The sequence below is a fragment of the Pseudomonas ceruminis genome (assembly GCF_021602025.1).
GTDB classification, from domain to species: Bacteria; Pseudomonadota; Gammaproteobacteria; order Pseudomonadales; family Pseudomonadaceae; genus Aquipseudomonas; species Aquipseudomonas ceruminis.
The window spans coordinates 1-57482 of record NZ_BQHW01000025.1 but is presented as its reverse complement, the minus strand read 5'-3'; the positions used below and the strand labels follow the sequence as shown (position 1 = coordinate 57482).

Here is a 57482-nt window from a genome sequence, read left to right as displayed (position 1 = left end):
AAGAGGGTCGTGAATTGCCGCGCCTGACCCCATTGGGCCTGCCGGACAGCGACCATCCTCCGCTACGGATCGCGCTATGACTCGACGAACTACTGATAACCCCGACATCCTTGCCTTGCTGCCACGTCTGGAGGCCGCCGATGCCGGCGTGCGGCGCATCGCCCTGATCGAGCTGGCCGACCTGGAAGACCCGGATGCCTTGCCCTGGCTCACCGATGCGCTGCTGGTGGATGCCGCCGACGAGGTGCGCACCGAAGCCGCGCGGCTACTCGAAGCCTGGGAAGAGCCCGAAGTGGTGCAGGGCCTGTGCGCGGCGCTGGTCGATGCCGCCGAGTCGGTACGCCTGGCCGCTGCGCAGAGCCTGAGCGAGCTCAAGAGCCTGGACGCCGGCCTGTTGATCTTGCCATGGGCCAGCCATGCCGACGCCTTCGTGCGGGCCAGCGCCCTGCGCGCCTTGCGCGAGTTGCGCCTGGAGGAAGCCGCAGCGCCCGCGCTGCTGGCGCTGGAGGACCCGGACGCTGCGGTGCGGCGTGAGGCGGTGGGCATTCTGGGCTGGCTCAAGCACGAACCGGCCTTGCCGGCATTGGCACGGCTGGCGCAGGTCGAGCCCGACACTGAGGTGCGTCGTGCTGCCATTGGCGCATTGGGCCTGGCCCGCGACGCTGCCGTGCTGCCCGCGTTGGTGGCTGCGTTGAACGATGGCGCCTGGCAAGTGCGCGAGGAGGCTGCCACCACCCTTGGCAAAGTGGGGTTGGCACAGGCTGGCCCGGCACTGGTGGAGGCGCTTGCCGATGGCTTCTGGCAGGTACGCCTGCGTGCGGCACGTTCCCTGGGCCGCCTGCGTCACGCCGCGGCCCTGGACGCGCTTGGGCAATTGCTTGGGCATGGCATCGCCAACCTGCGCAAAGAGGCCGCCCTGGCGCTTGGCGAGTTGGGCCAGGCGCGGGCCTTGCCGGTGCTGCAGGCCGCCGAGGCCGACAGTGACCCCGAGGTACGCAAGGCGGTGCGCATTGCCCTGGCGCAACTGCGCGGGGCGGCGTGATGAGCGCGCCGGGAGAAATCCGCAACGTGCGCGGGGCTGGGCAACTGGTACTGCGGTGGGAGGATGGCGAGTACACGCTCAGCCATGCCCGCCTGCGCGGTGCCTGCCCTTGCTCGCAATGCCGTGCGGCGCGCTTGTCAGGCGCTATCAGCGTGGTGCCCGACGATGTGCGTGTGGAGCGGATCGAGCCGCAAGGCTATGGGGTACAGCTGGTGTTCAGCGATGGGCATGAGCGCGGGATCTATCCCTGGGGCTATTTGCGCGAGCTTGGATGAAGCGACGGGCCCTGGCCGCTTGCCAGCGACAGGGCCCGCGCTTTCACAAGGCGATCAGTTCTGGCCTTAACCCCTCGACCCGCCGCGCCGGCGGTGGCAGGTAACCGCCATCGCCGGTGATCTGGTGCAGCACCTTCTCGCGCAACCCATGCAGCGCCACCCCCGTGCGCAGGCGCGGGTGTGGCAGGTCTATTTCCACCACCGCCTTGATCCGCCCCGGTCGGGGTTCGAGCACCACTACCCGATCCGCCAGGTAGGTGGCTTCCTCGGCATCGTGTGTCACCAGCAGCGTGGTGATGCCCGCCCGTTCACGGATGGCCAGCAGCTCGTCCTGCAGTTGCTGGCGGGTCAAGGCATCCAGTGCGCCAAAGGGCTCGTCCAGCAACAGGATACGTGGGCTGGCGACCAGGCCGCGGGCAATCGCCACACGCTGGGCCATGCCGCCGGATAGCTGGTGTGGATAGGCCGACTCGAAGCCGACGAGGCCTACCAGCAGCACGAACTCATGCACGCGCCGGGCACGCTCGCCCTGGGTCAGGGGTTCATTGACCAACCCCAGCGCAATGTTCTGCTCCACCGTGAGCCACGGGAACAGGCGGTGCTCTTGAAAGACGATGCCACGTTCGCCACCAATGCCGCTGACAGCCTTGCCATCCACGCGGATGCTGCCGCTGAAGTCAGTATCCAGTCCCACCAGCAGGCGCAGCAGGGTGGACTTGCCACAACCGGAGGCACCGACGATAGCGATGAATTCCCCTTCGTTGATCGACAGGTTGAAGTTGCGAATGGCCTCCATCGGGTGGCCATCGACTGTGAACACTTTGCCGACGCCTTCAAAGCTGACCAGCGGTGGGGTGGTGTCGGGCTGGTTGGCCGCGAGCAGGTGTGAGGTGTTGAAGGCGTTCATGCGGTTCTCCAGCGCGTGGCGCGCGATTCGAGGCGTTGTCCGAGGGTGCCGAGCAGGGCGCCGACCAGGCCGATCAGGAGCATGGCGGCCATCACCTGGTCCATGCGGAAAAGCTGTTGTGCGCCGATCATCAGGCTGGCGATCCCGCCCCCCGAGGGCATGAAGTATTCCGCGCCGATGGTGCCCAGCCAGGCGTAGATCAGCGACAGGCGCAGGCCGGCGAAAATCGCCGGGGCAGCGCCGGGCAGCACCAGCAGGCGCAGGCGCTGCCACAGGTTCAGGCGCAGCGTGCGGGCAGCTTCGCCCAGTTGCGGCGAGAGGCTGGCAATGCCGCGCTGGGTGGCGATCAACAGCGGGAAGAACGCAGCCAGCGCGACAAACACTGTCTTGGCGCCTTCGCCCAGGCCGAACCAGGCTGTCAGCAGCGGTACCCAGGCGAACAACGCCACTTGGCGCAAGGCCGACAGGCTCGGCCCGAACACGCGCTCGGCGGGGTGCGACAGGCCAAGCAGCAGGCCCCCCAGCAAGCCTGCGCCACCACCCAGGACCAGGCCGGTCAGGGTACGTTGCAGGCTCAGCAGCATGGCTTCTGGCAGCGATCCATCGGCCAGGCCGCTGAACAGTGTGCGCAGCACCTCGAGCGGTGAGGTCAGGATGTTCTGGTCGACCCAGCCGAAGCTGCTGCTGGCCTGCCACAGCCCAAGCAGTGCCGTTGGCAGCAGCAGGCTTTGCCAGCCCCGAGGGATGGGCCCGCGCTGCTGCTCGCCGGTCGCCGGTTGTGGCCAGTACAGCAGGCGCTTTTCCACGGTCGAAAAACCTTTTTCCAGCAGTGCGCCAACCAGGCCGATCACCAGGATGCACAGCAACACCAGGTCGAGCATGAACAGCTGCCGGCCCCAGACCATCAGGTAGCCGATGCCTTCGCTGGAGGCCAGCAGCTCCACAGCCAGCAGCGATGTCCAGCCGGTGGCCAGGGCAAGGCGTACGCCGGTGAGAAAGGCGGGCAGGGCCGCCGGTAGCAGCAAGCGCAGGAACAGCAGATGGCGCGGCAGGCGCAGCGCGGCGGCGGCTTCGCGCAGTTTGGGCTGGGCATCGCGCACCCCCACCAAGGTGTGCAAGGTGACCGGTACCACCACGGCTTTCACCATCACCACCAGCTTGAGCAGTTCACCGATGCCGAAGAACAGCATGAAGAGCGGGATCCACGCCAGGGTCGGGATTTGCGCCAGCGCCACGAAGGTCGGCAGCACCAGGGTTTGCGCACGGCGCGAGGTGCCCAGCCAGGTGCCCAGCAACAGGCCGCTGGCAATCCCCATCAGCAGCCCCCAGAACAACCGTTGCACACTTATCCACAAGTGCCCCCAGAGCTCGCCGGAGCCAAACTCAACAGCGCTTTGCCACACCACCGACGGTGCCGGCAGGATCTGCTCGCTCATCCAGTGCTGATGGCTTGCCACCACCCACAGTAGCGCTATGAGGGTCGGCAGCACCCAAGGCAGTACGCGAGTGCCGATGCGGGCGCGGCCCTGTGTCGCGAAAAGGCCGCGCAACAGGCCCCCTGGGCCTATCCATCCCTTGCTCAGCGTTCCATTCATTGGCGGCATCTCTCGAAGCGTTTGTAGGTTATGCACTTCTGGAATTAAAAAATTGCCTATGTGCCTTTCAAGAGATAAGAGCATGCGTTCAAGGTATACGGAAGCCTGTTGCCGTTGCGTTTTCCTCATAACTTTTATGCGTTTTGCGCAAGCCGGCCCCAGGGCCGCGCAGTACCTGATTTATTCCTTCCAGTTACTAAAAAATGAAGTTTTGATCTTTGAAGGTTCTAACCAGACCTGCCTAGCTTCTGGCCACAGCGCCGGCCATCGCCGGTGGCAGCCTGCCAAGGAGCCTTGCCATGAAAACCCCGTTGCGCCACCTGATCACCGCCCTTGGGCTGGTCAGTTTTCTTGCCCTCAGCGCCCAGGCAGCCGAATCGGCCAAGCCCGAGAGCATCCGCATTGCCGTGCCCGATTTGAGCGCTGGCAGCAAGCACAGCGCCGGCGGTGTGGTTGACGTGCTGCGTGACCAGCAACTGCTGGAAAACGAGTTTGCCAAGGACGGTATCCGTATCGAATGGCACTTCTTCAAGGGGGCCGGGCCTGTGGTCAACGAAGCCTTGGCCAACGGGCAGGCGGATTTCGCCTACCTGGGCGACCTGGCGGCGATCGTCGGCAAGGCCAATGGCCTCGATACCCGCGTGCTGGCTGCCGGCGTGCGGGGGGTGAAGAGCTACCTGGGCGTAGTGCCGGGCTCCGGCATCAAGACCCTGCACGACCTCAAGGGCAAGCGCGTGGCGGTGTTCCGCGGCACTGCCAACCAGCTTTCCTTTGCCAGCGCCCTGGCCAGCCAAGGGCTGTCCGAGCGCGACCTGAAAGTGATCAACCTGGACTTCAACGCCTCCAACGCGGCACTGGCCGCCAAACAGATCGATGCCACCTGGGGCCTGTCGAGCCTGCTCTCGCTGCGTGAGCGCGGCCTGGTGGAACTGCCGGTCAACTCGCGCGACCTGCAGGGCGCCGGCAGCACCCAGGCGGTGCTGCTGGGGACCGGTGAGTTCATCCGGCAGCACCCGGACCTGGTGCAACGACTGGTCAATGCCCAGGAGCAGGCCAGCCGTTGGCTGCGCGACGAACACAACCGCAGTGCCTACGTCGACCTGGTGGCGAGCAATGCCAACTGGCCGCGCAACATCCTCAGCGACGATTTGGCCAAGGAAGACCTGGCCCATTACTTCGACCCGCGCCTTGACGCCGACTTCGTCGCCCAGTTGCAGCAGGGCGTCGACCTTGCCGCCAAGGAACGCCTGATCCGCCGTGGTTTCCAGGTCGCCGACTGGATAGAGCCGCGCTTCCTCGATACCGCCTTGCAACAGCAACACGCCACACAAGCTGCCCGCTAACCGACACCCCGACAAAAACCATGAGGACCCTGACCATGAGCAACGCTGCACTGGCCACCGCGCCGCACGCCCTCGAACTTGATGTCCACCCGGTCGCCGGCCGTATCGGCGCCGAAATACGCGGGGTCAAACTGTCCCCCGACCTCGATGCCGCCACAGTCGAGGCCATCCAGGCTGCGTTGGTGCGGCACAAGGTCATCTTCTTCCGTGGCCAGACCCACCTGGACGATCAAAGCCAGGAAGGTTTTGCCAAGCTGCTGGGCGAGCCGGTCGCTCACCCCACCGTGCCAGTGGTCGACGGTACCCGCTACCTGCTCCAGCTCGATGGCGCCCAAGGGCAGCGGGCCAACTCCTGGCACACCGATGTGACCTTCGTAGAGGCCTACCCCAAGGCCTCGATCCTGCGCAGTGTGGTGGCCCCTGCGTCGGGCGGCGATACTGTATGGGCCAATACCGCTGCGGCCTATCAGGAGTTGCCCGAGCCCCTGCGCGAGCTGGCCGACAAGCTGTGGGCGGTGCACAGCAACGAGTACGACTATGCCAGCCTCAAGCCCGATATCGACCCTGCCAAACTCGAGCGTCATCGCAAAGTGTTCACCTCGACGGTGTATGAGACCGAGCACCCGGTGGTGCGAGTGCACCCGATCAGCGGTGAGCGGGCGCTGCAGCTGGGGCATTTCGTCAAACGCATCAAGGGCTATTCGCTGGCCGATTCGCAGCACTTGTTCGCGGTGCTGCAAGGGCATGTCACGCGCCTTGAGAACACCGTGCGCTGGCGCTGGGAGGCGGGCGATGTGGCTATCTGGGATAACCGTGCGACACAGCACTACGCGGTGGATGATTATGGGACCCAGCCACGTATCGTGCGCCGGGTAACGCTGGCCGGTGAAGTGCCGGTGGGCGTGGATGGCCAACTGAGCCGTACTACGCGTAAAGGCTGAAACCCGCTTGCCGGCTCCACCAGGTGCAGCGCTCAGCCCGGAGGCAGCGCGATACCTGGGGAGCCAGCTTGCCAATTCGGGGGGCAGAACCCCAGCCGACTAGCCGTCGGTATCACAGGCAATCAACTGCCTCACCATCCCTTGCGCCAACGGCGACAACCCATACCCCACGCGGCTTACCACCCCATAGCGGGTATAAAACGATTCTTCCTGTTCCGGCGCCAGGTCTGCCAGTTGCAGCCCCACCAGCCCATGCCCCGCCTGATAGGGGCGCAGGTTGGCACTGCAGGCTATGCCGATGGTGTCCGAATGCATCACCACGTTAAGCAGTGCATAGCCATGCTCGCACTCGACCGTGGGCAGAAAGTCCTGCCTGCCGCTGAGGTCGCTGAGGATCTTGCGGATGTTCGGCGGGCGGAAGGTGGTTGCCAGTGGGTAATCGAACACATCCCGCGCATTCACCTGGCTGCGCGCTGTGAGCGGGTGCCCCGCGCGGCAGCAGAAATGCCAGCGCTGGGGGGCCAGCTTGTGTACGCGGTAGTCCGGGTCGGACTCGAACTGACGGGTATCGGCCACGAAGAACTCGATCTCTTCGGCCACCAGCTTGCGGTTCAACGCTTGCCAGTTATCCACCTGAAAGCAGGTGCGCGCCGCCGGGTATTCGGCGACGAAGCGCGCCACTGCACGTGGCACCAGGCCGCCAGCCGGCGCAGGGCCTGAGCCGAAACGCACGACCCCGGTGGTGGCACCGTTGAACTGATGGATCTCGTTGACCAGGTTGTGCGCGCCATGGACCAGGCGCCGCGAATGTTCCAGCACCAGCAAGCCCTGACGGGTGGGTGCAAGCTCCTTGCTGGCGCGGTCGACCAGTCGGCAGCCGACATTATGCTCCAGGGTCTGGATGCTGCGGCTGAAGGCCGATTGCGACAAGTTCACCGCCGCTGCCGCAGCAACGAAACTGCGGTGTTCGACAAGGGCGATGAAGTGGCGAAGCTGGCGGAGGTCGATATGCATTTTCTACATGAAAACTTTCGGTCGAATGCAATTGATGAACAGGGTGTGCCCCCTTATAAAGGGAACTACTTATTCCACAAAATATGAATTACAAATATTTATATATCTTAAAAGAATATAAGCCCATCTGACCGCGATTCGGTTCCGCCAACGGAAATGCTCGCCAGGGCCCATGCCTAAAGGAGCATTTGCATGTCCCGACTTTCCCGTTGGCCGGCGCGCGCGTCGCGGTTCACCCTGCAACCCCTGGCAGCTGGCGTGCTGCTGGCGGCTGCCAATGGCAGCTTCGCCGACGAGCCCGTTGCCGCCACCCCTGCGCTGGAGCAGGACGCCAAGCTTGGCACTGTCACGGTCAATGCACGCCGCCGCGAGGAAACGGCGCAGAGCGTGCCTACGCCAATCAGTGTGCTCAACAGCGAAACCCTGGAAACCCAGCGCATCTACCGTGTGCAGGACCTGCAACAGTTGGTACCGAGCACCAACGTCGCCTATGTGCATGCACGCCAGTCGAGCATTTCGATCCGTGGCCTGGGCAACAACCCGGCCAGCGATGGCCTGGAGGGCAGCGTTGGCATCTACCTGGACAACGTCTACCTGGGGCGCCCCGGCATGGCGGTGTTCGACCTGCTCGATGTGGAACAACTGGAAGTGCTGCGCGGCCCGCAGGGCACGCTGTTTGGCAAGAACACCACGGCGGGGGTGCTGAACATCACAACGCGCAAGCCCACCTTCCACCGCGAGGGCAGCGTTCAGCAGTCCATCGGCGAGGATGGTTACCTGCAGACCCAAGGCAGTTTCTCCGGGCCGATCAGTGACACCCTGGCCGGCCGCATCAGCGCGTACCACACGCAAGACGACGGCTACGTCAAGAACATCCACAACGGCGACGACCTCAATGGCGGCAAACGCCAGGGTTTTCGTACTCAGTTGCTGTTCAAACCGAGCGAAACCTTCAACCTACGCTGGATCGGTGAGTACAACGAGGAGGACTCCAACAACGGCATCCTCAGCCTCTACAGCACCGGGCCGACCCTCAATGGTGTCAATCGTTACGAAAGCCTGGCCGCCCAGGCCGGCGCCACACTGGTGTCGGGCAAGGACCGCAAAGTCAACTTCGATGCCGACCAGCAGGTTACCGTGTTCCAGGGCGGTACCTCGGTAGAAGCCAACTGGACCCTGCCCAACGACTTCACCCTGACCTCGATCACCGCCTACCGCTGGTGGGACTTCACCCCACGCAACGACGATGGCCTCAACGTACCGGTGTTCTACAGCGCCGGTGTGTCGGTGCGCGACAAGCAGTACTCGCAGGAAATCCGCCTGGCCTCGCCGACCGGAGGCGCGTTCGACTACGTGCTCGGGGCCTACTACTTCAAGCAGGACCTGGACAACAAGTCGTTCACTTATTACGGCCCGCAGGCAGACATCTGGAACCTCACCCCGGCCGGCGCGCTGAACAACGTCAACACCGTCGGTAACGGGCACATCGATACCGATAGCTATGCCCTGTTTGCCCAAGGCACCTGGCACGTCACCGACCGCCTGGACTTTACCGCTGGCGTGCGTGGCACCTATGAGCAGAAGAGCGCCTGGGTGACCCGTGATGCCCCAGCGGGCGGGGCGCCTGTGACGGGAGCTGCCGCTGCGGCGCGCCAGGGCAGGGTGGGGGCATACGACTCGGGCGACCTCAACCAGTACAGCTTCAGCCCCTCAGGCCTGCTGGGGCTGAGCTACCGCTTCAATGAGCAGTTGCTGGGCTATGCGACCCTGACCCATGGCGAGAAGTCCGGCGGCATCAACCTCACGGTCGGCGCAGCGCCAAGGCTGGGCACCGATTCGCTGCTGGTGGGCACCGAGCGGGTCAACAATGCCGAAGTGGGCCTCAAGAGCACCCTGTTCGACGACCGCTTGCAGCTCAATACCAACCTGTTCTGGGCCGAGGTGCATGGTTACCAGGCCAACGTGTACGACCAGATCAACCGCGTGCAGTACCTGGCCAACGCCGGCCGCGTGCGCTCCCGAGGGCTGGAGTTCGAGGCCACGGCGCTGCCGATCCGCGGCCTGACCCTCAACTTCAATGGCTCGTGGAACGACGTGCGTTACACCGAGTACGACGATGCACCGTGCCCGCCAGAGGTGAGCCTGGCCAATGCCAGCGCCACGTGCGACCTGTCCGGCCACCAAGTGGTCGGCGCTTCCAAGTACATCGCCAACCTCAACGGCCAATACAAATGGCAGCTGGCCGAGCACGTCGAGCCCTACGTCACCGCCAGCTATGCCTTCCGTTCCAAGGCGGTTGGCACCATCGACGATTCCGATTTCGGCCAGATCCCCAGCTACGCGCTGGTCAACCTGTCCACCGGCGTGCGCCTGGACCAGGGCGACGGTGTGCTCGACCTGTCGCTGTGGGTGAAGAACGCCGGCGACAAGACCTACTTCACCAGCCTGTGGAACTCCGCCAACGGCGGTTATGCCGGCGTGCTCGGTACCCCACGCACCTTCGGCGCCACCGCCCGATACGACTTCTGAGTACAAGGAGCTTTGCCATGAATGCCAAGACCGAAACCCCTGCACTGCCCGAGGGCGCCTGCCTGACCGCCAGCGTGCCCGCACGTGACGAAGCGCTGCTCGGCGATGTGCTGGTCAACCCGTACCGCCTGGCGCCGCTGACGGCGATCATCCGCGACGGCGGGCGTACCTTGAGCGCTGCCCATGTGCGGGTGCTGGGGCGTGGCGAGCGGGGGGTGGATATCGCTTACGACGTGGCCGACCGTTCGTTGTGGACCTACGGCGGCATCCCGGTGTTCGGGCTGTACCCGGACCACGTCAACCAGGTGGAAGTGACCTACAAGCTCGATGGCGAACGCGTTCGCGAGCGCTACCAGATCTACGCCCCGGCCGTGCGTCTGCCGGTGGTGGCGAAACAGACCGCCGCTTTGCCGCAGGTCGAGCCAATCAAGGTCGCACCGGGCTTCGAGCACCGCCTTTACCTGTTCAACCACCTGCTCGGTGACATCCCCGGTGGCCGAGCCTTCAAGTGGAATGGCCTGGGCGGTGCTGCCGAATGGGACCAGGTGGGCAACAACTGGATTGCCGACAGCAACGGCGATGTGCGCTGGTACCTGGATATCGAGCAGATCCACGATTCCAACCGCCGCGACGGCCTGGGCGGCACCATGGGCTTCCAGCAGACCCGCGATGGCAAGCTGATCTGGGGGCAAGGCCAGACCTACTCCAAGTACGACCTGCTGGGGCGGCGCATCTGGCAGCGCAGCCTGCCGGACAAGTTTGCCGACTTCTCCCACGAGATCCGCGAGACGGCCCAGGGTACCTACCTGCTGCGGGTGGGCACCAGCGATTACCGCCGCCCGGACGGCAAGCGCGTGCGTTCGATTCGCGACCATATCATCGAGGTCAACGAGGCAGGGGACGTGCTGGACTTCTGGGACCTGAACCAGATCCTCGACCCCTATCGCGGCGATTTGCTGGAAACCCTGGGCAAGGCCGCCATTCAACTGCCCGATGGGGTAGAGAAACAAGATGACCGCCTGGCCAATGAGCTGGCTGAAGGCGACCTGCCGTTCGGCGACACCCCGGGCGTGGGCACCGGTCGCAACTGGGCGCACGTCAATGCCATCGACTACGATGCCGATGACGACAGCATTATCGTTTCAGCTCGCCACCAAGGTGTGGTGAAGATCGGTCGCGACAAGGCGGTGAAGTGGATTCTCGCCTCGCCGCAGGGCTGGCCACAACGGCTGCAGGACAAGGTGCTCAAACCGGTTGTGGGCGAAGGCTTCGACTGGTCCTGGACCCAACACACCGCGTGGCTTACCGGCAAAGGCACGCTGACGGTATTCGACAACGGCTGGGGGCGGGACTTTGCGCCGACCAAGCTCACCGGCAATTACAGCCGTGCCGTGGAATACAGGATCGACGAGGCCAAGGGTACGGTCGAGCAGGTCTGGGAATACGGCAAGGAACGTGGCGATGAGTGGTACAGCCCGATCACGTCGGTGGTGGCCTACCGACCCGAGACCGACACCCAGTTCATCTATTCGGCATCGGTGAATTACCTCACGCCGGAAAAACTTACCACCACCGTCCTCAATGAGGTACGCCGGGGGACCCAGGAGGTGTTGGTGGAGCTGAAGGTGCATAGCCGACAGCCGGGCAGTGTCGGGTACCGGGCGCTGGTGATTGACCTGGCCAAGGCCTTCTGAATGTCCCCTTCGGGAGGGCCGTCGGTCCTCCCTTCACATTTCTTTCAGCTCAATCGTCTACCCTGTACTGGCCCTCAAGCGTGGGGGCCTATGGGCGCCGGCTTGCCGGCAATAGGGCCGATTGCAGCTCCGCTCATCACGATATTTCGCCAGGCTGTTCAACCATTCGTTCTTTTTTTCGAACAGCCTATTGTCCTATACCCCAGCAGCCGCTTAGCATTCGTTTGAGATTTCAAACGCTCGATGCCCTGCCTTGGGCGCTTTTCAACAATCAACAATTCGGGAAGCCGACATGCAGCTCAAAGACGCTCAGTTGTTCCGCCAGCAAGCCTTCATCAACGGTGAGTGGCTGGATGCGGACAGCGGCCAGACCATCAAGGTGACCAACCCGGCCACCGGTGAAGTCATCGGTACCGTGCCGAAGATGGGCACCGCGGAAACCCGCCGCGCCATCGAAGCCGCCGACAAGGCCCTGCCGGCCTGGCGTGCACTGACCGCCAAAGAGCGTTCGGCCAAGCTGCGTCGCTGGTTCGAACTGATGATCGAGAACCAGGACGACCTGGCTCGCCTGATGACCACCGAGCAAGGCAAGCCGCTGGCCGAAGCCAAGGGCGAAATCGCCTACGCCGCGTCGTTCATCGAGTGGTTCGCCGAAGAAGCCAAGCGCGTCTACGGTGACACCATCCCAGGCCACCAGCCAGACAAGCGCCTGATCGTCATCAAGCAGCCGATCGGTGTGACCGCGGCCATCACCCCGTGGAACTTCCCGGCGGCGATGATCACCCGTAAAGCCGGCCCGGCCCTGGCCGCTGGCTGCACCATGGTGCTCAAGCCTGCTTCGCAAACCCCGTATTCCGCCCTGGCCCTGGTCGAGCTGGCTAACCGTGCTGGTATCCCCGCCGGCGTGCTGAGCGTGGTGACCGGCAGCGCTGGCGAAGTGGGTGGCGAGCTGACCGGCAACGCCCTGGTTCGCAAGCTGTCCTTCACCGGCTCGACCGAAATCGGTCGCCAGCTGATGCAGGAATGCGCCAAGGACATCAAGAAGGTTTCCCTGGAGCTGGGTGGCAACGCCCCGTTCATCGTGTTCGACGACGCCGACCTGGACAAGGCGGTCGAGGGCGCGATCATCTCCAAGTACCGCAACAACGGCCAGACCTGCGTCTGCGCCAACCGCATCTACGTGCAGGACGGTGTCTACGATGCCTTCGCCGAGAAGCTCAAGGCCGCTGTAGCCAAGCTCAAGATCGGCAACGGTCTGGAAGATGGCACCACCACTGGCCCGCTGATCGACGGCAAGGCTGTCGCCAAGGTCCAGGAACACATCGAGGACGCCGTATCCAAGGGCGCCAAGGTACTGTCCGGCGGCAAGCTGATCGAAGGCAACTTCTTCGAGCCGACCATCCTGGTCGACGTGCCGAAGACTGCCGCGGTCGCCAAGGAAGAGACCTTCGGCCCACTGGCGCCGCTGTTCCGCTTCAAAGACGAAGCTGAAGTCATCGCCATGTCCAACGACACCGAATTCGGCCTGGCCTCGTACTTCTACGCCCGTGACATGAGCCGTGTGTTCCGTGTTGCCGAGGCCCTGGAATACGGCATGGTCGGCATCAACACCGGCCTGATTTCCAACGAAGTCGCGCCGTTCGGCGGCATCAAGGCCTCGGGCCTGGGCCGTGAAGGTTCCAAGTACGGTATCGAGGACTACCTCGAGATCAAGTACCTGTGCATCAGCGTGTGATGCGCTAACGCTTTTACCTCTGCCAGCGGGGCGCGAGAGCGACGTCTCGCTGGCCTTTTTGACATAGCGGTACCTGGTGGCCAGGGCGTCTTTGACAGTCGATCAACGAATACTGATCAAAGGCTTACCCAGCCACCCCCGAATAAAAGCGCCGCCGATCGGCGCAAATGAGGGCATTATGAGCAAGACCAACGAATCCTTGATGCAACGTCGTGTCGCCGCCGTCCCACGTGGCGTTGGCCAGATCCACCCGATCTTCGTAGAAAGCGCGAAGAACTCGACCGTGATCGACGTTGAAGGCCGCGAACTGATCGACTTCGCGGGCGGCATCGCCGTACTGAACACCGGCCACCTGCACCCGAAAGTGGTTGCCGCTGTTCAAGAGCAGCTGACCAAAGTCAGCCACACCTGCTTCCAGGTGCTGGCCTACGAGCCTTACGTAGAGCTGTGCGAGAAGATCAACAAGCTGGTCCCAGGCGACTTCGACAAGAAGACCCTGCTGGTCACCTCCGGCTCCGAAGCCGTTGAAAACGCCATCAAGATCGCCCGTGCTGCCACTGGCCGCGCTGGCGTCATCGCCTTCACCGGCGGCTACCACGGCCGTACCATGATGACCCTGGGCCTGACCGGCAAGGTCGTACCGTACTCCGCTGGCATGGGCCTGATGCCAGGCGGCATCTTCCGCGCCCTGTTCCCGAGCGAACTGCACGGTGTGAGCGTTGACGACGCCATCGCTTCGATCGAGCGCATCTTCAAGAACGACGCCGAGCCGCGTGACATTGCCGCGATCATCCTCGAGCCGGTACAAGGCGAAGGCGGTTTCCTGCCAGCGCCAAAAGAGCTGATGAAGCGCCTGCGCGAGCTGTGCGACAAGCACGGTATCCTGCTGATCGCCGACGAAGTACAGACTGGCGCTGGCCGTACCGGCACCTTCTTCGCCATGGAACAGATGGGCGTCACGCCTGACCTGACCACCTTCGCCAAGTCCATCGCTGGCGGCTTCCCGCTGGCCGGTGTATGCGGCAAGGCCGAGTACATGGACGCCATCGCGCCAGGTGGCCTGGGCGGTACCTACGCCGGTTCGCCGATCGCTTGCGCCGCGGCCCTGGCCGTTATCCAAGTGTTCGAGGAAGAGAAGCTGCTGGACCGCAGCAAGGCTGTGGGTGAGCGCCTGACCACCGGCCTGCGCCAGATCCAGCAGAAGCACCCGATCATCGGTGACGTGCGTGGTCTGGGCTCGATGATCGCTGTGGAAGTCTTCGAAAAAGGCACCCACACCCCGAACGCTGCTGCCGTTGCCCAAGTGGTTGCCAAGGCGCGTGACAAGGGTCTGATCCTGCTGTCCTGCGGCACCTACGGCAACGTCCTGCGTATCCTGGTACCGCTGACCGCCGAAGACGCGCTGCTGGACAAAGGCCTGGCAATCATCGAAGAGTGCTTCGCTGAACTGGCCTGATGTGACGCGTTTCATAAAAAAACCCGCCTAGGCGGGTTTTTTTTATGCCCAATGAAGGTCCATGACGCTATGGTTGTGGGAGGACTTGCCTTGGAAGCAGCAACGGATTGCGTGTCAGGATATTCAGGAGTTGGCCATGAGCGCTGCAGACCCCACCCCACCTTGCGTATTGATTGTCGAGGGCGACCCCTGGGTGCGCGACATGTTGCGCGAGATGCTGCTCAGCGTTCGCTGTGATGCACGGCTGCAGGTTTGTGCCGATGGCACCCAGGCACTCACCGCATTGGCCAGCAAGCCCGACCTTATCATCGCCGCCCGCGAATTGGCGGGCGTCGATGGCCTGGACCTGTTGCGCAAAGTGCGCGCCAAGGGGCCGGGTCTGCCGTTCATTCTCATGAGTAACCGCAGCGACAGCGCCAGCGTGCGTGAGGCATTGCCGTTGCACCCTACGGCTTATCTGAGCAAGCCGTTGAACATGGATAACCTGCGCAAGCGCCTGGAGGAGTTGCTGCTGGCCGTAGGCGAGCAGATCGCCTGCCCGGTGCCGCCGCTGCAGCCTGGGGCCAGCCTGCCAGCGTTCCTGGAGCAACGCCGCGCCACTGCCGACGGGGGGCCGTTGTTCACTGACGTGCAGGTGGCGATCAAGCGTGCGCTCAACCCTCAGGGGTTGAACCTCAAGGTACTGGAAGAGGAAGTGCGCAACGACCCCCAGATCACCGCCGTGCTGATCGCCGCCGCCAACAGCGCTGCGCTGCACCGCGATGCGCCAGTGCAAACGTTGTTGCAGGCGCTGAACAAGCTTGGCAGCACCCAGAGCATGAACCTGATCCTGGGCCTCACGCTCAAGCGCAGTGCGCGCCTGAGCGACCCTTTGCTGGCCAGGCACGCGGCGCATTTCTGGGACCTGTCGCTGCACACCGCCGAATATGCCCGTTCGCTGGCGCGCATGCTTGAGCTGGACGAAGAGCGTTGCTATTGCGCAGGGCTGTTGCACTGCCTGGGTGACCTGGCCGTGCTGCGCTGCCTGCAGGAGTGGCGCCTGGCTGGTGGTGAGCTGGACGAGGACCAGGTGCAGTTGTCACTCAATGAATTCGGCGCGGCGTTCGGCTCGGCATTGCGCACCCGCTGGCGCTTGCCGCTGAGCCTGCGTGAGCTGATCGCGGCAATCTATCAGTTGGGCGGCGGTGTGTATTCGCGGGAGATCCTGGCCATGAACCTGGCTGGGCAACTGGCGCAGTTGCCGGCGGAGCAAGGGTTGGAGAAGGTGGCTAACAACAAGACTGCGCGGTTGCTCAAGGTCGGGCTGGCGCAGTTGAGCCGGCTGCGCAAGGTAGATGGCCCTGTGGGTAAGCCGCAGAATGACGCGAACGCTCCGGTCGTTGAAGTCAGCGATGAGCAGCCACCTGGGCCTGAAACGCAGATTCCGACCTGAGGCTGTGGGGCCCTGCTCACCCACGTACTATCTGATTTTTCCCCTGCCGCTTGGCCCGGTACATCGCTTCATCCGCGCGGGCAAACAGGCTGTCCAGCGAGCCGTCCTCGTCCGTCAAGCCGGTCAGTCCCTGGCTCACCGTGACCCCATACGCCTGCCCGCCATGGCGGAAGCTCAGGCGCTCGATCTCTCGCTGCAGGCGCTCGGCGATCTGTTCCGCAGCCTGTGCGCTACAGCCAGGAAACACCGCCGCGAACTCTTCACCACCAATGCGCCCGAACAGGTCGCCGCGCCGTAGCACGGCCTTGCTGATGTCGGCGATGCGTTGCAGCACCTGGTCACCTTCCTGGTGGCCGAAGCTGTCGTTGACCTGCTTGAAGTCATCGATGTCCAGCAGCAGGAAGGCCAGTGGGCAGCCGTCCTCGCGGGCGCTGTCGAAAGCCTGACGGGCGCATTCGAAGAAGTGCCGGCGGTTGCTGCTCTGGGTGAGCACGTCGGTGGTCGCCAGGTGATGGAGTTCACCTTCGAGCTGCTTTTTTTCGGTGATGTCCTCGGCGATGCCGACGATGATGACCCGCTCGCCATCGAGCTGCTGGTTGATGTAGCACTTGTCACTGAGCCAGCGCACCTGCCCGCTGGCGGTAAGGATGCGGTACTCACGGTCTTCCACCGCTCCTTTGAGCAGCACCTCGGCCAGGCTGCGCTCGGCGTACTCCCGGTCGTCTGGGTAGATGCTGTCCCGCCATTCGTTGAAATCGGCCATGACCAGGCTGGTGGGGCGGCCGAAGATGCGCTCGTAGGCGGGGCTGACATAAAGCACCTTGCGGGTTTCCCAGTCGAATGCCCAAAGCACGGCATTGACGCTGTCCAGCAGTGAGCTGTACAGCTGTTCACGCTCGCTCAGGCGCGCGACTTCACCCTGGGCATGCAGCAAGGCCAGCAAGGTCTGTGCGGATTCAGGAGGAAGTTTGCCGGGCAAGGATGAATTGATGTTCTTGGCCATGTGCACGGAACGGTTCTCGACGGGTGAGCGTGCGGCCAGGGACCGGCCCGCCACGCGGGCGATGTGCCGGGTTTGAGTGAGGGGGACGGTGCGAAGTTCCAGCGGGCACGCCCCGTTGCAGGGCGTGCCGATCAACGGCGATCAGGCGTTGGTGGGACGCAGGGAGTAGGTTTTCAGCTGCGCGGCAAAGTCGTGCAGGGCATGAATACCGCTGGCCTCGGCCTCATGTACCCACTCTTTCATGGCAGCCAGCATGTCGTGACCGTTGGCGCTGGTACGGGCCCAGATCTGCTGCAAGGCCAAGCGCTTTTCGTAGATGGTCTTCAGCGCCTGGCTGTGGGCGAGCATGGTCTCGATGCGCACATGATGGCGGTCTTCCAGCAAGCTGGTTTCGCGCGACAACAGGCGCTTGGCGCGGCGGAAGCGATGGCGCACCGAGGCGTCGACCTTGGTCAGCTCCTGGGTGACCAGCGGAGCGATCACCTGCTTGCGGTACTGGGCCATGATCTGGAAGCGGTTGTTGAGGATGGCCATGGCGGTGTCCATGTCCAGGCTGGCCTTGCCCTCCACACGATGGGCGATGGGCGCGACACGCTGCACCTTGGCCAGGCGCAACAGGCAGAACAGGCGGATCCAGGCCCAGCCCATGTCGAATTCCCAGCGCTTGACCGACAGCTTGGCCGAGTTGGGGTAGGTGTGGTGATTGTTGTGCAACTCTTCGCCACCGATGACGATGCCCCACGGCACCAGGTTGGTGGCGGCGTCACGGCATTCGAAGTTCCGGTAGCCGACCGCATGGCCCAGGCCATTGACCACGCCGGCAGCCCAGAATGGAATCCACATCATCTGCACCGCCCAGATGGTGATGCCGAGGGTGCCGAACAGCAGCAGGTCGAGCACCGCCATCAGCGCGATACCACCAAACTTGTAACGCGAATAGACGTTGCGCTCGATCCAGTCATCGGGGCAGTTCTTGCCGTAGATGCGCAGCGTTTCTGGGTTGCGCGCCTCTTCGCGGTACAGTTCGGCGCCTTTGCGCAGGACCGTGCCCAGGCCTTTGTACACCGGGCTGTGCGGGTCATCGGGGGTTTCGCACTTGGCGTGGTGCTTGCGGTGGACAGCGGTCCACTCGCGGGTGTTCTGCGCCGTGGTCAGCCACAGCCAGAAGCGGAAGAAATGCTTGAGCGCGCCATTGAGCTCCAGGGCACGGTGGGCGGAATAGCGGTGCAGGTAAAGGGTGACGCTGACGATGGTCACGTGCGTCATGAGCAGGGTAACGCCAACCAGTTGCCAGGCCGACAAGTCGAGCAGACCGTTGTACCACATAGGTGTAAAAACCCTCGGAGACACAGGAGGAGGTTGTGATTATCCCTTGGTGGGGAAATAAAACCAGTCACCCGTTCAGATAGGGCGTCACGGCATGTTTCTGCCTTTATAATGCCCCATTCTTTTTCATGGGCTTTTTCCCCCGACATGTCTGTTTCTGTTCGCGACGCCTTGCGCATGGCCGCGCTGTATGTGGTGCTCTCGATCCTCTGGTTGGTGCTGTCGGAGGTGGTACTGCGCAGTATGTCTGAAGACCCGCTGGCATTGACCGTGGGGCGGCAGATCAATGTAGTGGTGTGGGTACTGGTCAGTGCGCTGCTGATCTTCGTTTCCCGCGCCCGCCTGCTCAACTTCATCGGCGTCGGTGCGCGCCTGCGCAGTGAGGATCGCGAGCGCCTGCGCATGGCCGCGGCAGTATTTGACAGCACGCTTGAAGGCGTACTGGTGACCGACCGTCAGGGCCTGATCGTGCACGTCAACCGCGCGTTCATGCGTATCACCGGCTATCAACAGGACGAAGTGCTCGGCCAGCGCCCGAGCAAGTTCAAGTCCGGCCGCCACGGCGCACCGTTCTATCAGCAGATCTTCGCCACGCTGGCCGAGAAGGGCGAATGGAGCGGCGAGATCTGGAACCGGCGCAAGAGCGGCGAAATCTATCCACAGTGGCAGACGATCTGCGCCATCCGTGACGACAGCGGTGAACTGACCCATTACGTGGCCGTGTTCAGCGATATCAGTGCCATCCGCCATACCGAGCAGGAACTGGCCTACCTGGCCCACCACGACCCGCTCACCGGCCTGCCCAACCGCTTGCTGTTCAACGACCGCCTCGAGCAGGCCCTGGCCTCGGCGCAGGCCAACAAGCGGGGCTGCGCCTTGTTGCTGCTCGACCTGGATCATTTCCAGAGCATCAACGATGGGCTGGGCCATACCATTGGCGACCAACTGCTCAAGCTGGTAGGCGAGCGGCTGAACGAGGAGCTGGGCAGCGGCGTGACCCTGGCACGCCTGGGCGGCGATGAGTTCGGCGTGCTGGCAGAGAACTGCCAACAGGTCGGCCAGGCCGGCAAGCTGGCCCAGACCCTCATCGAACGCATGCGCGAACCCTTCGAATTCGAAGGGCATCGGCTGTTCATCAGCGTCAGCGTGGGCATCAGCCTGTTCCCAAGCGATGCCTTGAGCGCCGAGCAGTTGCTGCGCAACGCTGACTCCGCGTTGTTCAAGGCCAAGACCAATGGCCGGGCCTGTTACGCGTTGTACACCGAAGAGCTGACAGCCCACGCCCAGCACCGTGTGGAAACGGCAGGCGAGTTGCGTCGGGCGCTGGCGCAGCACGAGCTGCGGGTGTTCTTCCAGCCGGTACACGACTTGTTCACGTCGAGGATGGTCGGGGTGGAAGCGCTGGTCCGCTGGCAGCACCCGTTGCGTGGCCTGGTGCCGCCCGGGGCGTTTATCCCCATCGCCGAGCGGTCCGGGTTGATTGCCGAAATCGATGCCTGGGTGCTGCGCCAGGCGTGCCAGCAGATGGTTCAGTGGCAAGCTGACGGGCGCGAGCTGACGTTCGTCGCGGTGAACATCTCCAGCCGGCTGTTTGGCCAGCGGGACTTGTACCAGCAGGTGGCCGACGTGCTGCATGACACTGGGCTGGATCCGGCCTTGCTGGAGTTGGAAGTGACCGAAAGCGCGGTGATGGAAGACCCGGAAGTCGCGCTGGAGCAGTTGCACCGGTTGCGCGAGCTGGGCCTGAGCCTGGCCATCGATGACTTCGGCACCGGTTATTCGTCACTGCTGCGGCTCAAGCGCCTGCCGGTACAGAAGCTGAAGATCGACCAGGGTTTCGTCGCCGGGCTGCCACTGGATGATGATGACATCGCCATTGTGCGGGTGATTATCGCCCTGGCCCGAAGCATGGGCATGCAGGTGCATGCCGAGGGCATCGAGCAAGCCGAGCAGGCCAGGTTCCTGCTCGAGCAGCAGTGCCAGCTGGGGCAGGGGTACTGGTTTGGGCGGCCGGTGCCGGCGGCGGAACTGCACTGGGATTGAGCAGGCGGCTTCGCGCCCCTTCACCGACTTGCCGGGATGGGGCGCGAAGCCGCCCTTGGCCTAGCGCTTGTTCAAGCCCTTCGCCAACCGATCACCCCCCACCTGAATCACCGCCACCAACGCCACCAGCATGGCGATCACGGTCAGCATGATCTGGCTGTCGAAGCGCTGATACCCATACCGATAGGCAATATCCCCCAAGCCCCCGGCACCGATCGCCCCGGCCATGGCCGACGAGTTGATCAGGGTCACCAAGGTGATGGTGAAGCCACCCACGATCCCCGGCAGCGCCTCGGGCAGCAGCACATGCCAAACGATGTGCCAGCGCCGGCAGCCCATGGCCTGGGCGGCTTCCACCAGGCCATGGTCAACCTCACGCAGGCTCACCTCGGCAATGCGTGCGAAGAACGGCGTGGCGGCGATGGTCAGTGGCACGACCGCGGCCCATACGCCATAGGTGGTGCCGACTACCAGGCGGGTGAACGGGATCAGCGCGACCATCAGGATCAGGAACGGGATGGAGCGGAACAGGTTGACGAAAGCACCCAGCACCCGGTTCAACAGCGGTGCCTCGAAGATGCCGCCCTTGTCGCTGGTCACCAGCAGTACTGCCATGGGCACGCCCACCAGCAGGGCAATCAGCGAAGAGACGCCGACCATCAACAGGGTGTCGAGCAAGCCCTCGAGCAAACGATCAAACCACATGGCCCAGTACCTCTACGTCTTCAGCCCAACGGCGGGCACGTTCGAGCAATTGATGGGTGTCGTGGGGTGAACCCTGGACCGATACGATCAGTTGCCCAAGGGCATGCTCACCGATGGTTTCCACGCCACCCTGGAGCAGGCGCACGCGGCCGCCCAGGTCATTGAACAGGTCCGACAGCGCGGGCTCACCGAGCACCGAAAGTTTGAGCACCACCGCGCTGTCACGGCCCGCCGGGCTTGCGCGCAGGCTTGCCTGCAACGCCGCAGGCAGCTTGGCCTGCAACGGTGCCAGCAGGGTACGGGTGACCTCATGACGCGGCGTGCCGAACACTCGCCAGACCTCGCCCTGCTCGACGACTTCACCGCGTTCGAGCACCACGACACGGTGGCAGATGTCGCGAATCACGGCCATTTCGTGGGTAATCAGCACCACCGTGAGGCCCAGGCGCCGGTTGATGTCGCGCAGCAGCTCGAGGATCGAGGCCGTGGTTTCTGGGTCCAGTGCCGAGGTGGCCTCGTCGCACAGGAGAATGTCGGGGTCATGCACCAACGCCCGGGCGATACCGACCCGCTGCTTCTGGCCGCCAGACAACTGCGCGGGATAGACGTGATGCTTTTCCTGCAGGCCGACCAGTTCGAGCAGCTCGCGCACCTTGCGCTGGCGTTCGGCCTTGGCCACGCCGGCCACTTTCAGCGGCAGTTCGACGTTCTGCCACACGGTCTTGGCCGACATCAGGTTGAAGTGCTGGAAGATCATGCCGATGCGGCGGCGCAGCGCCACCAGGCGGTCTTCATCGTACGACCCGATGTCGACCTGGTCGATCAGTACCCGGCCCTCGCTGGGTTGTTCCAGGCGATTGATGGTGCGCAGCAGCGACGATTTTCCTGCGCCGCTGCGGCCGATGATGCCGAAGATTTCCCCTTTGCGGATGTTCAGGTCGATGCCTTGCAACGCTGGCTGCGCCTGGCCCGGGTAGGTCTTGCCGAGGCCAACGAAGCGGACATGGGCTTCGTTGACCTCTGGACGCAAGGCCTGCTCCCGAGCCGGTGGCGGCGCGGTTTGAGCGGTGGGCGCCCTGAGGGCGCTGGCCGGGCTCATGTCAGCCTTCCCAGCCGGCTTGGTAGAGGCTGCCATGGGCCTTGTTCAGCGCTGCGCGCACGGCTGGCGAATGCTGGTAGATGTCAACGAACTTGGCCAGGCGCGGGTCGTCCTTGCTTTGCGGGCGAATGACGAACTGGATCACGTACTCCTTGTTTTCCAGGCCGTCGAACAGCAGTGCCGAGGTGGCGTCGAAGGTGTTGGCCAGGCGGATATAGGCCGGGTAGCCCTGCACCAGGTCGGCATCGTCATAGGCGCGCACCAGTTGCACGGCTTCCACCTGGAGGATTTTCAGCTTCTTGGGGTTGGCGACGATATCGTCCTCGGTGGCCTTGTAGCCCACCCCGGGCTTGAGCGTGATCAACCCAGCCTTGGCCAGCAGCTGCAAGCCGCGGCCACTGTTGATCGGGTCGTTGGCAATGGCCACGCTGGCGCCTTCGGGCAGTTCGGCGAAGCTTTTGTACTTCTTCGAGTAGAGCCCGACGTTGTTGATGATGCCGGGGGCGAACGGCACCAGGTTGAAGCCAGCTGCGGCCTTGGCGTTTTCCAGGAAGGGGATGTGCTGGAAGTAGTTCACGTCGATGTCGCCGCTGTTGAGGCTGACATTGGGTGCGATCCAGTCACTGAACTCGATCAGCTTCACCTCAAGGCCCTGCTTGTGGGCTTCTTCCACTGCGGCTTCCAGCGGAATGGCGAAGGCAGCGGTGGTGCCCACCTTCAGCGGCTCGGCAGCCAGGGCCACGCCGGCCAGGCCAAGGGTGAGGGCGAGGGCCGCGACGGGCCGGAACAGGTTCTCAAGCATGATGCGGGACTCCAGTCTTGGCAGGGGTGGCGGCGTGGCGGTAGCGCGAGCCGGGGTGGTCGACAGGCAGGTGCGGGTGGTCACTCTGGAACAGCTTTTCGCGCAGGGTGCCTTCGGCGTAGGCGGTTTTGTAGCGGCCGCGCTGTTGCAGTTGCGGGACCACCAGGTCGATGAAGTCCTCGTAGCTTTCGGGGGTGACGGTGCGGGTCAGGTTGAAACCGTCCAGGCCGGTTTCATCGATCCAGGCGATCAGGTGTTCGGCGACCTGTTCGGGTGAGCCGACCAAGGTCACGTAGCGCCCGCCCAGGGCGTGCTGCTCCAGCAGGCGGCGGCGGGTCCAGGCATTTTCCTGTAACTGGCGGGTCGCCGACTGGATGGCGTTGCCCTTGCTGGCGCCGATCGGCTCATCCAGTTCATAGGCGGCAAAGTCGATGCCGGTGGAGGCAGCGAAATGAGCCACGCCGGCTTCGGGGCTGGCATGGCGCAGGTACTCTGCGTACTTGGCCTGTGCCAGCTGCTCGGTGGGGGCAACGATCACCGTGATCCCCATGAAAACCTTGACCGCCTGTGGGTCGCGCCCCGCCGCCTGGGCAGCGGCGCGTACCTTGTCGACCTGGGCGCGGGTGGCGGCTTTGTCCTGGCCGCTGATGAAGACGCATTCGGCATGGTTGCCGGCGAACGCCAGGCCACGCGGCGAGCTGCCCGCCTGGAACAGCACCGGGGTGCGCTGGGGGGAGGGTTCGCACAGGTGGTAGCCCTCGACCTTGTAGAACTCGCCAAGATGGCTGACCTTGCGCACCTTTTCGGGTTCGGCATACACCCGCCGCTGCCGGTCTTCGACCACTGCATCGTCAGCCCAGCTGCCTTCGAGCAGCTTGTACAGCACTTGCAGGTATTCATCGGCCTGGTCGTAGCGGCGGTCGTGCTCGGGTTGGTGCTCCAGGCCCATGGCGCGGGCGGCGCTGTCGAGGTAACCGGTGACGATGTTCCAGCCGACCCGGCCATTGCTCAGGTGGTCAAGGGTGGAAAGCCGCCGGGCGAACAGGTACGGCGCCTCGTAGGTGAGGTTGGCGGTCAGGCCAAAGCCCAGGTGGCGCGTGGCGGCGGCCATGGCCGAGACCAGGAGCAGAGGGTCGTTGACCGGCAGCTGGATGGACTCTTTGAGTGTCACGTCCAGCGACTTGCCGTAGACATCGTAGGTGCCGACGATATCGGCAATGAACAGCCCGTCGAACAGCCCACGTTCCAGCAGGCGCGCCAGGTCGGTCCAGTAGCTGAGGGACTTGTATTGGGTGGAGTTGTCCCGTGGATGGGTCCACAGACCGTGGTTGATATGCCCGATACAGTTCATGTTGAAGGCATTGAGCAAAATCTGCTTGGCCATCAGATGGTCCCCCGGCGCGGTGGGTTTTCGTCGTTGAGGTAGTAGTTGCCGATGGCGTGGTACTTCCAGCGCACCGGGTCGTGCAGGGTGTGTACCCGGGCGTTGCGCCAGTGGCGGTCGAGGTTGTGTTCAGCCAGGGTGGCCTGGCTGCCGGCCAGCTCGAACAGCGTGGTGCTGGCAGCGAGGGAGATCTCGGTACTGATCGCCCGTGCTTCGGCCACTGCAATGGACGCCGCTGCAAGGGTGTCGGCAGTACTGTCGGCCTGAGCACGGTCGAGGTATTCGCCCGCCCGCTCGAGCAACGCCTCGGCGGCGTGCAGGCGGATCGTCAGGTGGCCGAAGCTCTTCAGGGTCAGCGGGTCTTCGCTGGCCTTGTCCAGGCCTGAGTCGACCCACGGCCGGCTACGGGAGCGGACGAAGTGCAGGGCATCTTCATAGGCTGCGCGAGCAATGCCGGTGTCGATGGCCGCGTGAAGAATCTGCGCCAGCGGGCCGACCGGGGTAGGGCGTTCGAAAGCCGATTGAAATGGCACCACGTCCTCGGCGCGGACAAACACGTTGTCGAACACCACCGAGCCACTGCCGGTGGTGCGCTGGCCAAAGCCGCTCCAGTCGTCGATCACCTGCAGGCCGTGGCTGTCTGCGGGTACGAAGGCCAGCAGCTGCACACCGTGTTCATCCACTACCGAGGTCGGGATGCGCTGGGCGTAGAGGGCGCCGGTGGCGTAGAACTTGCGGCCGTTGATGCGGTAGCCGTCGCCGTCGCGGGTCAGGCGGGTAGTGCGGTCATGGGCGGTCTTGGTACCCAGCTCAGCCAGGGCGTTGCCAAAGCGTCGGCCGGCCAGCACTTCGGCGTAAAGGCGTTGCTGTTGTTCGGGGCTGCCGTTTACGCGCAGCACTTCCAGGGCATAGAAGTGGTTTTGCGGTATCTGCCCCAAGGAGGCGTCTGCCTGGGCAATGCGGGCAATGACCTTGGCCAGGGTGACATTGGACACGCCGGCACCGCCAAAGGCCTTGGGCACGCTGATCGCCCACAGGCCGGAGCGGGTGAACAGGTCCAGCTCGGCGTGGGGCAGGCGGCGCTCCCGGTCGCGCAAGATGCTGTCGCGGCGCAGTTGCTCGGCGACCTGCTCGGCGATGGCCAGGGCCTGGGTGTCTGTGGTGATAACGGTTGTTGTCATGGTGTTCTCCGGGGCCTCTGGGGGCCGCTGTGCGGCCCATTCGCGGGGCAAGCCCGCTGCCACAGGTACAGCGTTGACCTCAGGTTTCTTGAGATCTCTGTGGACGCGGGCCTGAGCTGCGAATGGGCTGCACAGCAACCCCAAGGGCCAAATTCAGATCCAGGAATGCCGCGCAGGCAGGGTGCCGTTCAGGTGGTAAGCGCCCACCGCGTGGTACTTCCAGCGCACGGGGTCGTGCAGCGTGTGCACCCGGGCGTTGCGCCAATGGCGGTCGAGGTTGAACTCGGCAAGGGTGGCGCGACTGCCGGCCAGCTCGAACAGCTTCTCGCTGGCTTGCAGCGAGATCTCAGTGGTGAGCACCTTGGCCTCTGCCACGGCAATCGAGGCGCGCGCCGCGGCGGCCGCATCGATGGGGGCGGCATTGACTTCGTCGAGGACCCGCGCAGCCCGGCGCAGCAGCGCCTGGGCAGCGTGCAGCTCGAGTTTCAGGCGGCCGATGTCGGCAATGACGTAAGGGTCATCGCTGGCGCGTTCGACCTTGGCCTCGATCCAGGGTCGCGACTTCTCACGCACGAAGCGGATGGTGTCTTCGATCGCGGCCTCGGCGATGCCGGCATCGATGGCGGCCTGGATCAGTTGCGACCCTGCGCCTTGAATATTGGGCGTGTCGCGCTGGCGCCAGTTGTCGATCACCAGGTCGGCATCGACCGGCACTCGGTCGAGCAACACGGTGCCGCTGGCCGTGGTGCGCTGGCCGAAGCCCGACCAGTCATCGACGATGCGCAGCCCCGGGGAGCCCCGGCGCACGAACGCCAAGCGCTGCCGGCCTTCGTCGTCCAGCGCCTTGACAGCCACCCAGTGGGCGAACAGGGCGCCGGTGGAGTAGAACTTCTCGCCGCTGATGCAATAGCTGTCGCCGTCGCGGGTGATCCGTGCCTTGAGGGTCAGGGTGTCCTTGGTGCCGCGCTCGGGCCCGGCATTGCCGATGCGCCAGCCGTCCAGCACGCTGCGGAAGATCAGCGCCTGCTGCGCCTCGGTGGCAGTCAGGCGCAGCAGCTGCAGCATGCCGAACTGGTTCTGCGGGATCTGCCCCAATGCCGGGTCGGCAGCGCTGATGATGCGGAACACCTCGGCGATGGTCTCGAACGAAACATCGGGGCCGCCATGGGCTTTGGGGACGCTGATACTGCCCAGGCCGCTGCGGGTGAACTGTTCGATCTCGGCCCAGGGTAACTTGCGTTGCTGGTCGCGACGCGCGGCCTGTTCGCGGGCGGCGTCTGCGAGTTCGCGGGCCGCTTGCAGGGCTTCGGCATCGTTGCGCAGTACCTTGGCCGGCAGCAGCAGGGGCGAGCTGTCGAGGTCGCTATGGAAGCGGGTATTTGGCTGGCTGGACATCAGTACCGCTCCTTGGCTGCACTCAATGCCCTGGCGATACGCACTGGGGTGATTGTGATCCTGACCATTCCTAACCTCACAAAGTGGATGCGTCGCTGCAGCTGATGGCGACTGACGTTTGCTGGTCCGGTGGTCCGGTTGATATACCCTAATGGCTTATCAAAAGTTTATGAACTAACTCTTTGGAATATATATAGAAGCGGGATTGGCTTCGCAGAGGTTGGCCCTGTCGCCGGCAAGTTTGCCCCTACCGGCTGCGCAGTGCTTGAAAACCGTGGTGTGCGTGGGGTTGGGCTATTCGGAAGCCGCTGTCCCGAGAAACTTACGCAAGAACTGCCGAGTTCGTTCTTCCCTTGGGCTGGCGAACAACGCTTTGGCTTCGCCCTGTTCCACGATTACGCCCTTGTCGAAGAAGATCACCCGGTTCGCCACATCGCGAGCGAAGCTCATTTCGTGGGTAACGATGATCATGGTGCGTTTTTCCTCGGCCAGGCCGCGGATGGTCGCCAGCACTTCACCGACCAGTTCTGGGTCGAGCGCCGAGGTGGGTTCATCGAACAGGATCACCTCCGGCTCCATGGCCAGTGCCCGGGCGATGGCCACGCGCTGCTGCTGCCCGCCGGACAGGCGCCGGGGGTAGGCGTCTTCCTTGCCTGCCAGGCCGACCTTGGCCAGCAGCGTGCGACCCAGTTCGATGGCCTGGACGCGCGGGGTTTTCTTGACGATCACCGGCCCTTCGATGACGTTTTCCAGCGCGGTACGGTGGGGGAACAGGTTGAAGCTCTGGAACACGAACCCGGCCTGCTGGCGCAAACGGCGAATAGCGCTCTGCTGGCCACCGAGCGGGCGGTTCGCATCGATGCTGATGTCGCCGATCTGGATACGCCCGGCATCGGGTGTTTCCAGCAGGTTGAGGCAGCGCAGGAAGGTGGTCTTGCCCGAGCCACTGGGGCCGATAATGGCCACCACTTCGCCGGGCTGCACGGTCAGGTCGATGCCGTTGAGCACGGTCTGGCCCTTGAACTGCTTGGTCAGGCCTTCTACTACGATCATCTCACTGCTCCTGGTCGTGCTGGTTGACCCGCGCTTCCATGCGGTTCTGGAAGTGCGCGAGGATGCTGCAGAGGATCCAGTAGATCACTGCCACCGCCAGGTACATGGTGAATACCTCGAACGTGCGGGCGGTAATCAGCTGTGCCTGGCGGAACAGCTCCGGCACCTGGATGGTCGCCGCCAGCGCGGTGTCCTTGACCAGCGAGATGAAACTGTTACCCAAGGGCGGCAGTGCGGTACGCAACGCCTGCGGCAGGATCGCCCGGCGCATCGCCTGGGTGCGGGTCATGCCGATGCTGGCGGCAGCTTCCCACTGGCCCCGGTCTATCGAGGAAATGGCCGAACGCAGGATCTCGCAGATGTACGCGGCCATGTTCAACGACAGGCCGATCAGCGATGCCGGGATCGGGTCGAGCTCGATGCCGATCTGCGGCATGCCGAAGTAGATCACGAACAGCTGCACCAGCAGCGGCGTGCCACGGAAGAACGAGACGTAGATGCGTGCCAGCCAGTTCAGCGGCAAGATCTTCGACAGGCGCATCAGTGCCAGGGCAAAGCCCAGCACCAGGCCGAAGAACATGCCGCCGACACTCAGCAGCACGGTGTAACCCGCACCCTTGAGCAGGAAGGGTGCGGAGTCGACAACCAGTTGCAGGCTTTCAGCGATCATTTAGTGACATCGGCACCGAAGTATTTCTCGGACAGCTTGGCCAGCGTGCCGTCGGCTTTGAGCTTGTCCAGCGCCTTGTTGATCGCAGCCAGCAGCTCAGGCTCGCCTTTGCGCAGGGCTACGCCGCTTTCCAGACGCGAGAAGGCATCGCCCGCCAGCTCGGTGTCCTTGGCTTTCTGCGCGTATTCCAGCGCAGCCAGACGGTCGATCAGGATGGCGTCGATGCGGCCGTTGCGCAGGTCGGCGAACTTGCTCGGGTCATCCTCGTAGGTGCGCACGTCCGCTTGCGGCACGTCCTTCTTGACCCACTGTTCGTAGTTGGTGCCCAGGCCCACACCGACCTTCTTGCCTGCCAGGTCTTCGGCCTTGTGGATGTTCAGGTCCGCGGCTTTCTTCTTCAGGATCAGCGCCTGGATGCCGGAGATGGTGTAGGGCTCGGAGAAGTCGTACTTCTTCTTGCGCTCTTCAGAGATGGTCACCTGGTTGATCACCACATCCAGGCGCTTGGACTCCAGAGCGGCGAGGATGCCGTCCCACTTGGTCGGTTGGACCTTGGCCTTGACCCCCAGCTCCTTGGCCAGCAGCTCAGACAGTTCGACCTCGAAGCCTGTCAGCTTGCCATTTTCGTCCTGGAAGCTGAACGGCGGGTAGGTGCCTTCGAGGCCGACGTTGATCACGCCCTTTTCCTGGATGGTCTTGAGTTGTTCGCCTGCGAATGCGTGGCTGAACAGACCCGCGCCCAGCAGAATGGCCAGGCTGGCATTGAGAAGCGGTTTGGCGAATTTCGACATGTCAGGCCCCGCGCTTGTTGTGGTAGTGGTGGGTGGCGACTATAGGGTTGGCCTGTTAGGCCAGGAAATAATAAAAAATTATTTTGTTATTACTTTTTATGTTTTCCCCAGGCGCTTGCTGCTTTGAAGGGTAGGCCAGGATGCCGGGTCCGTCATCGCTGCTTATGCCTGACTTAGCGCAGGATGGAATAAAGCGTTGTTTTTTCCAAGGGGCTGATTTGCCGTAAAGTGGTTTGCAAAATGACTGAATGGCCCTGGCAGGAGATCACCGTGAGCGAACAACCATCATCCGCGCATTGGCAGTTGCAGAGCATCGTCAGCGGCTTGCGCGGCGCCCGTGAGCAGTGGCGCAGCCGCAATGGCCGAAGCATTGGCGAGCAGGGCGGGCGCGAGTTGCCCTCGCGAGAGGCCATGCGGCAGATTCTCGAACAGCTCTGCGGAGCGCTGTTCCCGATGCGCCTGGGGCCGGTCGATCTGCGCGAAGAGAGCGAAGACTTCTACGTTGGCCACACCCTCGATGCCGCGTTGACGGCCTTGCTTGCCCAGGCCCGCCTGGAATTGCGTTACGCGGCACGTCAGAGCAAGGCCGACCTGGCCGCCGTGGATGCCCACGCGCTGCGCCTGATCCAGGATTTTGCCGCCGCCTTGCCGGGCCTGCGGGTGCTACTCGACACCGATGTGCTGGCGGCCTATCACGGCGACCCGGCGGCGCGTAGCGTCGATGAAGTACTGCTGTGCTACCCGGGCATCCTGGCGATCATCCACCACCGCCTGGCTCACCACTTGTACCAGGCGGGCCTGCCGCTGCTGGCGCGGATCAGCTCGGAGCTGGCGCACTCGGCGACTGGCATCGACATCCACCCCGGTGCGCAAATTGGCCCGAGCTTCTTCATAGACCATGGTACGGGTGTGGTCATCGGCGAAACGGCGATCATCGGCGAGGGCGTGCGGATCTATCAGGCCGTGACCCTGGGCGCCAAGCGCTTCCCCAGTGATGAGTCGGGGACGCTGCACAAGGGCCTGGCCCGCCACCCGATCGTCGAGGACGATGTGGTGATCTACGCCGGCGCTACCATCCTGGGGCGGATCACCATTGGCAAGGGTTCGACCATTGGCGGCAATGTGTGGCTAACCCGGAGTGTGCCGGCGCAGAGCAACATCACCCAGGCCAATCTACAGTTGGATTGCCAGGACAAGCATTGACCCGAGGTTTTTTGCCCATACCGACCCTGTCGCCGGCAAGCCGCTTCCCGCAGCGATTGCAACGTGCGTGTGAGCGCTGGCTTGCCGGTGATAGGGCGAACATGGCGCACCGGCCAGCACCCCGGGTCGCATCAAATGCCGATCCATGTTTAACTTGAACGCTTGTTCAACGAAAAAACGCTGGTCCGCTGCCGGTGTTCAACAGGAGGATTCCTTTGCTGAACCCGTTCAATCCGAACCTCACGTCATTCGACGAGGTGCATGAAGCATGACTGCACCGACCCCTTCCCTTGCCAATGGCAAGATCCGCATGAACCCCCCGGTGTTCTATTTTGCGGCGAGTTTCATCCTCATCTTCGGCCTGGTGGTCATCTCGCAACCGCAAGCAGCGGGTGAATGGCTCCTGGCAGCGCAGAACTGGGCGGCCAACACGGTCGGCTGGTACTACATGCTGGCCATGACCCTGTACCTGGTCTTCGTGGTGGTCACCGCCTTGTCCGGCTACGGCAAGATCAAGCTTGGCGCCGACCACGACGAACCAGAGTTCAGCTACCTGTCTTGGGCCGGCATGCTGTTTGCCGCCGGCATCAGTATCACGCTGTTCTTCTTCTGTGTTTCCGAGCCGCTGACGCACATGCTACAGCCCCCGCAGGGTGAGGGGGGCACGGCTGAGGCTGGGCGCCAGGCGATGCAGATACTGTTCCTGCACTGGGGCCTGCATGGATGGGGCGTGTTCGCCTTCGTCGGCATGGCGCTGGCCTATTTCGCCTATCGCCACAACCTGCCGCTGGCCCTGCGTTCGGCGTTATACCCCCTGATCGGCAAGCGCATCAATGGGCCGATCGGTTATGCGGTGGACGGCTTCGGTATCATCGCCACAGTGTTCGGCCTGGGGGCCGACATGGGCTTTGGGGTACTGCACCTGAACGCAGGCCTGGACTACCTGTTCGGCATCAGCCATAGCCAGTGGGTGCAGGTCACCCTCATCGCCCTGATGATGGGCGCGGCGGTGGCCGTGGCGGTGGCGGGGGTCGAGAAGGGCGTGCGGGTGATGAGCGACATCAACCTGTTCCTGGCCTGCGCCCTGCTGTTGTTCGTGCTGTTCGCAGGCCCGACCCAGCATTTGTTCAACACCCTGATCCAGAACCTTGGCGATTACCTCGGCGCCTTGCCGCGCAAGAGCTTCGACGTTTACGCCTACGGTGAGAACCGCGACTGGCTGGGTGGGTGGACAGTGTTCTACTGGGCCTGGTGGATTGCCTGGGCGCCCTTCGTGGGGCTGTTCATCGCCCGTATTTCACGCGGTCGGACCATTCGTGAGTTCGTCTTCGGCGTGCTGCTGATCCCGCTGGGTTTCACCCTGGCGTGGATGTCGATCTTCGGCAACAGCGCACTGGACCAGGTCATCAACCACGGCATGACCGCACTGGGTCAGTCGGCGCTGGACGATCCGTCCAGGAGCCTGTACTTGCTGCTGGAAACCTACCCGTGGAGCAAGACGGTGATCGCCGTCACGGTGTTCATCAGCTTTGTGTTCTTCGTCACCTCGGCCGACTCGGGCACGGTGGTGTTGTCGACCCTGTCTGCCAAGGGCGGTGACGCTGACGAAGACGGGCCGAACTGGTTGCGTATCTTCTGGGGGGCGATGACCGCGCTGATTACCAGCAGCTTGCTGTTCGCGGGCAGCATCGACTCATTGAAGTCGGCGGTGGTGCTGACCTCGCTGCCGTTCTCGCTGATCCTGCTGTGCATGATGTGGGGGCTGCACAAGGCGTTCTACCTTGAAGGCCAGCGGCAGATCGCGCAGATGCATTCGCTGGCGCCGTTCGCGCAATCCAGGCGCGGGCGCGGAGGCTGGCGCCAACGGTTGAGCCAGGCCGTGCACTTCCCTTCACGCGATGAGGTATACCGCTTCATGGACGACGTGGTGCGCCCGGCGATTGCCGACGTCCGCGAAGTGTTCGAGCAGAAGGGCCTGGTGCTGGTGACCCAGGACGACCCAAGCCATGACAACGTCAGCCTGAAAGTTGGCCATGGCGAAGAGCAGCCGTTCATCTACCAGGTGCAGATGCGTGGCTACTTCACCCCATCGTTCGCATTGGGTGGGCTGGGCACGCAGGAGTTGAAGAATCGCCGCTACTATCGGGCGGAAGTGCACTTGAGCGAAGGCAGCCAGAACTACGACCTGGTGGGCTACAGCAAGGAGCAGATCATCAACGACATCCTGGACCAGTACGAGCGGCACATGCAGTTCCTGCATCTGGTCAGGTAGAGGGCCAGGGGCCGCTTTGCGGCCCTTTCGCCGGCTAGGCCGCCGTTGTCAGAACGGCGCATCCCCAAGGATGGTCGCCCGGTGCATCACCCGCCGGTTCGGCCGGTAATCATCCACCGCAAAATGCTGGGTCACACGGTTGTCCCAGAACGCCACGTCATTTTCCTGCCAGCGCCAGCGAATGCTGAACTCCGGCCGTGTCGCATGGGCGAACAGCAGCTTGAGCAGGGCCTCGCTCTCCAGCTCGCTCAGTTCGTTGATCCGTGTGGTGAACCCTTCGTTGACGAACAGCGCCTTGCGCCCGCTCACCGGATGGGTGCGGACCACCGGGTGCGACAGCGGCGGGTTGTTGCGCCGGGTAGCCTCCCAGCGGACGAGGTCCTCTGGCGTGGTGCCGAAGCGCTCGAGCGGGAACGACTTGGTGAAGTCATGGGTTGCGGTCAGGCCGTCGAGCATCGCCCGCAGCGGCGCCGAAAGGGCCTCGAGCGCCGCGATGCCACTGGCCCACAAGGTGTCGCCACCGTAAGCCGGTAGCTGTTTGGCACTGAGTACTGCGCCCAGCGCCGGGGTTGGCAGGAAGGTCACGTCGGTGTGCCACACGGCGTTGTCGCGCACGTCGGTGACCGCCGTGTCGAGGACCAGCACCTGTGGGGTTTCTGGCACGTTCGGGTAGATCGGGTGAATGTGCAGATCGCCGAAGCGGGCAGCGAAACGCGCTTGCTGCTCAGGTGTGATCGGCTGGTCGCGGAAGAACAGCACCTGATGCTGGAGCAGCGCCTGCTCGATGGCGTCACGCTGCTCGGGCGTGATCTCACGGCTGATGTCCACGCCGCTGATCTGGGCACCAAGCGCCGGGCTGAGGGGGGTGATGGTCAGGCTCATGTCGGTTCTCGTTCTAGGCGCCGGTCTGCCGGCGTGGTCAGTCGAATTCAGTGGCTCTGCCCATGCCAGGGCACCAGTTTGCGCTGCAGGGCGCGCAGGCCCATCTCCAGGGCAAACGCGATCAGGGCAATCAGCAGGATGCCCAGCACCACCACATCGGTGACCAGGAACTGCGCCGCCGATTGCACCATGAAGCCCAGGCCGCTGGTGGCGGCGATCAACTCGGCCGCGACCAGTGTCGACCAGCCCACACCCAGGCCGATACGAATGCCCGTGAGGATGTCGGGCAGGGCACTGGGCAGGATCACGTGGCGGATCAACTGCGCCTTGGTGGCGCCCAGAGACTGCGCGGCGCGCAGCTTGGCCGGGTCGACAGTGCGCACACCGGTGGCGGTGGCGATGGCAATCGGCGCAAAGATTGCCAGGTAGATCAGCAGCACCTTGGACAGCTCACCGATACCGCACCAGATGACAATCAGCGGCAGGTAGGCCAGCGGCGGAATCGGCCGGTAGAACTCGATCAGCGGGTCGAGGATGCCGCGGGCAACGCGGTTGTAGCCGATCGCGATACCGACCGGGATGGCGGTCAGGGTGGCGGCGACCAAGGCAAGGCCGATGCGGCCCAGGCTTGCACCCAGGTGCTGCCACAGGCTGGCGTCCATGTAGCCTTGGGTGAGCAAGGTCCAGGCTCTGGCCAGGATGTCGCCAGGCGAAGGCAGGAACAGGGGTTCGATCCAGCCGGCGGCGGTCACCAGCCACCAGACCAGCAACAGGCTGGCCAGGGTCAGGGTGCTGATCCAGCGGGTGGACAGCTGACGGCGGGCCTTTGCGGCTGGCCGGGGTTGAGTGTCGTGCTTGCCGGCGACCGGCAGATCCAGGCTGCTCATGCGCGCTCCTGCAGGCTTTGGCGTTGGGAGAACACCCGCGCCAGCACATGCTCGCGGGTTTCGATGAAACGTGGGTCGGACTTGATCGCCCGAGCCGACTCACCGGCGGCGTAGCGCTGGCCGAAGTCCAGTTGCAGGCGCTCGACCACACGGCCGGGGTTGGGCGCCAGCAGCACCAGCTCACTGGCGAGGAACACGGCTTCCTCGATGTCGTGGGTAATCAGGAACACTGGTTTGGCGGTGCGCTGCCAGACTTGCAGCAACAGCTCCTGCATCTGCTCACGGGTAAAGGCATCAAGCGCACCGAAGGGTTCGTCCATCAGCAGAACCCTCGGGTCGGCCGCCAGTGCGCGGGCCAGGCCCACGCGCTGCTTCTGGCCGCCGGACAATTGCCAGATACGCCGCTCGCCAAACCCATCGAGGTCGACCAGTGCGAGCATTTCACGGGCCTTGGCTTCCCGTTGTGGGCGTGGCACGCCGGCCAGCTCAAGACCGAAGGCGACATTGCCCAGTACGTTCTGCCATGGCAGCAGGGCATCGTCCTGAAACACCACGCCGCGTTCGGCACCGGGGCCTTGCACCGGCACGCCGTCGAGGGTGATGCGCCCGCCGCTGGGGGCGACGAAGCCGGCAATCAGGTTGAGCAGCGAAGTCTTGCCGCTGCCCGATGGCCCCAGGGCCACCAGCAGCTGGCGTGGGCCCAGGCTCAGGTTGATGTCGGCCAGCACCGGGGTGCTGGCGCCGGGGTACTGTGCGCTGATGCGCTCCAGCTCGAGCAAGGCCATGACAGGCTCCGGATCAATTAGGAAGGAACATTCAATTGGGCAGGAATTTTGCGCTCACGTACGGCGAGTAGTCCGGCAGTACGGCGTCGACCTTGCCTTGTTGCTTGAGGAAGTTGGCGGTGTCGGTCAGCGCTTTGGTGGTCGGTGCGCCCAGCGCGTTGGCTTGGTCGGCCACCAGCGGGTAGACGTTGCCTTCCAGCAGCACCGGGATATCGCTGGCCTTGGCACCGGACAGTTTGGCCAGCTTGGTCACGTTGTTCTGATCGGCCAGCCAGGCTTTTGGGTCCTTGCGGTAGTCGGCGTAGGCGTCGAGGGTGACCTTGGCAAAGGCCTTGACCACGTCGGGGTGCTTCTGGGCAAAGTCCTTGCGCACGATCCATGCGTCGAAGGTCGGTGCGCCTTTTTCGGCCAGCTCGCCGGAGGTAATCAGCACCTTGCCGTTTTCTTTCGCCACACCCAGGGCTGGGTCCCAGACGTAGGTGGCATCGATGTCGCCGCGCTTCCAGGCGGCAATGATCGCTGGGGGTGCAAGGTTGAGGATCTGCACCTTGGATGGGTCGATGTTCCAGCTCTTGAGCGCTGCCAGCAGGCTGTAATGGCCGGTGGAAACGAACGGTACGGCGACTTTCTTGCCGATCAGGTCTTGTGGGGTCTTGATGCTGTCGCGGGCGACCAGTGCCTCGCCAGCGCCAATCTGGGTGGCGATCAGGAAGGTCTCGACCGGCAGCTTGCGGGTCGCGGCAGCGGCCAACGGGCTGGAGCCCAGGTAACCAATCTGCACGTCGCCGCTGGCAACGGCGGTGATCACGTCGGCACCGTTATCGAACTTGCGCCAGGCGATATCCGCCTTGCTGGCTTTTTCATAGGCGCCGTCGGCCTGAGCCACCTTGGCTGGGTCGACGGTGGTCTGGTAGGCAACGGTCAGGTCGGCAGCCTGTGCCAACCAGCTGGTGCCGGCGAGGGTCAGGGCGGCGAACAGGCGCAGGGGCGCGTGCGGGATCATGGTTGAACCTCTCGTCAGCAATCAGTGGGGTGGATGGCGAGAGACTAAATGATCTAAGAAATGTTAAATAAATAACGTTTTAGAATTAGCTTAGGAGCCAAATGCCTTACGCGCGGAAGGGGTTGCCCCGACCGCAATGGCGAAATTTTGGTGGGCTGCTAGGCTTGGCCCCTTCACAGAACGATGAGGAATAAGGTTATGAGCAATCGTTTGCAAATAACCTAACGTTATCAGAAGCCCCTGCCGATACAGCTTTTGGCAGTAATGGTTCCGAACATATTCCGTAAAAATCTTACAAATTCATAAAACGGTCATTTTGGATTTATAGGATTGTCATTATCCTGTAGCGCAGGTGGCGTCTTAGACCAAAGTCGTGAAATGTTCAGTAACGATTGACTTATTGGTCACAGTTTGGGACTAAATCGCCAATCCACGGTGAGCGGGGCAGTAGATCCCACCGCCAGAGATACACAAGAATTAGAACGTAGAGGAGCAAAACATGTACAAGTCCAGCCTGGCTCTGGCCGTGGCACTGGGGGTTCTCGCCCAACAAGCAGGCGCTGCCGGTTTTGTAGAGGACAGCAAGCTGTCCCTCAGCTCGCGCACCATGTACTTCAACAACGACAACCGTGACGGCGGCGCTGACAACCGTGAATCGGGTCAGGGCTTCAAGCTCGACTACCTGTCCGGTTTCACCGAAGGCACCGTTGGCTTCGGTGTCGACGTCCAGGCCCTGTGGGGTATTCACCTGGATGGCGGCCGTGGCAAGCACCCTGACAACAGCTCCTTCTTCCCGAGCGACACCGACGGCTCTGCGGTAAGCCAGTGGGCGCGCGTGGGTGGTAATGCCAAGGCACGTTTCTCCAAGACCGAGGTTCACTACGGTAGCGCCCTGGCGCCGAACCTGCCGATCCTGGTTTCCAACGATGGTCGTCTGCTGCCGCAAACCTTCGAGGGTGGCACCATCCAGTCGAAGGAAATCGACAACCTGACCATCAACGCCGGTCAGCTGACCCACGCCATGGGCCGTGCTTCGAGCAACCGCACCGGCCTGTCGGTCAACGGCGGTACCCAGGACAGCAACAAATTCCGTTACGGCGGCCTGGACTACAAGCTCACCAAAGACCTGACCCTGCAGTACTACTACTCGAACCTGGAAGACTACTACAAGCAGCACTTCCTGGGCCTGACCCACGTGTTCCAGATCGATCAGGACCAATCGTTCAAGACTGACCTGCGCTACTTCGACAGCAGCAGCGATGGCAAGAACGGTGACGCCGGCTACCGCTTCAACAACAACGGCGGCTACGCCCGCAACGCTGGCGAGGTCGATAACAAGACCTGGTCCGCGATGTTCACCTACACCCTGGGTGGCCATGCGCTGATGCTCGGTCACCAGCGCGTGAACGACGACGGTGGTTTCGTCTGGCTGAACCAGGGCAGCGTAGTTGACGGCAACGGCCGCAACGAAGGCGCCGGCGGTTCGAGCTTCTACCTGTTCACCGACAGCATGATCAACCAGTTCGCCAAGGCCGGTGAAAACACCACCTTCGGTCAGTACTCGTATGACTTCGCGCGTCTGGGCGTGCCAGGCCTGAAAGCCTCCATCGCCTACCTCAAGGGCGAAGACGGCAAGAACGCCAACGGCAACGGTACCTTCAGCGAATGGGAACGTGACGCTCGCGTCGACTACGTTATCCAGGAAGGCACCTTCAAGGGCCTGGGCGCCAGCCTGCGTCACGGCGTATACCGTGGCACTGGCACCAGCTCGCTGGCTGACCAGGATCAGACCCGTCTGATCTTCAACTACACTTACAACTTCCTGTAAGCCGTAGCTGCAGCAGAAGAAGCCTCGCCTGGTGCGAGGCTTTTTTATGCCTGCAATCTCTTGTTCCTTATGGTTATAAATAAATCAGTATTTATTCTTTTTATTTTTAATCAGATGCAGGCACATTGAACCTCACAAGGCCAGAACACAGCACAGGAGCCGCACCCCATGAGCCTCAAACTCGGCGATATCGCCCCCGACTTCGAACAGGATTCCAGCGAAGGCAAGATCCGCTTCCACGAATGGCTCGGCAACAGCTGGGGTGTGCTGTTCTCCCACCCGGCCGACTTCACGCCGGTGTGCACCACTGAGCTGGGCCTGACCGCCAAGCTCAAGGATGACTTCGCCAAGCGCGGGGTCAAGGCCATTGCCCTGTCGGTGGACCCGGTCGACTCGCACCATCGCTGGATCGAAGACATCAACGAGACCCAGAACACCGTGGTCAACTTCCCGATCATCGCCGACGCCGACCGCAAGGTGTCCGAGCTGTACGATCTGATCCACCCCAACGCCAACGACACGCTGACTGTGCGTTCGCTGTTCGTCATCGACCCCAACAAGAAGGTGCGCCTGACCATTACCTATCCGGCCAGTACCGGGCGCAACTTCAACGAGATCCTGCGGGTGATCGACTCGCTGCAGCTCACTGACAACCACAAGGTCGCCACACCAGGTAACTGGCAGGACGGCGACGACGTGGTGATCGTGCCTTCGCTCAAGGACGAAGAAGAGATCAAGCAGCGCTTCCCCAAAGGTTATCGCGCTGTGAAACCGTATCTGCGGCTGACCCCGCAACCTAACCGTTAACGCATTCCTCGTTGCATTGCTCTTAGCCATAGCAGGGATTTTCGGGCCGTTTCGACGGCCCTTTTTTATGCCTGCACGCTTTAGTCCGCAGCCGGTGGAAGAGGCCGGCTTTTACGTGAGGCGTGCTATCTGTCGATAAAAGCAAAATGGAATAAACAAATGAAAAAATATGATTTCTAGATATATAACCGGGCTGGTAATGTCACCCCAACAAAACACAAGGAAGCGCTCCAATGCTGGTCGTCTCAATCGGTGGTAGCCCCAGTACCCGTTCACGCTCCGGCGTGCTGCTCGAGCGCTCGCGCCAGTGGCTGCAGGACCGTGGCGTAGAGGTGGTGAGCTTCCAGGTGCGTGACTTTCCAGCCGAGGACTTGCTCCATGCGCGCTTCGACAGCCCGCAGGTGCAGCACTTCCAGCAACTGGTAGCCCAGGCCGACGGCCTGGTGGTGGCAACCCCGGTATACAAGGCGTCGTTCGCCGGAGCCCTGAAGACGTTGCTCGACCTGCTGCCCGAGCGCGCACTGGAGCACAAGATCGTGCTGCCCATCGCCACCGGTGGCAGCATCGCCCACATGCTGGCGGTGGATTACGCGTTGAAGCCGGTGCTGTCGGCACTCAAGGCCCAAGAGACCCTGCAAGGGATCTTCGCCGACGACAGCCAGATCGCCTACGGAGAAGGCGCGAAGCCAGCCCAGCTGGCACCCGCTCTGGAAGAGCGCTTGCACGATTCGCTGGAAACATTCCACGTCGCCCTGGCCCGTCGGCCGCGCCCCGTGGCACCTGGTGTACTCAATGAACGCCTGATCAGCGCCCGCTGGAGCATCTGACCCGGCCTTACCGCTGTACCACCTTACTCGCCCGTCAACGAGGCAAGCAGGTGCAACCCGAACCCCATTCGCACAGGAGAGCGCCATGCGCACAGTCTTCTTGCGTCGCGGTCTGGTCGCCCTGTTTGCGGCGGCTGTATCTTTCGGCGCCATTACCCAAGCCCAGGCGGAAAGCCTGCGTATCGGTTATCAGAAATACGGCACCCTGGTGCTGCTCAAGGCCAAGGGTACGCTGGAAAAGCGCCTGGCCGAGCAGGGTGTACAGGTGCAGTGGACCGAGTTTCCCGGCGGCCCGCAGTTGCTTGAAGGCTTGAACGTCGGCTCGATCGACTTTGGCGTTACCGGCGAGACACCCCCTGTATTTGCCCAGGCGGCCGGCGCCGATCTGCTCTACGTCGCCTACGAGCCACCTGCGCCCCACAGCGAAGCCATCCTGGTGCCCAAGGGTTCGCCGATTCAGTCGGTGAAGGAACTCAAAGGCAAGAAGGTCGCCTTGAACAAAGGTTCCAACGTGCACTACCTGCTGGTGCGCGCGCTGGAAGACGCTGGCCTGAAATACAGCGACATCCAGCCTGTCTACCTGCCACCATCCGATGCCCGCGCCGCCTTCGAGCGTGGCAGCGTCGATGCCTGGGTCATCTGGGACCCGTACCAGGCGGCTGCCGAGCAGCAGCTGCAGGCACGCACCCTGCGTGACGGCCAGGGCCTGGTCGACAACCATCAGTTCTACCTGGCCACGCGCAACTACGCCACCCAGCACCCTGCGGTGATCAGCGCCCTGATCGAAGAAGTCCGTGCTGTGGGTGAATGGTCCCAGGCCAACCCGCAACAAGTGACCGACCAGGTTGCGCCGCTGCTGGGCCTGCCCGCCGACATCACCCTGACCTCGGTCAAGCGCCAAGGCTACGGAGCCGCGCCGCTGACGCCCGAGGTGGTAGCCGCGCAACAGAAAATCGCCGACACCTTCCAGGCGCTCAAGCTGATACCCAAGCCGCTGAGCATCAAGGACGTGATCTGGACACCCCCAGCCAAGGTCGCCAGCGCGCCTTGATCGATTCGCCTGCGCCGGGGCGCCGCTCCGGCTTGAGCCACCCTTGAGGAGACAACTCCAATGAGCCTTAATATTTTCTGGTTCCTCCCTACCCACGGTGACGGCAAGTACCTGGGCACTTCCGACGGCGCCCGCGCAGTCGATCACGGCTACCTGCAGCAGATTGCCCAGGCTGCCGACCGCCTTGGTTTTGGCGGTGTGCTGATCCCCACCGGGCGCTCCTGCGAGGACTCCTGGCTGGTGGCCGCGTCGCTGATCCCGGTTACCGAACGCCTGAAGTTCCTGGTGGCCCTGCGCCCAGGCATCATTTCGCCAACCGTGGCTGCGCGCCAGGCCGCCACGCTGGACCGCCTGTCCAACGGCCGTGCGCTGTTCAACCTGGTGACCGGCGGTGACCCGGACGAACTGGCCGGCGACGGCCTGCACCTGAACCACCAGGAGCGCTACGAAGCCTCGGTCGAGTTCACCCGCATCTGGCGCAAGGTGCTGGAAGGCGAAAACGTCGATTACGACGGCAAGCACATTCAGGTCAAAGGCGCCAAGCTGCTGTATCCGCCGGTCCAGCAACCACGTCCGCCGCTGTATTTCGGCGGCTCGTCCGAAGCCGCCCAGGACCTCGCCGCCGAGCAGGTCGAGCTGTACCTGACCTGGGGCGAGCCACCGGCAGCCGTTGCCGAAAAGATCGCCCAGGTGCGCGAGAAGGCCGCTGCCCAAGGCCGGGAAGTACGCTTTGGTATCCGCCTGCATGTGATCGTGCGGGAAACCAACGAAGAGGCCTGGGCTGCCGCTGACCGCCTGATCTCGCACCTGGACGATGACACCATCGCCCGTGCCCAGGCGTCGCTGGCACGCTTCGATTCGGTGGGCCAGCAGCGCATGGCTGCCCTGCATGGTGGCAACCGCGACAACCTGGAAGTCAGCCCCAACCTGTGGGCGGGTGTCGGCCTGGTGCGTGGTGGTGCCGGTACCGCGCTGGTCGGCGATGGCCCGACCGTCGCGGCCCGGGTCAAGGAGTACGCGGACCTGGGTATCGATACCTTCATCTTCTCGGGTTACCCACACCTGGAAGAGTCCTACCGCGTGGCCGAGCTGCTGTTCCCGCACATCGATGTGCAGCGCCCGGAGCAACCGAAGACCGGCGGCTATGTGAGCCCCTTCGGCGAGATGGTAGCCAACGACATCCTGCCCAAGTCCGTGTCGCAGAGCTGAGGGCCGGGTCATGAGTCGTGCAACTTCCTCCACCCTGACCCAGCGCCTGGCGCCGTGGGCGCTGCCAGTCCTGCTGCTGGCAGCCTGGCAACTGGCAGTCAGCGCTGGCTGGCTTTCGACCCGCATCCTGCCGGCACCTAGCGCGGTGGTCAGTGCCGGTGTAGAGCTGGTGCGCAGTGGTGAAATCTGGACCCACCTGGCCATCAGTGGCTGGCGTGCCGGCCTGGGCTTTCTGATCGGCGGCAGCATCGGCCTGGTGCTGGGCTTCATCACCGGCCTGTCGAACTGGGGCGAACGCCTGCTCGACAGCTCGGTGCAGATGATCCGCAACGTGCCTCACCTGGCGCTGATCCCACTGGTGATCCTGTGGTTCGGTATCGACGAGTCGGCGAAGATCTTCCTGGTCGCGCTGGGCACGCTGTTCCCGATCTACCTGAACACCTACCACGGTATCCGCAACGTCGACCCGGCGCTGGTGGAGATGGCGCGTAGCTATGGCCTGTCCGGTTTCGGCCTGTTCCGCCAGGTGATCCTGCCGGGTGCACTGCCTTCGATCCTGGTCGGTGTGCGCTTCGCCCTGGGCTTCATGTGGCTGACCCTGATCGTTGCCGAGACCATTTCGGCCAACGCCGGCATCGGCTACCTGGCGATGAATGCCCGTGAATTCCTACAAACCGACGTGGTGGTACTGGCCATCGTCCTGTATGCCGTGCTCGGCAAGCTCGCCGACCTCGCCGCCCGCGGCCTGGAACGTGTCTGGTTGCGCTGGCACCCGGCCTACCAAGTGGCCAAGAAGGAGGGCGCATGACCGTGCTCAAGGAACAACCACCACGCCTGTTACGCGGCATCCCGCTGGCCTCCAATGGCCTGCGCAAGACCTTTGGCCAGCGCGAAGTGCTGCGCGGTATCGACCTGCACATTCCGGCCGGCCAGTTTGTCGCCATCGTTGGCCGCAGCGGCTGTGGCAAGAGCACCTTGCTGCGCCTGCTGGCCGGGCTCGACCAACCCACGGCCGGTGAATTGCTGGCCGGTGCCGCGCCGCTGGCCGAGGCGCGGGAAGAAACCCGCCTGATGTTCCAGGATGCGCGCTTGCTGCCCTGGAAAAAGGTGATCGACAACGTCGGCCTGGGCCTCAAAGGCGACTGGCGCCAGCGGGCGCTGGATGCCCTGGAAGCGGTTGGCCTGGCCGACCGGGCCAATGAATGGCCGGCTGCGTTGTCCGGTGGCCAGAAGCAGCGTGTCGCCCTGGCCCGGGCATTGATCCACCAGCCGCGCTTGCTGCTGCTGGATGAACCGCTCGGCGCCCTGGACGCCCTGACCCGTATCGAGATGCAGCAGCTGATCGAACGCCTGTGGCGTCAGCATGGTTTCACCGTGCTGCTGGTCACGCACGACGTCAATGAAGCCGTCGCCGTGGCCGACCGGGTGATCCTGATCGAGGACGGCGAAGTCGGCCTGGACCTCAACGTTGACCTGGCGCGACCAAGGGCGCGTGGTTCGCACCGCCTGGCCGCGCTGGAAAGCGAAGTACTCAACCGTGTTCTGTCGGTCCCGGGCACCCCGCCCGAACCGGAGCCTGTAGCCCCTCTGCCCACGCAATTGCGTTGGGCGCACTGAACCCCAGAAGCCAAAGAGAAGGAATCAAGTCATGACTATCAAAGCGATCAACGTCCGCAACCAGTTCAAAGGCACTGTGAAAGAAATCCTCGAAGGCCCGGTACTGTCGGAAATCGACGTACAGACCGCCTCCGGTATCGTCACTTCGGTGATTACCACGCGCTCGGTAAAAGAGCTGGAGCTGCAGGTGGGCAGTGAAGTGATTGCCTTCGTGAAGTCGACCGAGGTGTCCATCGCCAAGCTGTGATGGCAATGGCGGCGCCTGGCAACCCAACCGCGGGCCTTGACCGCGATTGGGCCGCCAGGCGGCCCTACCCTTAAGCGCTAAGCGGGTCGCAGTCCGCCAAAGAGGCTGTTGGCTTGGCTTTGCGTAAGGGCGCCGCGCCAGGCGCCCGCGCCCAGGTTGCGTTCGTGGGCAAGCTTGATGTGACCGGCCTCGAGCCGTGCAAAGCCTTGTGCTGGCCGGTGCTTGAAGTGAAAGTGCGCATACCAGAGAGGGCTGTCAGTGGCCGCATCGTCGATGCGGTACTCCTCCAGATACTCAATAGGCTCCCCCTTCCTGTTCCTGGCCGGCTCCAGCACCCGTGACCAGCTGATCCGCACCTCCCCTTGGCTTTGCAGGTAATCCAGATGACCAGGCTCAGGGCGCTGCGTGGCTTTGACCTGATCGATGCGTAATTGCCTGCCCACCCTGCGCATCTGGGCTGCAGCGCTTTCCAGGCGACCTGGGAGCTGGCGCTGCGCCTCGGTCAACGCGGCCTCTCCCCGGCGGGCGATGTCCCGCGCCAATTCCTCCAGCGTCGTGGCATAACCATTGGCCAAGTCTTCCAGGCTGGCGGGGGTCATGTTCAATGCCTTGTACTGCTGCAGCTTGGCTTGCTGCGCAGTCACCTCTGCCAATCGCGTCCTGGCACTGGCCTCCAGCACTGTAAGCTCGGCGGTAGGTGATGCGGGCTGCGCGGTGCGGGGTTGCCACAGGTTATCGGCGGCGCGGGAAAAGGTAATGTGTGTTTCCTGGTTCAGCCTGTTGCCCACTTGCATTTGCGGCTGGCCGTCGAGGGTAACTTCACGGCCGATCAACAGCTGCTGGTCCACGGTTTCGAACAGACGCGGCCTGCTCGGCCCGTGTTTGACGGTTGGCGCTCGCTTGATCGGCGCGGAGGCCAAAATCTGGGCCTCGACTTCGCCGATCAGTGTGCTCAGCGCCTGGTGCATACGCCGGGTGGTTTGCGTGTCGATGTAGCGAGGAAAGTCATCCTGCCAACTGGTCATGTAATTGTAAAAGCGTTGATAGCCGTCTTTGAGCTGGCGTAGGAAGCGGTGTTCCTGGGCGCGGCTCAGGCCAGCGCTCGGCAGATCATGATGGCTGAACAATAGGCTTCGCAGGTCGCTGATTTGCTGGTTCACCTGGCGTAGCATCAACAGGTAGTCATAGCTTGGCTGGCCCAGCACCCTGACGATTCTGGCGGCTTCGATGGCAAGCCGTACGGCCCGGTACCCGTTCGGGTCCATTGGCATGTCCAACCGTTGGAGTGCTTGCTGGTAGACGGTGAGTTCGCTGCCGCGCAGCAGATGGGTGACCCTGGTCACCCGCTGGAACTCGACTTCGAGCTTGCCGAGCGTCTGGCACAGGCCCTCCTGTACACGACGTATCTCTTGCAGTTGCTTCAGGGGAGAGGTGGGGGTGGCGTCCAGGGCGCGTTCGAGCCGCATGGTCAGGGTGAACTCATCCTGCATCTGGAGTTGAAGCTGACGGATCAGCTTAGGGTGCTGCCTGCCCAGGTTGAAGGCCAGCTCGTTGTGCATGGCTTGATAATGACGACCCAACTCTGGCCTGATCCTGCGCAATTTTTCCAGACTTTGCTCATGAAACGTCACAAAGGCCTCCAACTGCTCGGCAGACTCATGCAGCGCACGTCTGATGGTCCCGGGGGAGGCGGGTGTGCCTTGAGGGCCGTTGGGGCCGACCCCGCGTACGGTGTTCCAGGCCGAGATTTTTTCGATGAGCTTGGCTTGGTGGGCGCGGCGGCCATTGTCGATCTCTAGTACCACTTGCCTCGGCGAGGCCAGCGAGGGTTGGCGGCCAAGGTAGCCGCGCAGGTGCTGCCAGCCCTGCTGGTACAGCCTGCCGAGGTAGGCACCGCCACCGGCCAGCCCGCCGTCGATGATACGCCCGCTCAGGCTGCCGTGGGGCTGCCAGGTGCCCAACTCGTCGAGTTTTACAGGCTGCTTGTAGCTGCGTGCTGCGCCTTCTTTGAGGCGCCAGGTGCGATAGGTGGTGTCCCACTCGACCTGATAGTGCAGCCCGTGGCGAACGATGAATTCGTTTCCGGTTTCGGCATGTCGGTAGACACCTTTGCCGTGAACCCCAGGGTGGTCGTGCCAATGGCCTGAGGGGGCTTCGGTTTCATAACCGCTGAAGGGGTCGGGGCGCCCGCGGCGTGTCACAGTGGTGGGCCGCAATCCGTCCAAGCGCTGACGCAAGTGGGTGCGCTTGCGGGCCAGTGCACTGGACGAGCGCGACACAACTGCGGCAGGCACCACATCGAAGAGCGCATCGACCAACGACAGGAACACGCTGTTCAGGTGCTCGACCCCTTCGCCCGGGCTACCCCGCAGGAACGCCTCCACGCTCGCGTTGGCGGCGCTCCAGCCGTCGTAAAGGGCAATCGCGGCACCTACCCCAGGCACGAAGCCCAGCGCCAGTTTGAGGTAGTCGTATACCCGCCCGTGGCGGATCGCCTCGCGCTCCAGGTACAGGTCGATCTGGCTGCGCGAGGAGGCGCGGTGTTCGAGGATGAGCCGGCCCATCAGCTGGTCGGCCCGCACCTGGGCGAGCGGCTCTGAACGAGCAGTGCCCACCCCGATAAAACCGGTGAAGGGTATGAGCAAGGCCTGGTTTATATAGGACAGGTGCGTGCTTGTGTCGCCCTCCAACGGGCGGCTGGCAAGGTATGTGCGCATGGCCTCGTCGATGGCCATGTCCGCGAGCGCCAGGCATGCCTGCTCGCTGTCTTCGTACTGGGTGATGACCTTGCCATTGGGTGCGTCGGGCAATAGCAGCAGGCATGGCCCGCTCGCTGGTTTTAGCAGAAAGATGCCTGATAGCGGCACGCGGTCGCTGCTACCGTCTGCAGCAACGCCGGGCCGCAGGTCGAGTGCACAGTGCTCGATGGTGCGGGTAAGCGTAGTGTCCTGCTGTTCACGGCAGAACTGCTCGAAGACACCCATGCCGTGTGCATCCAGGGTAACGGGCCGGCTCAGTAGCAGGATATTGAGCTGATGCTCGAAGGGCGCACGGAGTATTTCCTGGCGCCATTGTGCTTGCCAATCAGATTGAGCCGCGCTGCCCCTGAAGGTATCGCGTATCTGCTGTTCGTAGGCGCCTGCCGCATCCAGCGTCTGCACCAGGTTGGCAATGTAGCTGTGATTGAGCGTTTGCTGCAGGCCAGGCGTCGCCGCGGCGTTTTCGATCACGATGTTGGCGTTGCCCAGGCGCAAGGTCAGGTCGTCGTTCAATGCCCAGAGCAGAAATTGCTCAAGGGGCACAAGACTGCGTTCTGCACTGAACGTCGTGACCTCTTTGTAGGCATTGGGGAAACCGGACTCCGGTAACGGCACACGTTGCTTGCCGGTTCGGTCGGCGATGTCCAGTTTGATTCGAGGCACCGTTTCCAGGTTGAGCGTTTGACGCAGGTGGCTGTTCATCAGGTTGCGGGAAAACTGCCCGCGCTCAGGCAGGTCTCTAGCCAGCAAGCTGCTCGAAGCCTGCATGCTGGCGCGCAAGGCTTCGAACTGCGCCGCCAGTGCGTCGCGCTGGGGGGCAGTAAGGTGGCTCAGTGAATGCAGCCGGATGTGCAGGTTGGCGGTGCGGTTACGCTCGGCCAACCGTTCGAACGCTTGGGTCCTGGCGGCGTTGTTGCTGGCGCCCAGTTTCCATCGCAGTTGCAGTTGCGAGGCAGGCTCGGCCTGGGTCAGCAGGGCCAGGTGGGTTGAGGCCAAATAGTCGAAAACGTGGCTGGTGATGGGTTCGCTGACCAGGGCTGGCGTATGCTCGCCGCTGTCTATCAGTGTGAGAAGCGCATCGATGTCCTGCGGCCAGGCGCTTTCCAGCAGCACTTCTGGCCAGGCGCCTTGCAACGTGTTCAGCAGTCGCTCGAACAGCTGGGCTTGGTCCGGGTAACAGGCCAGGCCGCCGTCGTGCCCGGGTTTGTAGAGCAGCACCGTAGTGTCGGCGTCATCCGCAGTGTCAGGGTGCATCGTCCTGAGGGTGATGAAGCCGGTCAAGACCCAGGTGCGGGTACCCACCACCAGTTTCAGCGCGCAGGGTACGACTTGCCGCTCAAGGCTTAGGTTGGGCTGTTCCACCAACTGGCGAACCCATTGCAGGTGTGGCTCGCTCAGGTCGCCCAGGCGATGCTGGAACTCGGCTTCCAGTAGCAAGGCTTTGGCAAAGTGCTGGCTGAGATGCTCGAACCGGCTGCTATCGCCGTCGGCCTGCCCCCACGCTTCGGCGGTGGCCGTCTCGGGCACTGCGGCCAGCAGTTGTTGCAGGGCGCTGTCTTGGGCGTCCAGCTTCGCTTGGTGGGTCTGCAGCTCGGCCAGGCGCGCAGAGCCGGGCTCTGCATCATCGCCCAGATAGGCTGCCAGCAGCTGTTCCTGGCGCTCGATGCGCTGCTTGCGCCAGCCGAGCGGCAAACGTTCGTCGAGCGAATCGAAATGCACCTCGTCCTGCGCCAACGCTTCATCGGCACTGACCAGCTGAGCCAGCTCCTCGCTCAATGCGTCGGGCAGCTCGACGTGCAGTTGTATACCCAGGTCGGTTGGCTGCGCGTGGGCCAGCATGCTGTTCAGCAGGCCGGCGAAGCCATCCCCCGGGCGCGCGATGACGGTGATGAACGTGCTGTCGCTGTCGCTGGCGAGCGCGGCGGGCGGGGTGCGCCACAGGCGGTTCCGATGCTTGTGGGCCCATTGCAGCAAGGCCGCTTCGCTGGGGAAGGCGCGTACCGGATTGTGGGCATCTGGCCGGTACAGCAGCCAGGGCTCGTCATCGTCAGTGGGCGTGATCAGCAGCGCAGTGGGGCAGGCCCCTATGGGAACGCCCGGTTGATGCCAGTGCAGCTGCGCATACTGGCTGTCGCTGCCCAGCTGACCCAGGTTCCAGGCTTTCGCTGCTATTCGCTCAAACCCGTAGTTGAGGTCCAGCGCGCTATGGAAATGCGCCTGCAACTGCTTCTCGGCAAAAGCCCTGCGTGCTATCGATTGCCCAGGCATGCGTGCGTCCCAGAAGCTGGCGTGCCCGGGCGATGGCTGCAACGACGCTTGTTTGAAAACGCTGTTCAGCGCCTTGACCGCCTTGCGTCGCCGCAGGTCGGCCTGGCCGAGGGCATTCCCGCGCCCGGCGGTAATCCACGGGGTCGTTGGCAGGGGCAGGGGGCTGGTGAGGTCATCCAGGCCGATGGGCGTCGTGTCGGCTGACGAGTCGAAGGATTGGGGCATGGTCGTGATCCACGTTGAGCTGAGAGCTGGAAAGGAGCGCCCATTTCAACGTCCGACCGAAGGCGAACTGCGTTATATGTTGCTCGTTCAGTGTCTGTGGCGTTTATTCAGAAACGGCGGCAGGTAGAGCCCCAGATACGCCTCGAATACCCGCATGCCTTCCTCTGCCATACGCGGGGTGATTTGTTCATGCAGCTGCATCGAGCGGGCATACACCCGGTCGCTCAACTCCATGGCCAAGGCAAATACATCGACATCGGTCGGCATCATCGGCAGTTGGAAGTGCTGGTCGAACAGCCTGTGCATCAGCTCGCCCAGCTCCATGTCGTGCAGACGGTCTGCCTGCACCACCTCGCTCAGGCCGTGCTGCGCCAGAATCAACTGCCGCGCGGCGGCATCCTCGTTGTAGATGTCGAGCATGCGCTGCTCGATCAACCGCGAAAGCTCATGCCAGGAGTTGAATGCACTGCTGTCGATCGGCGCGCTCAATGCCTCGCGAAACGCCCGGTGCACATCGGCCGTCAGCGCCTCCAGCAGCGCCGGAACGCTGGCGAAGAAGTGGTACACCGACGACGGTGGAATCTGCGCCCGCTCGGCCACGCTATAGATCGACAACGCTGCCACCCCTTGCCCGGCCAATAGCTCGCGCGCTGCGGCCAGGATCGCGTCGATCCTGGCCTGGCTGCTGGCGCGTGGCTTGCGCGCGGTGGCGGTGCGGCTCATCAGTTGCTGATCGCCAGGATGCTGGCCTGATAGGCACCGACGAACAGGTCGAAGTCGCCGACTTCCTGCTGCTCCAGGCGCGACTGCTCTGCCAGCGAGTCGCGGGCCAGGGCCTCATAGGCCTGCTGGCGTTCGGCTGGCAGCGGCTGCTCGCGGAAGGTTTCGGCATGGATGCGGCTTTGGCGCAGGGAGAACTGGACGAAGCTTTCGTCATGTTCGGTCATACGTGCCAGCACCTGGGCAGAAGGGGTCAACGAAGCATCGTCGACCTTGGCCTGCTGAGCCTCCAGGGCCTTGGCATGTTCTTCGCCACCGTGGGCCTGGTCGAGCAGCTCGGCCAGTTGCCCGATGCGGCCAATCAGTTCGCTGGCCCAGGCCTTGAGTGCAACCGGCTGCCCGTCGCGGTGCAACTGCAGGCCCGGGCGCCGACCTTCCTTGACCACCGCAAGGAAGTTGCTGGTGCACTGGCCACATTCGCCGTTGTCCAGCTGTGGGCTGTCTTCCAGGGCGCAGAACAGCAGGAACGCATCGAGGAAGCGTGCCTCGGTCAGGTCGATCCCTACCGGCAGGAACGGGTTGATGTCCAGGCAACGCACCTCGACATACTGTACGCCGCGCGAGGACAGGGCCTGGATTGGCCGTTCGCCGGTATAGGTGACGCGCTTGGGACGGATGTTCGAGTAGTACTCGTTCTCGATCTGCAGGATGTTGGTGTTCAGCTGCACCCACTCGCCGTCGACATGGGTGCCGATCTCGACATACGGCGGGTAGGGCGTGCCCACCGCCTTGCGCAGGCTGTCGGTATAGCTGGCCAGGTTGTTGTAGCAAGGTGTGAGGCCGGCCTGGGCGTTGCTCTGGTAACCCAGGTCGCTCATGCGCAGGCTGGTGGCGTAGGGCAGGAACAGGGTTTCGGCGTCCAGTTCTTCGAGCTGGTGCGGGCGGCCGCGCAGGAAGCCTTTGTCCAGTGCCGGCGAGGCGCCGAACAGGTACATCAGCAGCCAGCTGTAGCGGCGGAAGTTGCGGATCAAGGCAATGTAGGCCGAGGACTGGAAGTCGCGGTCGCTTTCTTCACTGCCTTCGGCGGCGCGCAGCAATGGCCACAGCGCCTCTGGCAACGAGAAGTTGTAGTGGATGCCGGCAATGCACTGCATGGTGCGGCCGTAGCGCAGGGCCAGGCCCTTGCGGTAGACGTGCTTGAGCTTGCCGATGTTCGAGGTGCCGTACTCGGCGATCGGGATATCCTCCTCGGCAGGCAGTGTGCACGGCATCGATGGGCTCCACAGGTACTCGTCGGCGAGCTTGCTGTAGACGAAGCGGTGGGTTTGCTCGAGGTTTTCGAGCACCTTGGCCGGGTCGGGCAGCGCCGGGGTGATGAACTCCAGCAGCGACTCGGAATAATCGGTGGTGATCTGCTCGTTGGTCAGCGCCGAACCCAGGTTTTCAGGATGCGGGGTCTGGGCCAGGCGACCTTCGTCGGTCACGCGCAGGCATTCGCGCTCAATACCGTGCAGGCACTGCTTGAGCAGGGGAAGATTGGCGCCGAGCAGGCTCAGGCGGCGGTTGAGGAGGTCGCTCAAGATGGATTCCTTCACGCATCAGTCGCCCCAATATGGGGGTAGAGTTGACGGTCTACAAGGGTAGGAAGAAAGGAACTGGCGTTGTCGCCTGGTTTACGCGGTTCCGGCAGTGCCAGCGCACTGCCGAAAAATACCGCAGATACCGCTTGGTGAGCTAGAGAACCGCAAAGGTTCCTTGCGCTTTTGCCACCAGCTTGTCGCCTTGGACTACGTCGGCGTCGACCACCAGGGTGCGGCGCCCAGCGTGCAGAACGCGGGCGGTGCACAGCACCTCCCCGTCGCTGATCGCACGCATGTAGTTGATCTTGCATTCGATGGTTACGCTCTGCTGGTCGAAGCCATGGCTGGCCGAGCAGGCCAGCCCCATGGCGATGTCCACCAGGCTGAAGATGGCCCCGCCGTGCAGCTTCTGGCCACGGTTACGCAGGTGCGGCTCCAGCGCCAGGGCTACCTCTGCTACCCCTGTGTCCAGGCGTTGCAGGCGGCAGCCGAGGAGCTGGCTGTAGGCGCTTTCGACGAGCTCCTTGGGGATGTCCATCACTTCTTCTTCAGTTGCTTGGCGTTGGCGAACAGCGCAGCCATGGCGTTGTTGGCCGGGGCGGCGGTGGCGGTTTCACGCTGGCGCGGTGCCTGCTGCTGGCGGTTGCCGCCGTTGCCACGGTTGCCGCCACGGTTACCCTCGACCTTTTCGCCCGGCGTGTCGCTCATGCGCATGGACAAGCCGACGCGCTTGCGCGGGATGTCCACCTCCATGACCTTGACCTTGACCACGTCACCGGCCTTGACCGCTTCGCGAGGGTCCTTGACGAACTTCTCCGACAACGCCGAAATGTGCACCAGGCCGTCCTGGTGTACGCCGATGTCGACGAAGGCACCGAAGTTGGTGACGTTGGTGACCACGCCTTCGAGGATCATGCCGGGCTCCAGGTCCTTGAGGTCCTCGACGCCGTCCTGGAAGGTTGCGGTCTTGAACTCGGGGCGCGGGTCGCGGCCGGGTTTGTCCAGTTCCTGCAGGATGTCGGTGACGGTCGGCAGGCCGAAGGTCTCGTCGGTGAACTTTTTCGGGTCGAGGCGCTTGAGGAAGCCGCTGTCGCCAATCAGCGAGCGGATGTCACGGCCGGTGTCGGCGGCGATGCGCTGCACCAGCGGGTAGGCCTCGGGGTGAACGGCAGAGGCGTCCAGCGGGTTGTCGCCGTTCATCACGCGCAGGAAGCCGGCGGCTTGCTCGAAGGTTTTTTCGCCCAGGCGGCTGACTTTTTTCAACGCAGCACGGGTAGCGAACGGGCCATTGGCATCGCGGTGGGCGACGATGTTCTGCGCCAAGGTGGCATTGAGGCCGGAGATGCGGGTCAGCAGGGCCACCGAGGCAGTGTTCACGTCTACGCCCACGGCGTTCACGCAGTCCTCGACCACGGCGTCCAGGCCACGGGCCAGTTTTACCTGGGAGACATCATGCTGGTACTGGCCGACACCGATGGATTTCGGGTCGATCTTCACCAGTTCGGCGAGCGGGTCCTGCAGGCGGCGGGCAATCGACACGGCGCCGCGGATCGACACGTCCAGGTCCGGGAATTCACGGGCGGCCAGTTCCGACGCCGAATACACCGAAGCACCGGCTTCGGACACCATGATCTTGGTGATCTTCAGCGCAGGGTACTTCTTGACCAGTTCGGCGATCAACTTGTCGCTCTCGCGGCTGGCGGTGCCGTTGCCGATGGCAATCAGCTCTACCGAATGCTTGGCGCACAGGGCGGCAAGTACCGAGATCGTGCGGTCCCAGTCGTTTTTCGGCGCATGGGGGTAGACGGTGGCGGTATCCAGCAGTTTGCCGGTGGCATCGACTACCGCAACCTTGCAGCCAGTGCGCAGGCCCGGGTCGAAGCCCAGGGTGGCACGCGGGCCGGCGGGGGCGGCCAGCAGCAGGTCGTGCAGGTTGTGGGCGAAGACGTTGATCGCCTCGCCTTCGGCGTTGTCACGCAGTTCGCCGAACAGGTCGGTTTCCAGGTGGGTATACAGCTTGACCTTCCAGGTCCAGCGCACCACTTCGGCCAGCCACTTGTCGGCCGGGCGGTTGCGGTTTTCCAGGCCGAAGTGATTGCTGATCATCACCTCGCACGGGTGCAGTGTGCCCGGCAGCTCTTCGCCGACCTTGAGCGAGGCGCTCAGCACGCCTTCGTTGCGGCCACGGAAAATCGCCAGGGCGCGGTGCGACGGTGCGTTGCGCAGCAACTCGTCATGGGCAAAGTAATCGCGGAACTTGGCGCCTTCTTCTTCTTTACCTGCCACCACGCGGGCGCTGAGCACCGCTTCCTGCTTGAGGAAACCTCGCAGCTTGTCGAGCAGGGCGGCGTCTTCGGCGAAGCGCTCCATGAGGATGTACTTGGCGCCCTCCAGGGCCGCCTTGACGTCGGCGACGCCTTTTTCGGCATCGACGAAGCGCGCTGCTTCGCTTTCCGGAACCCGTTGCGGGTCGTTGAACAAGCCGTCGGCCAGCTCGCCGAGGCCGGCTTCGAGGGCAATCTGGCCTTTGGTGCGGCGCTTCTGCTTATAGGGCAGGTAGAGGTCTTCGAGGCGGGTCTTGGTGTCGGCCAGCTTGATTTCGCGGGCCAGCTCAGGGGTCAGCTTGCCTTGTTCCTCGATGCTGGAGAGGATGCTGGCGCGGCGATCGTCGAGTTCGCGCAGGTAGCGCAGGCGCTCTTCCAGGTGGCGCAACTGGGTGTCGTCCAGGCTACCGGTCACTTCCTTGCGGTAACGGGCGATGAAGGGCACGGTCGAGCCTTCGTCCAACAGGCCCACGGCCGCCTCGACCTGTTGTGGGCGTACGCCCAGTTCCTCGGCGATACGGCTGTTGATGCTGTCCATGTAAACCACCTGACAATTGTGAAAACGGGGGCCGCAAGGTGCTGTCTGGCCCAGCGGCGCTGGAGGAAAGCCGGGCATTATACCCATCGGCGCCGGCTTGCGGTGATGGCGCCAGGCCAGCGGAACCGCCTGGGAACTGGCGTCGGGGGAAAAATCTGCTAACAATGCTCACGGCACGCGTGGCAGTGGCTACGCCATAATGCGCGGCGATATCAGAGGAGTTATTCATGACCGGCACCGCAAACACCGCTGAAGGTGACAAGATTCTCATCGTCGACGACGATCCGGGGCTCAGCAGCCTGCTGGAACGTTTCTTCACCAGCAAGGGCTACCGTGCCCGTGCGGTGCCCAATACCGAACAGATGGACCGCCTGCTGCAGCGCGAGGTGTTCAACCTGGTGGTGCTCGACCTGATGCTGCCAGGGGAAGATGGCCTGACAGCGTGCAAGCGCCTGCGCCAGTCGAACAACCAGATCCCGATCATCATGCTCACCGCCAAGGGCGACGAGCTCAGCCGCATCAAGGGGCTGGAACTGGGCGCCGACGACTACCTGGGCAAGCCGTTCAACCCGGACGAGCTGATGGCGCGGGTCAAGGCCGTGCTGCGCCGCCAGGCGCCGAGCGTGCCGGGTGCCCCGGGCAGCGAAGACGAGTCGGTCACGTTCGGCGATTACGAGCTTTCGCTGGGCACCCGCGAGCTCAAGCGCGGCGATGAAGTGCACATGCTCACCACCGGCGAGTTCGCGGTGCTCAAGGCGCTGGTAATGCACGCCCGCGAGCCGCTGACCCGCGACAAGCTGATGAACCTGGCCCGTGGTCGTGAATGGGATGCCCTGGAGCGCTCCATCGACGTACAGATCTCGCGCCTGCGCCGCATGATCGAACCGGACCCTTCCAAGCCGCGCTATATCCAGACCGTCTGGGGCGTGGGCTATGTCTTCGTGCCAGACGGAAACGCCGGCAAATGATGCCGCGCCGTCGATGAAAACACCGCTCTGGTTCCCGCAAAGCTTCTTCGCCCGCACGCTGTGGCTGGTGCTGATCGTTGTCCTGTTCTCCAAGGCGCTGACCCTGGTCTACCTGCTAATGAACGAGGACGTGCTGGTCGATCGGCAATACAGCCATGGTGTCGCGCTGACCCTGCGAGCCTATTGGGCAGCGGACGAAGAAAACCGCGACAAGATTGCCGAAGCCGCAGGCCTGATCCGGGTGACCGGCTCTGGTGTTCCGGAAGGCGAACAACACTGGCCTTACAGCGAAATCTACCAGCGGCAGATGCAGGCCGAGCTGGGCGAAGACACTGAAGTACGCTTGCGCATCCATGCACCGCCGGCATTGTGGGTGAATGCGCCCAGCCTTGGCCCTGGCTGGCTGAAAGTGCCGCTGTACCCGCACCCGCTGCGTGGCCAGAAAATCTGGAACGTGCTCGGCTGGTTCCTGGCTATTGGCCTGCTGTCTACCGCGTCGGCCTGGATCTTCGTTCGCCAACTCAACCAGCCGCTCAAGCGCCTGGTATTCGCTGCCCGCCAGTTAGGCCAGGGCCGTAGCGTGCGGTTGCCGATCAGTGATACACCGAGCGAGATGACCGAGGTCTATCGGGCGTTCAACCAGATGGCCGAGGACGTCGAGCAGGCCGGGCGTGAGCGCGAGCTGATGCTGGCCGGTGTTTCCCACGACCTGCGCACGCCGCTGACACGCCTGCGGCTGTCGTTGTCATTGCTGGGCAGCGACAGCGAGCTGAGCGACGACATGGTGCGCGACATCGAGGATATGGACGCGATTCTCGATCAGTTCCTGGCCTTTATCCGCGATGGCCGCGACGAACCGGTAGAAGAAGTCGACCTGGCTGACCTGGTGCGCGAGGTGGTAGCGCCGTACAACCAACCGGACGAGCGTGTGCGCCTGTGCCTGGAGCCAATCCCGCCGTTCCCGCTGCGCCGTGTTTCGCTCAAGCGCATGCTGGGCAACCTGATTGGCAATGCCCTGCATCATGCGGGCAAGGGGGTCGAGGTGGCTGCTTATGTCTCGGGCGATGAGAGTGCGCCCTATGTGGTGCTCAGCGTGCTTGACCGAGGCACCGGGATCGACGAGTCGGAGCTGGAAACCATCTTCAACCCGTTCATTCGCGGCGACCGTGCCCGAGGTGGCAAAGGCACTGGCTTGGGGCTGGCGATCGTCAAGCGGATTGCAGCGCAACATGGCGGGAATGTGGAATTGCGTAACAGGTCTGGCGGTGGGATCGAGGCGCGGGTGCGCTTGCCGTTGGGGCTTTTACTGCCGCGAAACGCTGTTTGATCTGTACCGGCATTTTCTGGCCTCTTCGCGGGGCAAGCCCGCTCCCACAGAACCCTAACACTGAATCTGTGGGAGCGGGCTTGCCCCGCGAAGAGGCCGGCAAAGCCAGCCTAGCCTTTACCCTTGGTCCGGGTCTGGTTCGGCCCGCCGTTCTTCTCCAGGTGCTCGATGATCATCCCGGCCACGTTCTTGCCGGTGGTCACTTCGATACCTTCCAGGCCCGGTGAAGAGTTGACCTCCATCACCAACGGCCCGTGGTTGGAGCGCAGGATATCCACACCGGCCACGCTCAAGCCCATCACCTTGGCCGCCCGAATCTCTTCGCGGGGCAAGCCCGCTCCCACAGAACCCTAATACTGAATCTGTGGGAGCGGGCTTGCCCCGCGAAGAGGCCGGCAAAGCCAGCCTAGCCTTTACCCTTGGTCCGGGTCTGGTTCGGCCCGCCGTTCTTCTCCAGGTGCTCGATGATCATCCCGGCCACGTTCTTGCCGGTGGTCACTTCGATACCTTCCAGGCCCGGTGAAGAGTTGACCTCCATCACCAACGGCCCGTGGTTGGAGCGCAGGATATCCACACCGGCCACGCTCAAGCCCATCACCTTGGCCGCCCGAATCTCTTCGCGGGGCAAGCCCGCTCCCACAGAACCCTAACACTGAATCTGTGGGAGCGGGCTTGCCCCGCGAAGAGGCCGGCAAAGCCAGCCTAGCCTTTACCCTTGGTCCGGGTCTGGTTCGGCCCGC

Annotated in this window: 46 protein-coding genes and 2 pseudogenes (1 of these 48 running past the window's edge); 23 read left to right on the top strand and 25 right to left on the bottom strand. The window is 63.4% G+C overall.

Translation table 11 applies throughout. The annotated features are described in order from the left end of the window. The 3 genes in view from L6D80_RS23715 to L6D80_RS23705 are tightly spaced (each overlapping or abutting the next) and all read left to right on the top strand, a layout consistent with a single transcriptional unit that may run on beyond the window. On the top strand, positions 1-80 hold the 3' portion of the coding sequence (locus tag L6D80_RS23715) for an ABC transporter ATP-binding protein (protein WP_176515573.1). Its footprint begins 778 nt before the window's first position; only the last 80 of its 858 coding nucleotides appear in the window; the start codon falls outside the window, past its left edge; its stop codon occupies positions 78-80. Beyond that, the gene (locus L6D80_RS23710; protein WP_176515571.1) at positions 77-1042 is read left to right on the top strand and encodes a HEAT repeat domain-containing protein; all 966 of its coding nucleotides are present in this window, start codon (positions 77-79) and stop codon (positions 1040-1042) included. Before L6D80_RS23715 ends, L6D80_RS23710 begins: the two co-directional genes overlap by 4 nt. Continuing rightward, entirely contained in the window at positions 1042-1317 is a 276-nt protein-coding gene (locus L6D80_RS23705) for a DUF971 domain-containing protein (RefSeq protein WP_176515569.1), read from the top strand. The genes L6D80_RS23710 and L6D80_RS23705 overlap by 1 nt, the downstream gene beginning before the upstream one ends. A gap of 43 nt (positions 1318-1360) precedes the next feature. Here the strand turns inward: L6D80_RS23705 and L6D80_RS23700 are convergent, their stop codons facing one another. Further along, positions 1361-2224, bottom strand: a complete 864-nt coding sequence (locus tag L6D80_RS23700) for an ABC transporter ATP-binding protein (protein WP_054903161.1) — start codon at positions 2222-2224, stop codon at positions 1361-1363. After that, positions 2221-3819, bottom strand: coding sequence for an ABC transporter permease (locus tag L6D80_RS23695; RefSeq protein WP_223849198.1), 1599 nt, complete (start codon positions 3817-3819; stop codon positions 2221-2223). The genes L6D80_RS23700 and L6D80_RS23695 overlap by 4 nt, the downstream gene beginning before the upstream one ends. A gap of 299 nt (positions 3820-4118) precedes the next feature. Between L6D80_RS23695 and L6D80_RS23690 the strand changes: the two genes are divergently transcribed. Both L6D80_RS23690 and L6D80_RS23685 read left to right on the top strand, forming a co-directional pair. After that, positions 4119-5162, top strand: coding sequence for an ABC transporter substrate-binding protein (locus tag L6D80_RS23690; RefSeq protein ID WP_054903160.1), 1044 nt, complete (start codon positions 4119-4121; stop codon positions 5160-5162). A gap of 35 nt (positions 5163-5197) precedes the next feature. Continuing rightward, a complete protein-coding gene (locus L6D80_RS23685; protein ID WP_176515566.1) occupies positions 5198-6103 on the top strand; it encodes a TauD/TfdA dioxygenase family protein in 906 nt (301 codons plus the stop codon). Positions 6104-6202: 99 nt separating this feature from the next. Here L6D80_RS23685 and L6D80_RS23680 read toward each other — a convergent pair whose 3' ends face one another. Next, a complete protein-coding gene (locus L6D80_RS23680) occupies positions 6203-7117 on the bottom strand; it encodes a LysR family transcriptional regulator (RefSeq protein WP_054903158.1) in 915 nt (304 codons plus the stop codon). 192 nt (positions 7118-7309) lie between these two features. Between L6D80_RS23680 and L6D80_RS23675 the strand changes: the two genes are divergently transcribed. The 5 genes from L6D80_RS23675 (at position 7310) to L6D80_RS23655 (ending at position 15963) form a co-directional block, all read left to right on the top strand. Next, a complete protein-coding gene (locus tag L6D80_RS23675; RefSeq protein ID WP_176515563.1) occupies positions 7310-9646 on the top strand; it encodes a TonB-dependent receptor in 2337 nt (778 codons plus the stop codon). Positions 9647-9663: 17 nt separating this feature from the next. Continuing rightward, complete coding sequence (locus tag L6D80_RS23670; RefSeq protein WP_176515561.1) at positions 9664-11340, top strand: aryl-sulfate sulfotransferase; 1677 nt, start codon at positions 9664-9666, stop codon at positions 11338-11340. 292 nt (positions 11341-11632) lie between these two features. Then, on the top strand, positions 11633-13075 hold the full coding sequence (gene gabD / locus L6D80_RS23665; RefSeq protein WP_054903155.1) for an NADP-dependent succinate-semialdehyde dehydrogenase: 1443 nt from the start codon (positions 11633-11635) through the stop codon (positions 13073-13075). Between the two features lie 178 nt (positions 13076-13253). After that, positions 13254-14531, top strand: coding sequence for a 4-aminobutyrate--2-oxoglutarate transaminase (gene gabT / locus L6D80_RS23660; protein WP_054903154.1), 1278 nt, complete (start codon positions 13254-13256; stop codon positions 14529-14531). 136 nt (positions 14532-14667) lie between these two features. Next, a complete protein-coding gene (locus tag L6D80_RS23655; RefSeq protein ID WP_054903153.1) occupies positions 14668-15963 on the top strand; it encodes a response regulator in 1296 nt (431 codons plus the stop codon). A 16-nt stretch (positions 15964-15979) separates the two neighbouring features. Here L6D80_RS23655 and L6D80_RS23650 read toward each other — a convergent pair whose 3' ends face one another. Continuing rightward, positions 15980-16966 carry a GGDEF domain-containing protein gene (locus tag L6D80_RS23650; protein WP_176515558.1) on the bottom strand — a complete coding sequence of 329 codons (987 nt, stop codon included), beginning with the start codon at positions 16964-16966 and terminating at the stop codon, positions 15980-15982. Positions 16967-17107: 141 nt separating this feature from the next. Beyond that, complete coding sequence (desA, locus tag L6D80_RS23645) at positions 17108-18292, bottom strand: delta-9 fatty acid desaturase DesA (protein WP_054903151.1); 1185 nt, start codon at positions 18290-18292, stop codon at positions 17108-17110. A gap of 147 nt (positions 18293-18439) precedes the next feature. Here desA and dibA point away from each other — a divergent pair, with 147 nt between their 5' ends. Continuing rightward, positions 18440-20335, top strand: coding sequence for a phosphodiesterase DibA (dibA, locus tag L6D80_RS23640; RefSeq protein ID WP_054903150.1), 1896 nt, complete (start codon positions 18440-18442; stop codon positions 20333-20335). 60 nt (positions 20336-20395) lie between these two features. Here the strand turns inward: dibA and L6D80_RS23635 are convergent, their stop codons facing one another. The 9 genes from L6D80_RS23635 to tcyJ all read right to left on the bottom strand — a co-directional run bounded on the left by L6D80_RS23635 (position 20396) and on the right by tcyJ (position 29415). Continuing rightward, entirely contained in the window at positions 20396-21040 is a 645-nt protein-coding gene (locus L6D80_RS23635; RefSeq protein ID WP_054903149.1) for a methionine ABC transporter permease, read from the bottom strand. After that, complete coding sequence (locus L6D80_RS23630; RefSeq protein WP_176515557.1) at positions 21030-22139, bottom strand: methionine ABC transporter ATP-binding protein; 1110 nt, start codon at positions 22137-22139, stop codon at positions 21030-21032. The genes L6D80_RS23635 and L6D80_RS23630 overlap by 11 nt, the downstream gene beginning before the upstream one ends. A 1-nt stretch (position 22140) precedes the next feature. After that, positions 22141-22941 carry a MetQ/NlpA family ABC transporter substrate-binding protein gene (locus L6D80_RS23625; RefSeq protein WP_054903147.1) on the bottom strand — a complete coding sequence of 267 codons (801 nt, stop codon included), beginning with the start codon at positions 22939-22941 and terminating at the stop codon, positions 22141-22143. Beyond that, complete coding sequence (locus L6D80_RS23620; protein ID WP_054903146.1) at positions 22934-24325, bottom strand: LLM class flavin-dependent oxidoreductase; 1392 nt, start codon at positions 24323-24325, stop codon at positions 22934-22936. Before L6D80_RS23620 ends, L6D80_RS23625 begins: the two co-directional genes overlap by 8 nt. Then, positions 24325-25506, bottom strand: coding sequence for an SfnB family sulfur acquisition oxidoreductase (locus L6D80_RS23615; protein ID WP_176515546.1), 1182 nt, complete (start codon positions 25504-25506; stop codon positions 24325-24327). The genes L6D80_RS23620 and L6D80_RS23615 overlap by 1 nt, the downstream gene beginning before the upstream one ends. A gap of 153 nt (positions 25507-25659) precedes the next feature. After that, positions 25660-26901, bottom strand: a complete 1242-nt coding sequence (locus L6D80_RS23610; protein ID WP_054903144.1) for an SfnB family sulfur acquisition oxidoreductase — start codon at positions 26899-26901, stop codon at positions 25660-25662. A 294-nt stretch (positions 26902-27195) separates the two neighbouring features. Then, entirely contained in the window at positions 27196-27954 is a 759-nt protein-coding gene (gene tcyN / locus L6D80_RS23605; RefSeq protein ID WP_176515544.1) for an L-cystine ABC transporter ATP-binding protein TcyN, read from the bottom strand. A 1-nt stretch (position 27955) separates the two neighbouring features. Continuing rightward, on the bottom strand, positions 27956-28624 hold the full coding sequence (tcyL, locus tag L6D80_RS23600) for a cystine ABC transporter permease (RefSeq protein WP_054903142.1): 669 nt from the start codon (positions 28622-28624) through the stop codon (positions 27956-27958). After that, positions 28621-29415 (bottom strand): cystine ABC transporter substrate-binding protein, encoded by a 795-nt coding sequence (gene tcyJ / locus L6D80_RS23595; RefSeq protein WP_054903141.1) that lies wholly within the window; start codon positions 29413-29415, stop codon positions 28621-28623. Before tcyJ ends, tcyL begins: the two co-directional genes overlap by 4 nt. A 270-nt stretch (positions 29416-29685) precedes the next feature. Here tcyJ and epsC point away from each other — a divergent pair, with 270 nt between their 5' ends. Together epsC and betT are read left to right on the top strand one after the other, a co-directional pair. Next, on the top strand, positions 29686-30618 hold the full coding sequence (gene epsC / locus L6D80_RS23590) for a serine O-acetyltransferase EpsC (RefSeq protein WP_054903169.1): 933 nt from the start codon (positions 29686-29688) through the stop codon (positions 30616-30618). Positions 30619-30928: 310 nt separating this feature from the next. Beyond that, positions 30929-32890 (top strand): choline transporter BetT, encoded by a 1962-nt coding sequence (gene betT / locus L6D80_RS23585; protein ID WP_176515594.1) that lies wholly within the window; start codon positions 30929-30931, stop codon positions 32888-32890. 48 nt (positions 32891-32938) lie between these two features. On the opposite strand, the gene tauD is transcribed toward betT, so the two are convergent. Genes tauD through tauA form a run of 4 tightly spaced genes read right to left on the bottom strand, consistent with a single transcriptional unit; the run spans position 32939 to position 36447 of the window. After that, complete coding sequence (gene tauD, locus L6D80_RS23580; protein WP_176515543.1) at positions 32939-33772, bottom strand: taurine dioxygenase; 834 nt, start codon at positions 33770-33772, stop codon at positions 32939-32941. 47 nt (positions 33773-33819) lie between these two features. Next, positions 33820-34659, bottom strand: coding sequence for a taurine ABC transporter permease TauC (tauC, locus tag L6D80_RS23575; protein ID WP_054903138.1), 840 nt, complete (start codon positions 34657-34659; stop codon positions 33820-33822). Next, positions 34656-35444, bottom strand: a complete 789-nt coding sequence (gene tauB, locus L6D80_RS23570; protein ID WP_176515541.1) for a taurine ABC transporter ATP-binding subunit — start codon at positions 35442-35444, stop codon at positions 34656-34658. The genes tauC and tauB overlap by 4 nt, the downstream gene beginning before the upstream one ends. A gap of 31 nt (positions 35445-35475) precedes the next feature. Continuing rightward, positions 35476-36447: a taurine ABC transporter substrate-binding protein gene (gene tauA, locus L6D80_RS23565; RefSeq protein WP_054903136.1), complete on the bottom strand. Its 972-nt coding sequence runs from the start codon at positions 36445-36447 to the stop codon at positions 35476-35478. A 499-nt stretch (positions 36448-36946) separates the two neighbouring features. Here tauA and L6D80_RS23560 point away from each other — a divergent pair, with 499 nt between their 5' ends. From L6D80_RS23560 to L6D80_RS23525, 8 genes are all read left to right on the top strand, one after another. Further along, complete coding sequence (locus L6D80_RS23560; RefSeq protein WP_054903135.1) at positions 36947-38275, top strand: OprD family porin; 1329 nt, start codon at positions 36947-36949, stop codon at positions 38273-38275. A 168-nt stretch (positions 38276-38443) separates the two neighbouring features. Continuing rightward, complete coding sequence (locus tag L6D80_RS23555; protein ID WP_054903134.1) at positions 38444-39082, top strand: peroxiredoxin; 639 nt, start codon at positions 38444-38446, stop codon at positions 39080-39082. 233 nt (positions 39083-39315) lie between these two features. Then, a complete protein-coding gene (ssuE, locus tag L6D80_RS23550) occupies positions 39316-39909 on the top strand; it encodes an NADPH-dependent FMN reductase (RefSeq protein WP_176515539.1) in 594 nt (197 codons plus the stop codon). A gap of 85 nt (positions 39910-39994) precedes the next feature. Further along, positions 39995-40960, top strand: coding sequence for a sulfonate ABC transporter substrate-binding protein (locus tag L6D80_RS23545; RefSeq protein ID WP_054903132.1), 966 nt, complete (start codon positions 39995-39997; stop codon positions 40958-40960). 60 nt (positions 40961-41020) lie between these two features. Then, positions 41021-42169 (top strand): FMNH2-dependent alkanesulfonate monooxygenase, encoded by a 1149-nt coding sequence (gene ssuD / locus L6D80_RS23540; protein WP_054903131.1) that lies wholly within the window; start codon positions 41021-41023, stop codon positions 42167-42169. 10 nt (positions 42170-42179) lie between these two features. Next, positions 42180-42977 carry an aliphatic sulfonate ABC transporter permease SsuC gene (gene ssuC, locus L6D80_RS23535; RefSeq protein ID WP_054903130.1) on the top strand — a complete coding sequence of 266 codons (798 nt, stop codon included), beginning with the start codon at positions 42180-42182 and terminating at the stop codon, positions 42975-42977. Beyond that, on the top strand, positions 42974-43786 hold the full coding sequence (ssuB, locus tag L6D80_RS23530; RefSeq protein ID WP_176515537.1) for an aliphatic sulfonates ABC transporter ATP-binding protein: 813 nt from the start codon (positions 42974-42976) through the stop codon (positions 43784-43786). Before ssuC ends, ssuB begins: the two co-directional genes overlap by 4 nt. Before the next feature lie 31 nt (positions 43787-43817). Then, on the top strand, positions 43818-44033 hold the full coding sequence (locus tag L6D80_RS23525) for a TOBE domain-containing protein (RefSeq protein WP_008095172.1): 216 nt from the start codon (positions 43818-43820) through the stop codon (positions 44031-44033). A 77-nt stretch (positions 44034-44110) separates the two neighbouring features. Here L6D80_RS23525 and L6D80_RS23520 read toward each other — a convergent pair whose 3' ends face one another. The 5 genes from L6D80_RS23520 to L6D80_RS23500 form a co-directional block, all read right to left on the bottom strand. Then, positions 44111-49285 (bottom strand): dermonecrotic toxin domain-containing protein, encoded by a 5175-nt coding sequence (locus L6D80_RS23520; protein WP_176515534.1) that lies wholly within the window; start codon positions 49283-49285, stop codon positions 44111-44113. An 87-nt stretch (positions 49286-49372) separates the two neighbouring features. Further along, on the bottom strand, positions 49373-50008 hold the full coding sequence (locus L6D80_RS23515; RefSeq protein WP_054903127.1) for a TetR/AcrR family transcriptional regulator: 636 nt from the start codon (positions 50006-50008) through the stop codon (positions 49373-49375). Beyond that, positions 50008-51585, bottom strand: a complete 1578-nt coding sequence (gshA, locus tag L6D80_RS23510) for a glutamate--cysteine ligase (protein ID WP_176515532.1) — start codon at positions 51583-51585, stop codon at positions 50008-50010. The genes L6D80_RS23515 and gshA overlap by 1 nt, the downstream gene beginning before the upstream one ends. A gap of 154 nt (positions 51586-51739) precedes the next feature. Further along, positions 51740-52123 (bottom strand): PaaI family thioesterase, encoded by a 384-nt coding sequence (locus L6D80_RS23505; protein ID WP_054903125.1) that lies wholly within the window; start codon positions 52121-52123, stop codon positions 51740-51742. Further along, positions 52123-54447 carry a Tex family protein gene (locus tag L6D80_RS23500; RefSeq protein WP_176515530.1) on the bottom strand — a complete coding sequence of 775 codons (2325 nt, stop codon included), beginning with the start codon at positions 54445-54447 and terminating at the stop codon, positions 52123-52125. The genes L6D80_RS23505 and L6D80_RS23500 overlap by 1 nt, the downstream gene beginning before the upstream one ends. Before the next feature lie 227 nt (positions 54448-54674). On the opposite strand from L6D80_RS23500, the gene ompR reads away from it, so the two are divergent. Both ompR and L6D80_RS23490 read left to right on the top strand, forming a co-directional pair. Next, positions 54675-55415, top strand: coding sequence for an osmolarity response regulator transcription factor OmpR (gene ompR / locus L6D80_RS23495; protein WP_176515528.1), 741 nt, complete (start codon positions 54675-54677; stop codon positions 55413-55415). Between the two features lie 13 nt (positions 55416-55428). Further along, complete coding sequence (locus L6D80_RS23490; RefSeq protein WP_054903122.1) at positions 55429-56742, top strand: ATP-binding protein; 1314 nt, start codon at positions 55429-55431, stop codon at positions 56740-56742. Positions 56743-56852: 110 nt separating this feature from the next. Here L6D80_RS23490 and L6D80_RS23485 read toward each other — a convergent pair. After that, positions 56853-57059 (bottom strand): annotated as a pseudogene (locus L6D80_RS23485) (30S ribosomal protein S6--L-glutamate ligase); the annotation flags it as partial. Between the two features lie 89 nt (positions 57060-57148). Then, a pseudogene (locus L6D80_RS23480) lies at positions 57149-57355 on the bottom strand (30S ribosomal protein S6--L-glutamate ligase); the annotation flags it as partial. Between the last annotated feature and the right edge of the window lie 127 nt (positions 57356-57482).

What these genes read in the sequence shown, in the direction of transcription:
- tauA (WP_054903136.1), bottom strand. Translation starts at nt 36,447, where the DNA reads ATGATCCCGCACGCGCCCCTGCGCCTGTTCGCCGCCCTGACCCTCGCC.
- L6D80_RS23670 (WP_176515561.1), top strand. Translation starts at nt 9,664, where the DNA reads ATGAATGCCAAGACCGAAACCCCTGCACTGCCCGAGGGCGCCTGCCTG.
- tauD (WP_176515543.1), bottom strand. Translation starts at nt 33,772, where the DNA reads ATGAGCCTGACCATCACCCCCCTCAGCCCGGCGCTTGGTGCCCAGATC.
- gabD (WP_054903155.1), top strand. Translation starts at nt 11,633, where the DNA reads ATGCAGCTCAAAGACGCTCAGTTGTTCCGCCAGCAAGCCTTCATCAAC.
- desA (WP_054903151.1), bottom strand. Translation starts at nt 18,292, where the DNA reads ATGTGGTACAACGGTCTGCTCGACTTGTCGGCCTGGCAACTGGTTGGC.
- L6D80_RS23525 (WP_008095172.1), top strand. Translation starts at nt 43,818, where the DNA reads ATGACTATCAAAGCGATCAACGTCCGCAACCAGTTCAAAGGCACTGTG.
- dibA (WP_054903150.1), top strand. Translation starts at nt 18,440, where the DNA reads ATGTCTGTTTCTGTTCGCGACGCCTTGCGCATGGCCGCGCTGTATGTG.
- ompR (WP_176515528.1), top strand. Translation starts at nt 54,675, where the DNA reads ATGACCGGCACCGCAAACACCGCTGAAGGTGACAAGATTCTCATCGTC.
- L6D80_RS23545 (WP_054903132.1), top strand. Translation starts at nt 39,995, where the DNA reads ATGCGCACAGTCTTCTTGCGTCGCGGTCTGGTCGCCCTGTTTGCGGCG.
- L6D80_RS23700 (WP_054903161.1), bottom strand. Translation starts at nt 2,224, where the DNA reads ATGAACGCCTTCAACACCTCACACCTGCTCGCGGCCAACCAGCCCGAC.
- ssuB (WP_176515537.1), top strand. Translation starts at nt 42,974, where the DNA reads ATGACCGTGCTCAAGGAACAACCACCACGCCTGTTACGCGGCATCCCG.
- L6D80_RS23560 (WP_054903135.1), top strand. Translation starts at nt 36,947, where the DNA reads ATGTACAAGTCCAGCCTGGCTCTGGCCGTGGCACTGGGGGTTCTCGCC.
- ssuE (WP_176515539.1), top strand. Translation starts at nt 39,316, where the DNA reads ATGCTGGTCGTCTCAATCGGTGGTAGCCCCAGTACCCGTTCACGCTCC.
- L6D80_RS23675 (WP_176515563.1), top strand. Translation starts at nt 7,310, where the DNA reads ATGTCCCGACTTTCCCGTTGGCCGGCGCGCGCGTCGCGGTTCACCCTG.
- L6D80_RS23705 (WP_176515569.1), top strand. Translation starts at nt 1,042, where the DNA reads ATGAGCGCGCCGGGAGAAATCCGCAACGTGCGCGGGGCTGGGCAACTG.
- tauC (WP_054903138.1), bottom strand. Translation starts at nt 34,659, where the DNA reads ATGAGCAGCCTGGATCTGCCGGTCGCCGGCAAGCACGACACTCAACCC.
- L6D80_RS23630 (WP_176515557.1), bottom strand. Translation starts at nt 22,139, where the DNA reads ATGAGCCCGGCCAGCGCCCTCAGGGCGCCCACCGCTCAAACCGCGCCG.
- L6D80_RS23690 (WP_054903160.1), top strand. Translation starts at nt 4,119, where the DNA reads ATGAAAACCCCGTTGCGCCACCTGATCACCGCCCTTGGGCTGGTCAGT.
- L6D80_RS23635 (WP_054903149.1), bottom strand. Translation starts at nt 21,040, where the DNA reads ATGTGGTTTGATCGTTTGCTCGAGGGCTTGCTCGACACCCTGTTGATG.
- L6D80_RS23650 (WP_176515558.1), bottom strand. Translation starts at nt 16,966, where the DNA reads ATGGCCAAGAACATCAATTCATCCTTGCCCGGCAAACTTCCTCCTGAA.
- L6D80_RS23655 (WP_054903153.1), top strand. Translation starts at nt 14,668, where the DNA reads ATGAGCGCTGCAGACCCCACCCCACCTTGCGTATTGATTGTCGAGGGC.
- tcyJ (WP_054903141.1), bottom strand. Translation starts at nt 29,415, where the DNA reads ATGTCGAAATTCGCCAAACCGCTTCTCAATGCCAGCCTGGCCATTCTG.
- gabT (WP_054903154.1), top strand. Translation starts at nt 13,254, where the DNA reads ATGAGCAAGACCAACGAATCCTTGATGCAACGTCGTGTCGCCGCCGTC.
- L6D80_RS23520 (WP_176515534.1), bottom strand. Translation starts at nt 49,285, where the DNA reads ATGCCCCAATCCTTCGACTCGTCAGCCGACACGACGCCCATCGGCCTG.
- L6D80_RS23555 (WP_054903134.1), top strand. Translation starts at nt 38,444, where the DNA reads ATGAGCCTCAAACTCGGCGATATCGCCCCCGACTTCGAACAGGATTCC.
- L6D80_RS23505 (WP_054903125.1), bottom strand. Translation starts at nt 52,123, where the DNA reads ATGGACATCCCCAAGGAGCTCGTCGAAAGCGCCTACAGCCAGCTCCTC.
- tauB (WP_176515541.1), bottom strand. Translation starts at nt 35,444, where the DNA reads ATGGCCTTGCTCGAGCTGGAGCGCATCAGCGCACAGTACCCCGGCGCC.
- betT (WP_176515594.1), top strand. Translation starts at nt 30,929, where the DNA reads ATGAACCCCCCGGTGTTCTATTTTGCGGCGAGTTTCATCCTCATCTTC.
- L6D80_RS23620 (WP_054903146.1), bottom strand. Translation starts at nt 24,325, where the DNA reads ATGGCCAAGCAGATTTTGCTCAATGCCTTCAACATGAACTGTATCGGG.
- ssuC (WP_054903130.1), top strand. Translation starts at nt 42,180, where the DNA reads ATGAGTCGTGCAACTTCCTCCACCCTGACCCAGCGCCTGGCGCCGTGG.
- tcyN (WP_176515544.1), bottom strand. Translation starts at nt 27,954, where the DNA reads ATGATCGTAGTAGAAGGCCTGACCAAGCAGTTCAAGGGCCAGACCGTG.
- L6D80_RS23615 (WP_176515546.1), bottom strand. Translation starts at nt 25,506, where the DNA reads ATGACAACAACCGTTATCACCACAGACACCCAGGCCCTGGCCATCGCC.
- L6D80_RS23685 (WP_176515566.1), top strand. Translation starts at nt 5,198, where the DNA reads ATGAGCAACGCTGCACTGGCCACCGCGCCGCACGCCCTCGAACTTGAT.
- L6D80_RS23680 (WP_054903158.1), bottom strand. Translation starts at nt 7,117, where the DNA reads ATGCATATCGACCTCCGCCAGCTTCGCCACTTCATCGCCCTTGTCGAA.
- L6D80_RS23490 (WP_054903122.1), top strand. Translation starts at nt 55,429, where the DNA reads ATGAAAACACCGCTCTGGTTCCCGCAAAGCTTCTTCGCCCGCACGCTG.
- L6D80_RS23695 (WP_223849198.1), bottom strand. Translation starts at nt 3,819, where the DNA reads ATGAATGGAACGCTGAGCAAGGGATGGATAGGCCCAGGGGGCCTGTTG.
- tcyL (WP_054903142.1), bottom strand. Translation starts at nt 28,624, where the DNA reads ATGATCGCTGAAAGCCTGCAACTGGTTGTCGACTCCGCACCCTTCCTG.
- L6D80_RS23710 (WP_176515571.1), top strand. Translation starts at nt 77, where the DNA reads ATGACTCGACGAACTACTGATAACCCCGACATCCTTGCCTTGCTGCCA.
- L6D80_RS23515 (WP_054903127.1), bottom strand. Translation starts at nt 50,008, where the DNA reads ATGAGCCGCACCGCCACCGCGCGCAAGCCACGCGCCAGCAGCCAGGCC.
- L6D80_RS23500 (WP_176515530.1), bottom strand. Translation starts at nt 54,447, where the DNA reads ATGGACAGCATCAACAGCCGTATCGCCGAGGAACTGGGCGTACGCCCA.
- L6D80_RS23610 (WP_054903144.1), bottom strand. Translation starts at nt 26,901, where the DNA reads ATGTCCAGCCAGCCAAATACCCGCTTCCATAGCGACCTCGACAGCTCG.
- ssuD (WP_054903131.1), top strand. Translation starts at nt 41,021, where the DNA reads ATGAGCCTTAATATTTTCTGGTTCCTCCCTACCCACGGTGACGGCAAG.
- L6D80_RS23625 (WP_054903147.1), bottom strand. Translation starts at nt 22,941, where the DNA reads ATGCTTGAGAACCTGTTCCGGCCCGTCGCGGCCCTCGCCCTCACCCTT.